We start from the raw sequence: 56371 nt of genomic DNA on the forward strand, positions 1-56371 counted from the left end.
GGAGCCGACGGAGCGGGGGCCGCCGCCCCCGAGGCCGCGGCCCCCGCTCCGTCGGCTCCCGCCCCGGCCGCCGCCGCGCCTGCGCCCGCTGCCGCCGCGCCCACCGCCTCCCCGGAGCCCACCGACTCCAACCCCGGCTACGTCACCCCGCTCGTGCGCAAGCTCGCGGGCGAGAACGGTATCGACCTCTCCACCCTCACGGGAACCGGAGTCGGCGGCCGCATCCGCAAGCAGGACGTCCTCGACGCGGTCGAGGCCGCCAAGTCGGCTCCGGCCGCCCCGGTCTCGGCGCCCGCCGCCGCAGCCGCCAAGGCCGCGCGCACCCCGCTCGAGACGTCGCCCCTCCGCGGCACCACGCAGCCGATGTCGCGCCTGCGCAAGGTCCTCGCGCAGCGCGCCGTCGAGTCGATGCAGACGAGCGCCCAGCTCACCTCAGTCATCGAGGTCGACGTCACGGCGGTCGCCCGCTTCCGCGACTCGGTCAAGAAGAGCTTCCAGGAGAAGACCGGCGCCAAGCTGTCCTTCCTCCCGTTCTTCGCCCTCGCGGCGGCGGAGGCGCTCAAGGCCTACCCGGTGATCAACTCGACCCTCGACGGGGAGTCGATCGTCTACCCGGACCACGAGAACATCAGCATCGCCGTCGACACCGAGCGCGGCCTGCTGACCCCGGTCCTCAAGAACGCGTCCGAGCTGAACCTCGCGCAGATCGCCTCCACCATCGGGGACCTGGCCGAGCGCACCCGCAACAACAAGCTGAAGCCCGACGAGCTCGCCGGCGGCACCTTCACGCTGACCAACACCGGTTCGCGCGGGGCCCTGTTCGACACTCCCGTCGTGTTCCTGCCGCAGACCGCGATCCTCGGCACCGGCATCGTCACCAAGAAGCCGGCCGTCGTGCAGGTGGACGGTGCTGACGCCATCGCGATCCGCTCGACCGTCTTCCTCGCGCTCTCGTACGACCACCGCACGGTCGACGGAGCCGACGCGGCGCGCTTCCTGGTCGCGATCAAGGAGCGTCTCGAGGAGGGCTCGTTCGAGAACGACCTCGGCATCTGAGACGCTCCCCCTGAGCGCGCCTCTCACGAGGCCGCTCCGGTGTAGACGTCGCGGATGAGCCAGCCGGCCTCCGTCCTGATGATCAGGACGGAGGCCGCTGTCGTCCCCGGGGCCGTCCGGAGGTGCACGACCGCCGATGCCCCGTTCACGTCGACGAGGACGGCCGACGCCTCCCCCGTCGCCGGGACAGCGGAGGCGGGGCCGTCCGCTGCGTCGCCGAGCGGCGAGTCCGCCGTGACCAGACCGCGGGCGCACTCCCGGTCCCCGCACGCGCGCACCGCGTCGATCAGCACCTCCGCCGCCTGCTCGGCGTCGAGTGAGGTCGCCGCGACCGGAGCCGGCGGTGCCGCGGTCGCCACCGCCGGCGGAGCCGACCGAGCCGGAACGGGCGCGGCTGCGGTCGACGCCTCCGCATCCTGCACCTGCCGATCGGGCCCGCCCGCGAGCGAACCGGCGAGCACCGCTCCCAGCACGATCGCCGTCCCGACGGAGAGCGGTCCCCGACGCCGGACGACGAACGCCCGGAGGCGGTCCTGCCAGCCGTCGAGCGGATGGACCCGCCTGTGCCGGGCAGCCGGAGCGGGCACCGCCTCCCGACCCCGTGCATCCGCGCCGGACGTCGGCAGCGCCCGCACCGCCTCGCCTATCCCCTGCGGATCAGCGAGTCCGTAGAGGTTGCCCTCCAGCGCCAGCAGGTCGCGGTGCCGCGCGAGGGCGGCGACCGGCAGCTCCGGGCAGAGCATTCCGAGGCGCTCCAGGACCCGCTGCAGCGCGTCGCGCGCCGCACGCGGGGTGTGGACGGCGGGCGTCGTCAGCAGCACCAGCGGCCGACCCTCCTCCGTCAGGCCGATGTCGTCCGTCGTCGGAGCCAGCCATGCTCCCTCGAGCGCGGCCGACCGGACCGCGCCCACCACGGGGGCGAGGAGGGTGACCGCGGCGCCGAGTGCGATCCCCCGCTCGACCCGCAGGAACCTCTCGAGTGTGGCGACGACGGGAGGGGCGGTCGAGACGATGCGCCTCCTCGGAGACGACTCCACCCTGACGATGCGTTCGCGGTGGCGGTGCTCGGCGAGCCGAGCCACCGCCGACACCTGTAGCGCCTCGGCCTCCCGCGGCCGCATCGTCCGCTCGGCCGGCGGTGCGGCATTCGGCGCAGGCGTCCGCCGCCTCCCCGTCCGCACTCCGCCGATCCTCCGGCCCTGGACCGTCCCGCTGCTCGTCATGAGGCGAGCCTGACCGCAGGTCGGGGCGGAGGACACCCGTCGATCCCGATCGGTGGACGGATCGGCGCACGTGCCCTCTGTGGAGGAGTCGGATCCGCGTCCGGGGTCCGCCGCCGCGCTCCCGCTCGGTATCCTTGACGTCATGGCACGCAGCACGGAACCGTCGACGAAGGCGGTCAAGGAACCCGGACGTCTCAAGCAGATGTGGCAGGTGTTCCAGATGACCCGCCGCTACGACAGCAGCGCCGTCTGGATCATCCTCCTCGCGCTCCTGCTCCCGATCCTGCTCGGCGTGCTCCTCGGCATCCTGCTCGGCAACGGCAACGGCTTCGTGATCGCGCTGTGGATCATCGTGGGCGTGATGGCCGGCCTGGTCGCCGGACTCGCCGTGCTCTCGCGTCGCGCCGAGCGCGCCGCCTACGGGCAGATCGCCGGGCAGCCCGGCGCGGTCGGCGCCGTCCTGCGAAGCGGACTGCGCGGCACCTGGACCGGCGGCGAGATGCCCGTCGCCGTCAACGGTAAGACCCAGGACGCCGTCTACCGCGCCGTCGGCCGCGGAGGCGTCGTGCTGATCGCGGAGGGCCCCGCCTCCCGGACCAAGCGCATGCTCGAGGACGAGCGGCGCAAGGTGTCGCGGATCCTGCCGAACGTCCCCGTCACCTTCGTGCACGTCGGCTCCGACGCCGATGCGACTCCGCTGCACAAGGTGCCGAGCCGCCTCTCGAAGACGAAGAAGGTCCTCACCAAGGCCGAGGTCCTCGCGGTGAAGAACCGGCTCTCCTCGCTCAACACGTCGCTGCCCATCCCGAAGGGCGTCGACCCCTTCAAGGTGCGCCCTCAGCGATCGCGCTGACGCACGACGCGACAGGCCGGTCGGGATCTCTCCCGGCCGGCCTGTCGCGTCTGCGGCGCGAGTCAGTAGCGGACGAGAACCGTCCCGGCCACCTTGTCGTGGAAGCCGCGCTGGTCCGAGTCCCAGACGAGCGCCGGCACCAGCACGGCCAGCAGCACAGAGCGCACGATCGGGCGCCACACGCCGACCCAGCCCCCGCCGAGACGGATGACGCGCATCCCGAGCAGGCGGTGCCCGATGCTGCCGCCGATGGTGGGGATGAAGACGACCTGCAGCAGGACGAACAGCAGCAGGCTCGCCCAGCGGTCGTAGTCGAAGAACGCGAGCGACAGCAGAGCGGCGACGGCGAAGTCGACGGCCAGGGCGGCGATGCGGCGGCCGGACCGTCCGACCGAGAGGCGGCCCTCTCGGGGGAGGCCGAGACGCTCCCCCGGGTACGAGCTCGGGGCGGCGTCGGCGAAGGTCCTGCGGTCGGCGGCTGGCATCCTCCGATCCTATCCGCGGCGTCTCGGAGCGGACCGAGGAGCGGGTGGTCCGGCAGACGACGTGGAGCCCGACCCCGGACCGGCCCCGTAACATGTCGGAAACAACAGGGACACGGTGGGGAAACCCTCCGTCACTACCCTGGAACGGCTGCGCTCTGCAGCACCCCGTCACGCCATTGGAGACCTTTGCATGTTTAAAGATTCTTCCGAGGTGCTCTCGTTCATCAAGGACACGGACGTCAAGTTCCTCGACATCCGGTTCACCGATCTCCCCGGTGTCCAGCAGCACTTCAACATCCCCGCCTCGACTGTCGATGAGGAGTTCTTCTCCGTCGGTCAGCTCTTCGACGGGTCCTCGATCCGCGGATTCGCGAACATCCACGAATCGGACATGCAGCTGATCCCTGACGTGACCACCGCCTACGTGGACCCGTTCCGCGTCGAGCGCACGCTGATCCTCGTCTTCGACATCTACAACCCGCGCAACGGCGAGATCTACTCCAAGGACCCGCGTCAGGTCGCGAAGAAGGCCGAGAAGTACCTCGCGTCGACCGGCATCGCCGACACCGCGTTCTTCGCCCCCGAGGCGGAGTTCTACATCTTCGACGACGTCCGCTACGAGATCACGCAGAACTCCGCGTTCCACTCCGTCGACTCGGTCGAGGGCGCCTGGAACTCGGGACGCGTCGAGGAGGGCGGCAACCTCGGCAACAAGACGCCCTACAAGGGCGGCTACTTCCCGGTGAGCCCCGTCGACAAGCAGGCCGACCTCCGCGACGACATCTGCCTCAAGCTGATCGACGCCGGCCTCATCCTCGAGCGCTCGCACCACGAGGTGGGCACCGGCGGCCAGGCCGAGATCAACTACCGCTTCGACACGATGGTCCACGCGGCGGACGACATCCTGAAGTTCAAGTACATCGTCAAGAACACGGCCGAGCAGTGGGGCAAGACCGCCACGTTCATGCCGAAGCCGCTCTTCGGCGACAACGGCTCGGGCATGCACACCCACCAGTCGCTGTGGAACGACGGCACGCCGCTCTTCTACGACGAGAACGGCTACGGCGGTCTCTCGGACCTCGCGCGCTGGTACATCGGCGGACTGCTCAAGCACGCCCCCGCCGTCCTCGCGTTCACGAACCCGACGGTCAACTCGTACCACCGCCTGATCCCGGGCTTCGAGGCGCCGGTCAACCTGGTCTACTCGGCCGGCAACCGCTCCGCGTCCATCCGCATCCCGATCACGGGCACGAACCCGAAGGCCAAGCGCATCGAGTTCCGTGCGCCCGACGCCTCCGGCAACCCGTACCTCGCGTTCGCCGCCCAGCTGATGGCGGGCCTCGACGGCATCAAGAACCGCATCGAGCCGCACGAGCCGGTCGACAAGGACCTCTACGAGCTGCCCCCCGAGGAGGCGAAGCTCATCCCGCAGGTCCCCGCGACCCTGGGCGAGGCGCTCGACGCCCTCGAGGCCGACCACGACTTCCTCCTCCAGGGCGGCGTGTTCACTCAGGAGCTCATCGACACCTGGATCGAGTACAAGCGCGAGAAGGAGATCAAGCCCCTCGCGCAGCGTCCTCACCCGTTCGAGTTCGAGCTGTACTACGGGGTCTGATCCCGCAGCACTGCCGAAGGGCCGTTCCTCCTCGGAGGGGCGGTCCTTCGCCGTCCGCGGCGCGCGGGCGTCAGCGGTAGGAGGGAGCGTCTCCCGCGGCCGGCCCGTAGAACAGGCGCTCGAAGACCGCGCGGGAGCGGCGGGTCACGCCGAGGTAGTCGTCCTCGAGTGCCGTCGCGGACCCGGCCGGATACTCGAGCAGGCGCGCGACGCCCTCGAGCTGCCGGCGGTCGGTCGGGAGGACGTCGCTGGTGCGGTTGCCCCAGAGCGTGGTGCCCGAGCGGACACGGGACGCGAGGATCCACGCGGCGCGCAGCCGATCCGCGTCCTGCGGGCCGATCATGCCCTCCTCCTCCGCGACCGCGAGGGCGGTGAGGGTCGAGGTCGTCCGGAGCGCCGGGGTCCGCCGCGCGTGCTGCAGCTGGAGGAGCTGCACCAGCCACTCGACGTCGCTCAGCGATCCGCGGCCGAGCTTGAGGTGACGGCGCGGGTCGGCGCCCTGCGGCAGACGCTCGCTCTCGACCCGTGCCTTGATCCGCTTCACCTCGCGGATGTCACGGTCGGAGACCGCTCCCGGGTAGCGGACCCCGTCGGCCAGCTCCTCGAAGTCCTCGATGAGCGCCTGGTCCCCCGCTACTCCCCGCGCCCGGAGCAGCGCCTGCGCCTCCCACGTCAGCGACCAGCGGGCGTAGTAGGCGCGGTAGGAGTCGAGGGAGCGCACGAGGGGCCCGTTCTTGCCCTCGGGCCGCAGGTCGGCGTCGAGGTCGAGTGGCAGGCGGGAGTCCTCCGTGAGCCGGACCAGCTCGGCGACGACGAACTGCGAGTAGAGCTGGGCCTGGTGCGGCTCGGCGGTGCCGGGTCGCTGGACGTACATCACGTCGGCGTCGGAGCCGAACCCCAGCTCCGCCCCTCCGTACCGGCCCATGCCGATGATCGCGAACTCCGCGTCGGCGCCGGGCCGGGCCGCACTGCCGCGCCGGATGGCGGCGAGCACGCCGCCCAGCAGTGCGCTGATGATGTCGGTGAGGCTGGTCGCGATCTCCTCGATCGAGCTGAGGCCGAGCACGCCACCCATGGCGGTCCGCAGCACCTCGCGCCGGCGCATCGAGCGGAGGACCGAGGCGACCGCGTCGGGCGTCTCGTGCCGGGCGAGCACGGCGCGCACCTCCTCGGCGAGCTGGGCGGCGCTGCGGGGGCGGAGGGCGTCGTCGTCCTCGAGCCAGGCCGCCGACTCCGGGATGCGGTCGAGCAGCTCGCCGACGAAGCGCGATCCGGAGAGCACCGTGGTGAGCCGCTTGGCGGCTCCGGACGAGTCGCGCAGCATCCGGAGGAACCAGGGCGTCCCGCCCAGTGCGTCGCTGAGGCGCCGGAACGCGAGCAGGCCGTAGTCGGGGTCCGGTCCGTCGGCGAACCACTGCAGCATCACCGGCACGAGGTGGCGCTGGATGCTCGCGCGGCGCGAGACGCCCGAGGTCATCGCGGCGATGTGACCGAGCGCCCCGCGGGCGTCTGCGAAGCCGATGGCGGCGAGGCGCGCCTCCGCCTGGCCGGTGGACAGCTCGGCACCGCCGTCGGAGAGCGCGGCGACCGCGGAGAGCAGCGGACGGTAGAACAGGCGCTCGTGCAGGCCCCGGACGCGGTGCTTGATCCCGTTCCAGACGCTCAGCAGCTCCTCCGCCGTGCGGGCGAGCCCGCTGGAGCGGGCGAGGGTCCGCAGCTCGTGCTCGTCCCGCGGCATCAGGTGCGTACGCCGAAGGCGCCGCAGCTGGAGGCGGTGCTCGAGCAGCCGGAGTGCCCGGTAGTCCTGCGCGAACTCCTCGGCGGCGGAGCGGCCGATGTACCCGCGGTCGGCGAGGGCGCCCAGGGCGAGGAGAGTCCCGGGCATGCGGATCTCGTCGTCGGTCTGCCCGTGGACGAGCTGAAGCAGCTGCACCGTGAACTCGATGTCGCGCAGGCCGCCGGGCCCGAGCTTGATCTGGTAGTGGACGTCGTTCTGCGGGATGTTCTCGGTGACCCGCTCCCGCATCCGCTGCACCGACTCGACGAAGTTCTCGCGGGAGGCGCTCGACCAGACCTTGGGCGCGACCGCGTCGACGTACGCCCGCCCCAGCTCCTGGTCGCCGGCGAGCGGACGCGCCTTGAGCAGCGCCTGGAACTCCCAGCTCTTCGCCCACCGGTCGTAGTAGGTGATGTGCGACTCGAGGGTGCGCACGAGCGCGCCCTGCTTGCCCTCCGGGCGCAGGTTCGGGTCGACCTCCCAGAGCTCCGGCTCCATCGCCAGCGCAGAGGTCCCGCGCATGAGGAGCACGGCGAGCCGGGTGGCGACGTCGATCGCACGGGCGTTCGTCAGCTCCTTCTCCGGGTCGCCCTCGGCGACGAAAATCACGTCGACGTCGCTGACGTAGTTGAGCTCGGACGCTCCCGCCTTGCCCATGCCGATGACGGCGAAGCGGGTGGCGGCGACCTCGTCCCGGCCGAAGCGGCCTGGGCCCGTGCCCTCGACCAGCTCGGTCCGCGCCACGGCGAGGGACGCCTCCAGCGCGGCTCCGGCGAGGTCGGCCAGCGCCCTCGTCACCCGGTCGATCGCCGCGACGGGGTCGGCTTGGCTCAGATCGTGGACGACGATCCTGGTGAGGAGGCGGCGGTACCGGACGCGCAGCGCCGTCCAGCCCGCCTCCTCCCGGAGCGACGAGAAGCCGTCGACGGCGCCGACCGACTCGAGCAGCTCGGCCTTCATCCCGGCGCGCCCGGGGAGCGTGCGCACCGGCTCGAGCACGCTGGCCAGCTCGTCGGGCCGGCGCTGGAGGAAGTCGGCGAGGCCGGAGGAGGCCCCCACCACCAGAAGCAGCCGGGTCAGTGCCTCGTCGTCGGCGAGGACCGCGTCCATGCGGTCGCGGTGCCGCCGCAGCAGGTCGATCAGAGCGAGCAGCGCCTCGTCCGGGTCCGCCACCCGGGCGAAGGAGGGCAGCACCGACTCGAGCTGCCGCCCGGCCAGCTCCTCCGCCTCGGCCAGCCGTGCCCCGGTCTCGCCGAGCGCGGCGAAGCCGAGGCGTGCGACATCGCGGAGGGAGCGTTCGCGGGGCATGGCCGAGGCGTCAGAGCATCTCGAGGTTGCTGCGCAGCTCGTACGGCGTGACCTGGGCGCGGTACTCGGCCCAGTCCTTCCGCTTGTTGAGCAGCACGAAGTTGAACACCTGCTCGCCCAGCGTCTCGGCCACGAGCTCGGACTCCTCCATCAGCGAGATGGCGCGGTCGAGGCTGGCGGGCAGGGCGCCGTAGCCGAGCGCCCGGCGCTCCGCGTCCGAGAGAGCCCACACGTTGTCCTCGGCCTCGGCCGGGAGCTCGTAGCCCTCTTCGATGCCCTTGAGCCCGGCCGCCAGGAGCAGCGAGTACGCCAGGTAGGGGTTCGCCGCGGAGTCCAGCGCCCGGTACTCGATGCGCGAGGACTGCCCCTTGTTCGGCTTGTAGAGCGGGACGCGCACGAGGGCGGACCGGTTGTTGTGGCCCCACGAGACGTAGCTGGGCGCCTCGTCGCCGCCCCAGAGCCGCTTGTAGGAGTTGACGAACTGGTTCGTCACGGCGGTGATCTCGGGGGCGTGCTTGAGCAGGCCCGCGATGAACTGGCGGCCGAGCTTCGAGAGCTGGTACTGGGCGCCCTGCTCGTAGAACACGTTCACGTCGCCCTCGAAGAGCGAGAGATGCGTGTGCATGCCCGAGCCGGGGTGCCCGGAGAGCGGCTTCGGCATGAACGTCGCGTAGACGCCCTGCTCGATCGCCACCTCCTTGATCACGGTGCGGAAGGTCATGATGTTGTCGGCCGTCGTCAGCGCGTCCGCGTAGCGGAGGTCGATCTCGTTCTGGCCGGGGCCCGCCTCGTGGTGGCTGAACTCGACCGAGATGCCCAGATCCTCCAGCATGCGCACGGAGCGGCGGCGGAAGTCGTGCGCCGTGCCTCCGGGGACGTTGTCGAAGTACCCGGCGGAGTCGACCGGTTCCGGACCCTCGGCGCCGAAGGACGACGACTTGAGGAGGTAGAACTCGATCTCGGGGTGCGTGTAGAAGGTGAACCCGCGCTCGGCCGCCTTCGCCAGCGTGCGCTTGAGCACATTGCGCGGGTCGGCGACGGCGGGCTGGCCGTCCGGCGTGGTGATGTCGCAGAACATCCGCGCCGTCGGGTCGATCTCTCCGCGCCACGGGAGGATCTGGAAGGTCGACGGGTCCGGATGCGCGAGGACGTCGGCCTCGAAGGAGCGGGTGAGGCCCTCGATGGCGGAGCCGTCGAAGCCGAGCCCCTCCGCGAACGCGCCCTCCACCTCGGCCGGCGCGATCGCGACCGACTTCAGCGTGCCGACGACGTCGGTGAACCAGAGGCGAACGAATTTGATCCCTCGCTCTTCAATGGTGCGAAGAACGAAGTCCCGTTGCTTGTCCATCCAGACCCCTCCTGTTTCGACCCTCAGGCTACTGCCTCCGACCGGGGCCCGCGGGGCGCCCGAGGCGCGCCGTAGACTGGCGCCCATGTCAGCGCAGCCCGTGAAACGCGTTCGAACCCGCCACTTCCAGAACGCGAAGGACTCCGGTGTCCGCATCACCGGGCTGACCAGCTACGACCAGCTGACGGCGAAGATCTTCGACGACGCCGGGATCGACTTCCTCCTCGTGGGCGACTCCGCCGGCAACACGGTGCTCGGCTACGACACCACTCTGCCCGTCACCGTCGACGAGCTCATCCCGCTGGCGCGTGCCGTCGCCGGAGCCGTCGAGCGCGCCTTCGTCGTCGCCGACATGCCCTTCGGCTCCTACGAGTCGGGTGCCGACGACGCGCTGCACACGGCGTTCCGCTTCATGAAGGAGACGCACGCGCACGCGGTGAAGCTCGAGGGCGGGGTCCGCTCCGCCGAGCAGATCCGGCGCATCGTCGAGGCGGGCGTCCCCGTGATGGCGCACATCGGCTTCACGCCCCAGAGCGAGCACGGGCTCGGCGGCCACATGGTCCAGGGGCGCGGCGAGGGCATCGAGCAGCTGCTCGCCGACGCACGAGCCGTCCAGGAGGCCGGGGCGTTCGCCGTCGTCCTCGAGATGGTGCCCGCGGACGCGGCACGTCAGGTGACGGAGGAGCTGCGCATCCCGACGATCGGAGTCGGAGCGGGACCGCACGTCGACGGACAGCTGCTCGTGTGGACGGACTTCGCCGGATTCACCACCGGCCGCATCCCCCGCTTCGTGAAGCAGTACGCGGATCTGCGCGGCGTGCTCACCGGAGCGGTCACCGCGTACCGGGACGACGTGGAGTCCGGCGCCTACCCCGGCGCCGAGCACAGCTACGAGTAGCCGGAGTCCGGCGCCTACCCCGGCGCCGAGCACAGCTACGAGTAGCCGCGGTCAGCGGTCCTCGGCGGCGTCCTCCTCGGCCCACTTGCGGCTGTTCTCGTGCAGCCGCTCGAGGGCGTGCTCCGCCTCCTCGCGAGAGGAGAAGGGTCCCACCCGGTCGACGGAGGGGGACACGAATCCCTGCTCCACCGTGCCGGCCTTGAGGTTGTACCACCAGGAGTTCGCGTCGCCGTCAGCCATGCCGCGATCCTACGCCGCAGCCCGCGTCGGTCCGCACCCCCGCCCTTCGCTAGCATGGCCGCTATGACTGCTGCGGCGACCGCCATCGGGATCGACATCGGGGGAACGGGCATCAAGGGGGCCTCGGTGGACCTGGCCGCGGGCACCCTGCTCAGCGACCGGATGAAGCTCGCCACTCCCCCGGGAGGCACGCCGAAGGACATCGTCGCCACCGTCCAGCAGATCCTCGAGAAGATCCCGGACCTGCCCTCGGACACCCCGGTCGGCATCTGCTTCCCCGCCGTCGTCGTCCACGGACGGACGATGTCGGCGGCGAACGTGTCGGACGAGTGGATCGGCCTCGAGGCCGAGAAGCTCTTCGAGGACGCGATCGGCAGGAACATCTTCTTCGTCAACGACGCCGACGCGGCGGGCTACGCCGAGTCGCGCTTCGGAGCGGCGAAGGACAAGAAGGGCCTGGTCATCATGACCACCCTCGGCACCGGCATCGGGACGGCGCAGATCCACGACGGGATCCTCATTCCCAACGCCGAGCTCGGCCACCTCGAGATCCACGGCGGCGACTACGAGAAGAAGGCCTCGTTCGCCGCCAAGGAGCGCGACGACCTCGACTACAAGCACTGGGCGAAGCGCCTGCAGCGCTACTACTCCCACCTCGAGGCGCTGCTCTGGCCCGATCTCTTCATCGTCGGCGGCGGCATCTCCAAGCACCACGACGAGTTCCTCCCGCTGCTCGACCTGCGCACCCCGATCATCCCGGCGGCGCTCCGCAACAACGCCGGCATCCTCGGCGCGGCCGCGCTCGCAGGGCGGGGCTGAGTCTTTTTCCTCGGCGGTCCCCGCCCGCCGAGGCGCGGTCGGCCTCGGGAGGTGACGCGTTCCGGGGAGCGGGGTGCGGACGGCTACGGCGAAACGCTGGCACGCGTTTCGCCGGTTCGCCTGGTGAGTGGCGCCACGGCGGACGGACGTGATCAGACTTTCAGGGTTCAGTGGTCGCGGTGAGCCAGGACGGGGGCGGGGGCACCTGGTCCTCGGCGGCGATCCGCAGCGGCGTCTCAGGACCGTCCTCCAGGATCGGCGCCTGCCGGACGTCGTGATGCACCGCTTCGTCCGCAGGAGGCAGCGCGAGAGATGGCATGCGCCAGTCTCAACGAGTGGCGGCGCAAGGATGTATCGAGACCCGGGAACCGCCACGGCAGGCCGTCGCGCTGCCTGCGGGCGGGAGCGCGAGCTCGGCGACCGGCGGAGACGCGAGATGCCCCGCCGGGGCGGGGCATCTCGTGGCGAAGGGGTCGGCTGATACGCCGGGTTCTGTTCACGCCGCGCCTCTCGGCGGGCGCTGGACGGCCATCTCTCTCGGAGCCACGTCGCCGTGACCCTCCAGCGGTCTACCCGAGGACCCGACGAGCAGCCGCATCGTCCTCTGTCTGACCTTGCTCCGGGCGAGGTTTACCGAGCGGACCGGATCACTCCGGCCCCTGGTGGTCTCTTACACCACCGTTTCACCCTTACCGCCGGCCGGAGCCGACGGCGGTCTGTTCTCTGTGGCACTGTCTCGCGGGTCGCCCCGGGTGGGTGTTGCCCACCGCCCTGCTCTGCGGAGCCCGGACGTTCCTCGGCACCACGGCTCTCGCCGCGGTGACGCGACCGTCTTGCCGGCCCGTTCGCCCGTCCAGTGTACGGCTCAGGCGAGGGTGGACTCCTCGCCGCGCACCAGGATGCAGCCGCTGTCGGGGCAGAGGACGACCTCGTCGGGAGCGGAGGCGCGGATCCAGGAGAGGTCCGACTCGGTGAGGGCCACGCCGCTCCCCTCCGACACCTTCCCGCGGAGGAGGGCCGCGCCGACTCCGTAGCGGGCGCGCTGCTTCTCGTACAGCTCGACCAGGTCCTCCGGAAGGGTCGTCACCAGGTCCGCCCGGTCCCGGACGAGCGCCTCCTGCTTGTCGCGGAGCTTCTCGGCCTGGGCGTCGCGCTCCTCGGCGAGGGTCCCGAGCGAGGCGACGACCTCGTCGCGCTCGGCCTGAGCCGCGGCGACCTCGGACTCGATGCCCTCGATCCGCTCCATCAGGGTCAGCTCGATGTCCTCGAGGTCTCCCCGTCGCTTCACGAGGGAGGTGATCTCGCTCTCGAGCGCGGCGATGTCCTTGGCCGCGGATGCGGTCTGCAGGCGGTCGCGATCGCGGATGAGCCGCTTCTCGACCACGCTGACGTCGGACTCGATGCGCCCGAGCTCGGTGCGCACGTCCTCGAGGCGCCCTGTGCGCTCGGCGAGGGAGCGGCGGGTCTCGTTGTCGCGGGCCTGCATCGCCTGGATCCGCGCGATCTGCGGGAGCGTCGCGAGGGCGTGGCGCAGCTGCGCGCCCCTCGTGTCCAGACTCGCCAGAGTCAGGAGTTCGCGCTGGTGTGCGGGGCTGGCTTTCACGTGGCGGTCCTCGTTCCCGGCGCGCAGTACGGGCGCGCCGCGTCCATTCTCCCGTGCCCGCGGCGGGTCAGTGCACGATCGCGAAATCCCACGGGTCGGTGCGGGTCTCGCTCACCTCGACGGTGACCGTGGGCAGGGCCTCCCGCAGCGCGGTCGCGGCGACGTCGAGCCACAGCCACTCGCTCGCCCAGTGCGAGACGTCGATGAGGGCGGGGCCGGTGCCGTGCAGGGCCTTCTCGCGCGCCTCGGACGCCGGGTGGTGCCGGAGGTCGGCGGTGATGAAGACGTCGCTCGTGCGGACGGCGGGGGCGTCCAGGAGCGAGTCCCCCGCTCCCCCGCAGAGCGACACGCGGCGCACGGGCGTCTCGTAGGCGCCCGCGGCCCGCACTCCCCCCGCGGTGGCCGGCAGGAGCTCGGCCACGGCTCCGGCCAGGCGTCCGAGCGTCACCTCCTCGGGCAGGTCCCCCACTCGGCCGAGCCCGACCGACGGGTCGGCGCCCGGGACGAGCGGAGTCGCGCCGGTCAGGCCGAGGCGGGTGGCGATCACGTCCGAGACCCCGTCCGCGACGATGTCGGCGTTCGTGTGGGCCGAGATCAGTGCGCAGCCGCCCCGGATGAGGTCCGCGAGCAGGCGGCCCTTGTAGCCGTCCTCGGCGATCGAGGTGACGCCGCGCAGCAGCAGCGGGTGGTGCGCGACCAGGAGCTGGTATCCGCCGTCGACGGCCTCCGCGACGGTGTCGGAGACCACGTCGACCGTGAGCAGGATCCGCTCCACCGCGGCGTCGGGGTCGCCGGTGACCAGGCCGGGCGCGTCCCAGCTCTCGGCGGCCGCCTCCGGCCAGAGACGGTCGATGACGGCATGGACGTCGCGCAGTGAGGGCATGCGTCCAGGGTAGGGCCGCTCAGCGCGGGTGGTCGGTCTCCACGGCGCGGATCGCGGCGTCTGCGTCGGCCGCCGCGTCGAGGTCGGCTCGCAGGTGGTCGTCCGACTCCGGCACGCGGACGGTGATGCCGCTGTACCGCTCGATCTCGATCAGGCCCGCGACTCCGGAGGCGGCGAGCACGTGGCCGCCGATCCCGCCGGTGGTGTCGACGACGTGCGTGTGCAGGCCGGCGACGCTGATCCCCTGGAACGGCTGCGGGCCGACGAAGCCCAGCAGCGTGCCCTCGACGCCGGTCAGCCGGACCTCGTGCTGGTCACGCATCGCGTCCGCCGGGCGGCGGTAGGGCTCCGCCCGCGCGATCGGCCGGCGCAGGGTCGGGGTCTCCGCCCGCGCGCGCAGGCGGACGCCGACGAAGACGTCCGGGCCGGGCACGAGCGAGCGCACTGCGGCCAGTCTGCCGAGCGGCGCGATCGGGAGCCGTCGCGACGCACGGTCGGTGGTCCGTGCTTGCCTGGGGACCATGAACGAGTACCTCCCCTGGGCCGTCGCGGCCGCCCTGCTCCTGGCCCTCCTCATCACGGTCGTCGCCGGCCGCCGACGGCGCACTGCGGCGAGAGCGGCGGCGGAGCAGGCCGCGGAGGAGGCCTCGGAGGAGCACCAGCGCACGATCGCCGAGCGCGACCGGAGCCACGAGGCGGCGCTCAAGGCATTGACGCGCGCGCGCGACGCCGAGCGCGACCTCAGTCGGACCGAGCTCGAGACGGCGCAGGAGGAGGTCGAGCAGACCCGTGACGCGCTCGCCAGGACCTGGAGCAGCGAGGCCGTCTCGCACACTCTGATCCGGGAGGCGTGCGCCTCGGCGGGGCTGTCCGGCGTCCTCGCCACGAACGTCGTCTTCGTACCGGTCGACGCGCGCACGACGCGCCGCTTCCTCGCGCAGATCGACCATCTGCTGCTCACCCGGCACGGCGCGCTCATCATCGAGGCCAAGTACTGGCAGGGGGTCGTCTTCGACGGCGTGCGACCCGGTACTGTCCACCCCTCCTACGGCGTCCTCCTCGACGAGGACGCCCTGCCCGAGGCCTTCGCGGTTCAGATCGCACCGGGGACGGTGTCGCGGTGGACGGTGCGCACGCATGTCGAGCAGCACGTCCCCGCCCGGCAGGTCCGGATCCAGGCCGCGCGGCTCAAGGAGCACCTGGCCCTGAACGGTCTGCCCACGCCGTGGTTCGAGACGGCCGTGCTCTACAGCCACCCCGACGTCAGGACGTACGCGCCCGGATGGGAGGGCACGGGAGCGGCACGGACGAGGATCCTGACGGGAGTCGACGAGCTGACGGACGCTCTGGCCGATCTCGCACGGCGCCCGGGCACCACGATCGGGGAGGACGCCTGGGGCGAGCTCTCCGGATTCCTCGCCGGATGCGGCGGCCATGTAGAGCCGGTCGGGCCGACCCGTGCGTGACCAGCAGGGGGACCCGGTGGCCGGACGGGCACGGTCCTGGCTGGCCTGACCGGCCTGAGCCGGACAGGACGGCGCCGGACAGGACGACGCCAGACCCTGTAACGCCGGGAACGACGAAGGTCCGCACTCTCGGAGGAGTGCGGACCTTTTCGGTGGATCCGAGGGGATTCGAACCCCTGACCCCCTGCATGCCATGCAGGTGCGCTACCAGCTGCGCCACGGACCCATGTTCTGTTCTGTCTTGCTTCGTGCTGTCCTGCGCTGTCTCCGCCCGGCGGAAGCAACTCGAATAAACTACAACACGATTCGCGTGAAGTGAAATCGAGCGCTGTCGCCGGGCGTGTTCGTCAGTTCGAGGACGTCGACGAGTCGACGGCGACAGGCTGCTCGAGGGTGAACGGCACCGTTGGGCAGTCCTTCCAGAGGCGCTCGAGCGAGTAGTACATGCGGTCCTCCTCGTGGAAGACGTGCACGACGAGGTCGCCGAAGTCGAGGAGGATCCAGCGGCCCTCCGCACGGCCCTCGCGGCGCAGCAGCTTGGCGCCGGAGTCGTTCAGGCGGTCCTCCACCTCGTTCGCGATCGCGACCACGTTGCGCTCGGAGCGGCCGGTGGCGAGGAGGAAGATGTCGACCAGCGGCAGCGGCCCCGAGACGTCGAGGGCGACGAGGTCCTCACCGCCCTTGGAGTCGGCGGCGGTGGCCGCGAGCTGGAGCAGGGCGCGGGCGGAATCGGTCGCAGTCATGAAGCCTTCAGTGTCGGTGGTGGAGATCAGAAGATGTTGAGCACGAAGCCGCCGATGAACAGCGCGATCGCGCCGACCAGCAGGACGGCCGCGGTGATCGCGAGGACCACCGGGACGCTCACGCCGGCGCGCTTCTGCGGCGCGATCATCGAGGTGCCGGCGGCGTGGGTGGAGACGGCGCTGGACGCCCGGACCGGCTCGGACTCGCCGACGGGCTGCTCGCGGTCGATGCGGTCGACGTAGCGGTCCACATCGGGCGAGTCGTAGAGGTTCGGGTGCTGGCCCGTGGAGCCGAGGCTGCGCGGGAGGTCGAACGAGCCGGTGACGAGGATCTCCCCCGTGTCCGTGCCGACTGTCGCGCCGGGGCCCGTGGTCGGCAGGATCAGCGCGTTGGTGGTGGTGACGGCACCGGTGGCGGCGACTCCGCTCGCGATGAGGGAGTCGAACGAGGCGTCCACCTCCTCCTTCGACTTGCTGTCGAGTTCCTCGGTGATGGCGAGGTGCTCGATCGGCGGCTCGAAGCTCCCGGTGATCTCGGTGGCCTTCTCGTCGGCGATGTCGAGGGATCCGCCCACCGACGCGAAGAGCGCGGTGTTCAGGTGCGGCTGCTCGGGCTGCTCGCCGGCCGTCGGCTGCTCGTCGTCCGCGTCCCGCTCGTCGGAGGCGTCCGCGGACGGCGTCTCGTCGTCGGAGGAGGAGCTCTCGATCTCGGCCTCGTGCACCTCGGCCGCGTCGGCGTCCGCGGTCGCATCGGTGGCGGACTCGTCCGCCTCCTCCTCGGACGCCTCGGGGGCGTCCTCGGTGACGACGTCCTCGTCGCCCTCCGGCTCCTGCTCCGCTGCGCCCTCGGGCACCGGCTCCGCATCACGGGACTCGTCGGCCGCCTCGATCACGGGGACCGCCCCGGTCGGCGGGAGCGCCGAGGCGCGCTCGAGGGCGCCCTCGACGTCGTCGGAGCGCTCGTCGTCGGACCGCTCCTCGTCGGCGGGCGGCTCCGCCTCCGGTGCGGCGGCGACCTTCTCCGCCTGCTGCTGCGCCAGCAGTGCGCGCAGCTCCCGACGGGTCAGCTGGCGGCCCGTGGCGTTCTCGGTGGCGACGATCTCCATCGAGGAGGTGCGCAGGTCGGGCTCGCTCGCGGGGCTCGGCTCGACGGGGGTGATCCGCAGGGCCTGGGTGGGGGTCAGCACCGGCATGTCGCCGGCGGTGGTGGCGGTCGCGGTGGCAGCTCGGCGGGACGTCGTCGGAACGGCGGCGGTCGTGGCCGCACCGGCCTCGCGCCTCTCGCGCTCGCGGATCTCGCGCCGGGTGAGCGGCTTCTCCTCGGGCTGAACTGTCATGACGTGCTCCGATACAGGTGGTGCTTCGAGATGTACTGGACGACACCGTCGGGAACCAGGTACCAGACCGGATGACCCCGGTTGACGCGGCTCCGACAGTCGGTCGAGGAGATCGCCAGTGCCGGAATCTCCAACAAGGATACGTCCTGGGCCGGCAATCCCGAAACGTTGAGGACGTGCCCCGGCCGGCTGACGGCGACGAAGTGGGCCAGCTCCCACAGCTCGTCGTAGTCCTTCCAGCTCAGGATCTGAGCGACCGCGTCCGCGCCGGTGATGAAGAACAGCTCGGCGTCGGGGTGCGCGGCGTGGATGTCGCGCAGGGTGTCGATCGTGTAGGTCGTGCCGATCCGGTCCACGTCGACGCGGCTGACGGTGAAGCGCGGGTTCGACGCCGTAGCGATCACCGTCATCAGGTACCGGTGCTCGGCGGAGGTCACCGTCTTCTTGTGCCACGGCTGGCCGGTGGGCACGAAGACGACCTCGTCCAGGTCGAACGACTGGGCCACCTCGGAGGCGGCGACCAGGTGACCGTGGTGGATCGGGTCGAAGGTGCCGCCCATCACGCCGATGCGCGGACGCCGCGGGCCTCCGCTCGCGGCGGACGTCACGATCGCTGGGCTCCCCGCCTAGTGTCCGTGACCGTGCTGGTCGTGGGAGCCGGCGCCGGTCTTGTGCGAGTGGCGGTTCGCCACGTCGCGGTAGCTCCAGGTGACGAAGCCGAGGGCCGTGAAGGCGACGGCGGCGATCAGGCCGAAGACGATCGGGGGGAACGGCAGCTCCGTGTGGGCCGCTGCTTCGGCGAGGACGGTCGTCGCGAGGGACATGCAGTGCTCCTTGGAGGTCGTGGTCGCCCCGGCGGGGCTCCGACGAGTCTACCCGGACGCCGCTCGACGCCGGATCGCCGGTCCGGGCGCTAGGCGCGGACCTGTCCCGCGCCGCGCAGCAGCCACTTCGTGCTGGTCAGCTCGGGAAGACCCATGGGGCCCCGAGCGTGCAGCTTCTGCGTCGAGATGCCGACCTCGGCGCCGAACCCGAACTCCCCGCCGTCGGTGAAGCGGGTGGAGGCGTTGACCATCACGACCGCGGAGTCGACCTCGGCGAGGAAGCGCTCGGCGCTCCGGAGGTCGTTCGTCACGATCGACTCGGTGTGGTGGGTGGAGTACCGGTCGATGTGGGCCATCGCGGCGTCGAGGTCGTCGACGATCGCGACGGCGACGTCGAGCGAGTAGTACTCCGCGGACCAGTCCTCATCGGTGGCGGGCACCGCGTCGGGCCAGAGCGCCGCGACGCGCTCGTCGCCGTGCACGGTCACTCCCGCTTCCGCGAGCCGGCCGAGGACGGGCGGGAGGAGGCGCTCGGCGGCGTCGCGGTGGACGAGGAGGGTCTCGAGGGCGTTGCAGGTGCTCGGACGCTGCACCTTGGCGTTGTGGACGATGTCCACGGCCCACTGCTCGTCGGCACTGGCGTCGAGGAAGACGTGGACGACTCCGGCGCCCGTCTCGATCACGGGGACCGTCGACTCCGTCACGACCGACTCGATGAGGCCCGCGCTCCCCCGCGGCACCAGGACGTCGACGTAGCCGCGCGCTCGCATGAGGGCCTTCGCGCCCTCGCGGCCGTGGTCGTCGACCGTCTGCACCAGCTCGGCGGGCAGGCCGACGCAGGCGACGGCCTCCTGCAGCAGCTCCACCAGGACGCGGTTCGTGTTCTCCGCGGCCGTGCCTCCGCGCAGGATCACGGCGTTCCCGCTCTTGAGGGCGAGCGCCGCGATGTCGATGGTGACGTTCGGGCGCGCCTCGTAGATCGCTCCGACCACGCCGAACGGGACCCGCACCTGGGTGAGGGAGGCGCCGTTGGGCAGGTTCGATCCCCGCACCGTCTGCCCGACCGGATCGGTGAGCCCGACGACCGCGACGACGGCGTCGGCGAGGGACCCCAGGCGCGCCGCATCGAGGCGGAGGCGGTCCTGCAGGCCCGCGCTCATGCCGATCTCGCGACCCCGCTGGAGGTCGAGCTCGTTCGCCGGGACGACGCGCTCGGCGCTCGAGCGCACCGCGTCGGCGATGGCGAGCAGAGCCCGGTTCTTGAGGTCGGTGGTCGCACTGCGGAGGGAGCGCGACGCGACGCGGGAGGCGGCGAACCGCTCGGTCAGCGCACTGCTGTCGGGGGTCGTCTGCGGCATCCGGCCAGTGTAGAGGCAGACGACCCCGGCGGCGGGAGTCAGCTCTCCTCGCCGGCCTCCGTGCCGTCGCCCTCGTCGGCGACGCGCCAGACGCCGCCCTGGCGCTCGCGCTCGAGCTCCGCGCGGGCCTCGGCCTTGGCGTCCATCCGCTCGAAGTAGTCCTCGCGACGCTCGTTGCGGGTCTTGCGCCGGTTGTCCTCGAGGCGGAGGTCCGTTCCGCGGGGCGCGGTGATGAGCTCGGCCGTCGAGGTGAGGGTCGGCTCCCAGTCGAAGACGACGCCGTCACCGGGGCCGATGACGACGGTGGAGCCGGCGACCGCTCCGGCCGAGAACAGGCCGTTCTCGACTCCGAGCTTGGCCAGGCGGTCGGCGAGGAAGCCGACGGCCTCGTCGTTCGTGAAGTCGGTCTGCGCGACCCAGCGCACGGGCTTGGTGCCCAGGACCCGGTACACGTTGCCGTACGAGCCGCCCTCGACCCGGATCTCGAAGTCCTTCTCGTCCACGGCGCGGGGGCGGATGGTGATGCGCTCCACCCGCGGCACGGCGGCGAGCTCGAGGCGGTGCTTCTCGACGATCTCGGCGAGGGCGAACGTCAGCTGGCGGAGTCCCGAGTGGCTGACCGTCGAGATCTCGAACACGCGGTAGCCGCGGCCCTCGAGGTCGGCCCGGACGAAGTCGGCCAGTTCCTGGGCCTCGGGCACGTCGACCTTGTTGAGCGCGATCAGCTGCGGGCGCTCGATCAGCGGCACCTGTCCGTCGCCGACGGGGTACGCCGCCAGCTCGCCGAGGATGATGTCGAGGTCGGTCAGCGGGTCGCGGCCGGGCTCGAGCGTGGCGCAGTCGAGCACGTGGACGAGCGCGGTGCAGCGCTCGACATGGCGGAGGAACTCCAGGCCCAGGCCCTTGCCCTCGCTCGCGCCCTCGATGAGACCGGGCACGTCGGCGACGGTGAACCGCGACTCCCCCGCCTGCACGACGCCGAGGTTGGGCGCGAGGGTCGTGAACGGGTAGTCCGCGATCTTCGGCTTGGCCGCCGAGATCGCCGCGACGAGGCTCGACTTGCCCGCCGAGGGGAACCCGACGAGCGCGACGTCCGCGACGGTCTTCAGCTCGAGGACGACGTCGCCCTCCCAGCCCGGCGTGCCGAGCAGCGCGAAGCCGGGCGCCTTGCGCTTCGTGGTGGCGAGCGAGGCGTTGCCGAGCCCGCCCTGCCCGCCCGGAGCGATGACGAACCGGAGGCCGGGCTCGTCCATGTCGATCAGCTGGTCGCCGTCCGGCGACTTGACGACCGTGCCGACCGGGACGGGGAGCTCCATGAGCTCGCCGTTCCCGCCCGCACGGTGGTCGCCCATGCCGGGACCGCCGTTCTCGGAGCTGCGGTGCGGGTGGCGGTGGTAGGCGAGCAGCGTCGTCGTCTGCGGGTCGGCGACGAGGACGATGTCGCCCCCGTGCCCGCCGTTGCCGCCGTCGGGGCCGGCGAGCGGCTTGAACTTCTCGCGCCGGACGGAGACGCAGCCGTTGCCGCCGTGGCCGGCACGCAGATGCAGCGTGACGTTGTCGACGAAGGTGACCATGGTGTGAATCCGTCCGTGAGTGCGTGCGGCGCCGGGATGCCGGCGCCGGGGGGCTGTGCCCCGGTAAACGCGCAAGGGGCGAGCCGAAGCCCGCCCCTTGCGTCCTGTGCCTGTGCGGCCGAGGAGGTCGACCCTACTGGGCGGCCGCCACGATGTTGACGACCTTGCGGCCGCCCTTGCTGCCGAACTCGACAGCGCCCGCCGAGAGGGCGAACAGGGTGTCGTCGCCACCGCGTCCGACGTTCGCGCCGGGGTGGAAGTGGGTGCCGCGCTGGCGGACGATGATCTCGCCCGCGTTCACGACCTGGCCGCCGAAGCGCTTGACGCCGAGACGCTGCGCGTTCGAGTCGCGACCGTTGCGAGTGGAGCTCGCGCCCTTCTTGTGTGCCATTTCTCATCTCCTCGAGACCGGGGGGCCGCAGCCCCGTGCTGTTGCCCTGCAGGGCGATGGCTCGCTCCGCAGGTCAGCTCAATTCCTTTGCAGGACTACTTGATGCCAGTGACCTTGACGCGCGTGAGGTCCTGACGGTGCCCCTGGCGCTTCTTGTAACCGGTCTTGTTCTTGAACTTCTGGATGATGATCTTCGGACCACGGAGGTCCTCGAGCACCTCGGCGGTGACGGTGACGCCCGCGAGGGTCGCCGCGTCCGAGGTGATCGACTCACCGTCGACGAGCAGCACGGCAGGAAGCTGCACGGTGCCGTTCTCGTCGGCCTTGACGCGGTCCATCGTCACGATGGTGCCGACCTCGACCTTCTCCTGCCGACCGCCGGCGCGCACAACTGCGTAAACCACTTCTCGTACCTGTTTCTCGTCTGGACGGAGCGGAGGCCTCGTCCGGGGCTTGTAGGGACGGGGCTGAGCCCCGGTCTTCCGGTTCGTACCCGTCTCCTCACGACACGAGGGAACCGGCACCGCGGCCCACGCCCCGTGAGGGGCGGAGCGACAACGGAAATCTGCGTGAGCACATGGATCGCGCCACACCAACGGTCAAGAGTACGGGATCCGCGCTCCACGGTCAAACGCACACGACTGCGAAGCCGTGTCCACCCGACCGGCGACCCCGTCACGATAGTCGAGGAGGAGGCGCGTGGACGGACGGCGCGCCGCCTACGATCGGGGAATGGCCATCCTCGTCGACGCCGCGCGCTGGCCGGCGCACGGCCGGCTGTGGGCGCACCTCGTGAGCGACGTCTCGCTCGAGGAGCTCCACGACTTCGCGCGCCGTCTCGGCGTGCCCGAGCGCGGCTTCGACCTGGACCACTACGACGTGCCCGAGGAGCGGATCGACGAGCTCGTCGCCGCGGGCGCGGTCCTCGTCGGCGCGCGGGAGCTGGTCGAGCGGCTGAGGCGGAGCGGGCTCCGCGTCCGCGGTCGCGACCGGGACGCCGAGAGGGCCCGGCGCCGGCTCTCGCCGGGCACCGGGCCCTCCTGACACCGGGTCGCGCTACTGGTCGGCGCGGCGCGGGGTCTGCTCGGGGATGACCGCGACTCCGGTGAGCGCGGCCGTCGTGACGCGGCGGCTCTTCGCACGGCCCTGGCCGGGCTGCTTCGGGGCCGGCAGAGCGTCGAGCACGGAGTCGAGCAGGTGCTCGGCGACCTCGCTGCGGACGCGGCGCGGAGGCGTGACCGGCGCGATCGGGATGTCGAGGATCGGCGCGGCAGCGGCCGGCTCGATCTCCTTCTCGACCGGGGTCTCGACGGGAGCCGGCTCGACGGCCGCCGTCTCGGCGGCCTCCTGGCGCGGCTCGCGGTCGCGGCTGCGACGACGGCGCTCACCCCGGGCGGGACGCTCGCCGCGACGGCTCGGCTCGGACGGCTGCTCCTCGGGTGCCGTCGCGGACTCCTCCGGCGCCTGGGCCTCGACGGTCTCGGCGGCGTCCTCGACCAGCGCGGCCGCCTCCTCCGCCGCCTGGCGCACGGCCTGGGGGTGGATGGTGCTGGCGGCGATCTGCGCGAGCGCGTTCTTCGCGTCGTCCGTGATGGCGTGGGTGCTGATCGGCTTGGTCGCCGGCGCGCCCTGCCCGTTCTGCCCGCCGTTCGAGCGCCCGGAGGCGGCGGGCTGCTGCTCGCCGCCCTTGCCCCGGCGGCGCTGCTCCTGCTGCGGAGCGGCGGTCGACCGGTGCTTGAGCACGGGGTCGTGGTGGACGATGACGCCGCGCCCGGCGCAGATCTCGCAGTTCTCGCTGAAGGTCTCGAGCAGGCCCAGGCCCAGCTTCTTGCGGGTCATCTGCACGAGGCCGAGCGAGGTGACCTCGGCGACCTGGTGCTTCGTCCGGTCGCGGCTCAGGCACTCGACCAGGCGGCGGAGCACGAGGTCGCGGTTGGACTCGAGCACCATGTCGATGAAGTCGACGACGATGATGCCGCCGATGTCGCGCAGGCGCAGCTGGCGGACGATCTCCTCGGCCGCCTCCAGGTTGTTCTTCGTGACCGTCTCCTCGAGGTTCCCGCCCGAGCCGACGAACTTGCCGGTGTTGACGTCGACCACCGTCATCGCCTCGGTGCGGTCGATCACGAGCGAGCCGCCGCTGGGCAGCCACACCTTGCGCTCCAGCGCCTTCTCGATCTGCTCCGTGATGCGGAACTCGTCGAACGCGTCCTTCTCACCCGTGTAGACCTCGACGCGCTCGAGCAGATCGGGTGCGACCTGGCTGAGGTAGAGCTCGATGGTCTCGCGGGCGTCGTCGCCGGCGATGACCATCTTCTCGAAGTCCTCGTTGAAGACGTCGCGGACGATCTTGATCAGCAGGTCCGGCTCGCTGTGCAGGAGAGCGGGAGCCTGCCCGGTCGCGGCCTTCGCGCTGAGAGCCGTCCACTGCGCGGTCAGGCGCTCGACGTCGACGGTCAGCTGCTCCTCCGTGGCGCCCTCGGCCGCGGTCCGGACGATGACGCCCACGTTCTCGGGCAGCACCTCCTTGAGGATCTTCTTCAGGCGGGCGCGCTCGGTGTCCGGGAGCTTCCGCGAGATGCCGTTCATCGAACCGTTGGGCACGTAGACGAGGTAGCGGCCGGGGAGCGAGATCTGGCTCGTGAGACGGGCGCCCTTGTGGCCGACGGGGTCCTTCGTGACCTGGACGAGGACCCGGTCGCCGGGCTTGAGCGCGAGCTCGATCCGGCGGGGGCCGCCGGCGTTGTTCGCGGCGTCCCAGTCGACCTCGCCGGAGTAGAGCACGGCGTTGCGCCCGCGTCCGATGTCGACGAAGGCGGCCTCCATGCTCGGGAGGACGTTCTGCACGCGGCCGAGGTAGACGTTGCCGATGAGCGACGCCTCCTGCGAGCGGGCGACGTAGTGCTCGGCGAGGACGCCGTCCTCGAGCACGCCGATGCGGATGCTGTCCTCCTTCGAGCGGACGACCATGACGCGGTCGACGGCCTCCCGGCGGGCGAGGAACTCGGACTCGGTGACGACCGTGCGGCGCCGGCCGGCGTCGCGGCCGTCGCGGCGGCGCTGCTTCTTGGCCTCGAGGCGGGTCGAGCCCTTGATGCGCTGCGGCTCGGTGATGAGCTCGGGCTCGCGGGCCTCGCGCTGCTCGCGCGGCTGGCGGACCCGGACGACGGTGTTCTCGGGGTCGTCGGAGCCGGACCTCTCGCTCTCGCCGCTGCGGCGGCGCGAGCGGCGGCGGACGGAGCCCTGCTCCTCGGCCGGGCTCTCGCGCTCCTCCTGGACGCCCAGCGGCGCACCGCGGGGAGGCAGCGGAGCCAGCTCGACGTAGTCGGGCAGGACCGGCGCCTGGAACAGCAGCGACGGGCTCGGCAGTGCGGGCCGTCGCGGCTCCTCCTGGTCGGCGCCCGGGGTCTGCGGCAGGGCGTTGAAGAACACCGCGCCCGTCGACGTCGACGGCTCGGCCGCCTCCGCGGCGCTCCCGGTCTCGGGCAGCTCGATGCCCTCGGCTCCGGTCTGGTCGGTCTCGTTGCTGTCGATGATCGTCTCCCCTGTCGCTGGCGCGCTCGACTCGGTCCGCCGGCTCGCCCGGCGGCCACCGAAGAGGCGGCTGATCTTCCTGGCCCCGCTGCGGGGCCCGTCGCGGTCCGGATCGGATCCGCTCGTACTGTTGTCTTCCACCATTCCTGGTGCACTCCTCGGCCGGGTCGTCCGCCGCGTCGTCTTCCCGGATGCTTCTCTCGTGCGAGGGGCCTCGGCCCGCCGCGAATCCTTCCGCTCCCCCGGTCCCGTCGCGCTCGTGGCGCGGGACTCCGGTTGCAGCTGCACACTCGGAACTGACTATCCGACACGCGCTCCCCCGCGGTGCGACCTGCGGTCGACTCCCGGCGGAGCGGAGATCCGGCGCGTCCATTCGCGGAACGCTGTCGATCTCCTGTGGCCCGGTACTCGCCCGGTAAACCTTCTTCGCGTCGATGCGGGGTCCCCCGGACCGACGGCTCCGATTATCGCACGCATTCCCAGAGGCGCCGATCCGGCGCGTGCCATAATCCCCCGGTGTCCAGCGATCCCGGGGTGCGCGACGCCCCCACCCAGCAGCGCCCCGTCCTCTTCGCCGTCCTGCTGATCGTCCTCGGCGTGATCGGCTGGACCGCCGCCTTCGCTCTCACGAACGACAAGTTCGCCGCTCTCGAGAACCCCGATGCGGGCCTCGGCTGCGACTTCAGCCTGCTCGTGCAGTGCAGTGCGAACCTGAACTCGGCGCAGGGCGCGGTCTTCGGCTTCCCGAACCCTCTCATCGGCCTGGCTGCCTGGATCGCGCCGATCGTGGTGGGGCTGGGCCTGCTCGCGGGCGCCCGGTTCGACCGGTGGTTCTGGGCGGCCTTCAACGTCGGCTTCCTGCTGGCCCTGGTGTTCGTGGGCTGGCTCATCGCGACGAGCGTCTTCGCGCTCGGGACGCTCTGCCCCTGGTGCATGCTCACCTGGGCCGTCGTCATCCCGGGCTTCTGGCTGGTGACGCTCCGCAACCTCCGTGAGGGCGTGTTCCCCGTCCCCGCCGGGGTGCGCCGCTTCGCCGGTGCCGCCTACGGCTGGGTCCCGTTCATCACGCTGCTCTGCTACCTGCTGATCGCGGTGATCGCGCAGGTGAGGCTGAACGTGCTCGCCTACCTCTGACGGACGTCGTCAGAGGCAGGCGGCCGAGCGGCTCAGGCGAACCAGAGGCCGAGCTCGCGCGCGGCCGACTCCTCGGAGTCGGACCCGTGCACGAGGTTCTGCTGGACCTTGAGGCCCCAGTCGCGGCCGAGGTCGCCGCGGATGGTGCCGGGAGCGGCCGTGGTCGGGTCGGTGGTGCCGGCGAGGGCGCGGAAGCCCTCGATCACACGGTCGCCCGCGATGCGCAGGGCGACGATCGGGCCGCTCTCCATGAACTCGACGAGCGGCTCGTAGAAGGGCTTGCCCTCGTGCTCGGCGTAGTGGGCGGCGAGCAGCTCGCGGTCGGCCTCGACGAGCTTCACGTCGACGAGGGAGTAGCCCTTCGCCTCGATGCGGCGGAGGATCTCGCCGGTGAGGTTGCGGGCGACGCCGTCGGGCTTGACGAGGACGAGGGTCTCCTGAGTGGCCATGGTTCAGCGGTCTCCTTCGGTGGGGTCGGTGGGCTCCGCCGCCCGGCGCGTCTGAGCGTCGAGGCGGGTGCCGGTCACCATGCAGTACGTCCACAGCGCCACGAAGGCGGCGCCGATCACGTACATGATCGGGACCAGCAGGCCCGAGGCCACGATAACGAACTGCAGCACCCAGCCGATGCGGAAGCCGACCGGCCGGTTCAGCAGGCCCAGAGTGGCGACGAGCGCGAGGCAGACCACCGCTCCCCCGACCAGCACGATCACGGGGTCGGCCGCCTTCAGCCCGAAGGCCACCAGGGTGGCGAGGAAGACGATGACCGCCTCGAAGCCGAGCACGATCGAGCCGAGGCTCTCCCGGACGGTCCGCGAGCGCCGCGGGCGCCCGGCCCTCACGCGCCCAGCCAGTTCTCGTCGCGGGCCGCGGTGATCGTGCGGCCGACGAGGGTGATCGAGCCCGTGACCAGCAGGGCGCCCTTGTCGGTGCGCGCCGCGAGGACGCGACCGGCCGTGAGAGCACCCAGCGGGTCGTCGGCGACGCGGACCGCCTCCTCCGGGAACACGGTGCGGGCGAGCGCGGCGAGCTCCTCGGCGGGCATCGCCCGATCGCTCGGCGCCGTGGTCACGATCAGCTCGTCCACCACGGGGCGGAGCTCCCGGAGGATCCCCTCGGCGTCCTTCTCGGCCAGCACGCCGAGGACGGCCGTCACGCGGTCGAAGTCGAAGTAGCGGCCGAGAGCGGCGGCGAGGGACGCGGCACCGTGCGGGTTGTGCGCCGCGTCGACGACGGTGCGCGGAGCGAGTCCGACGAGCTGCAGGCGGCCCGGGGAGGTCGCGGCGGCGAAGCCCTCGTCGAGGACGTCGCCGGTGAGCTCCTGCGTCCCGCCTCCCAGGAACGTCTCGACCGCGGCGACGGCCACGGCGGCGTTCTCGGCCTGGTGGTCGCCGAAGAACGGCAGCAGCAGCTGCTCGTACGTGGTGACGAGTCCCCGGACGGTGACGACCTGGCCGCCGACGGCGACGGTCGTCGACTCGACGTCGAACTCCGCCCCCTCGACGACGATCGTCGACTCGGTGGCCTCGGCCGCGTGCCGCAGCACCGCCTCCGCCTCCGGGACCTGCCTCGCGGAGACCACCGAGGCGAGCGGCTTGACGATGCCCGACTTGGTGCGCGCGATCTCCTCGATCGTCGAGCCGAGGCGGTCGGTGTGGTCGAGGGCGATCGGCGTGAAGACGGCGACCTGCGCGTCGGCGACGTTCGTCGAGTCCCACTCGCCGCCCATCCCCACCTCGACGACGGCCACGTCGACCGGCGCGTCGGCGAAGGCCGCGTAGGCCAGGACGGTGATCGCCTCGAAGAAGGACAGCGGCGCCTCGCCCTGCTCGGCCAGCTCGGCGTCGGTCATCCGCAGGTACGGCTCGACGTCCTGCCAGTTGTCGGCGAGGCTCCGGTCGGAGATCGGCTCTCCGTCGATGACGATGCGCTCGTTGAAGCGCTCGAGGTGCGGACTGGTGAACAGGCCCACCCGCAGCCCGTGGGCGCGCAGCAGGCTCTCGATCATCCGGCTGGTCGAGGTCTTGCCGTTGGTTCCGGCGATCTGGATCACCGGGTAGGCGCGCTGCGGGTCGCCGAGGATCTCGACGGCGCGCCGGGTCGGAGCGAGGCGCGGGCGGACGCTCGCCTCGCCCAGGCGCTCCAGCAGCGCGGCGTAGACGGCGTCGGCGGCCGCGCGGTCGGCGTCGTCCGGCTCGAACGGATCAGACATCGGCGGCCTCGACCTTCTCGACGCGGATGATGGCGGTGCCCGCGGGGCCGACGGCGATCGCGCCCTCGCCGCCCTCGAGAGCCGTGGTGAGCGGAGTGAACGCGCATCCGGTCGCGAGGGTCTCCTCCGCGATCCAGAGCGCGTGCGGCTCGAGCGCCTGCAGGCTCGGCTCGTCGAGCACGACCTCCAGGACGATCCGGTCGCTGACCTCGAACCCGGCCGCCTTGCGGGCGTCCTGCACCGCGCGGATGAGGTCGCGGGCGAGCCCCTCCGCTTCGAGCTCGGGGGTGGTCGCCGTGTCGAGGAGCACGAAGCCCCCGCGCGGGAGCAGGGCGATGGCGCGGTCATCGCCGGCCGAGCCGCCGACCTCGAGCGTGAGCTCGTACTCGCCCTCGACCAGCTCGACGCCGCCGGCGGTGACGACGCCGTCCGTCTCGCTCCAGTCGCCGGCCTTGGCGGCCCTGATCACGGTCTGCACCCCCTTGCCGAGCCGGGGCCCGGCGGCGCGCGCGTTGACCGCGAGACGGGAGGTGACGCCGTAGTCGGCGGCGCTGGAGTCGACCAGCGGCACCAGCGACACCTCCTTCACGTTCAGCTCGTCGCGGAGGATCGCCTCGAACGGCGCGAGCTCGGCGGCGTCGGCGACCACCACGGTCAGGCGCGCGAGCGGCAGGCGGACGCGGAGCCCGGCCTGCTTGCGGAGGGAGAGCGCGGTGGACGAGATGCCGCGGACCGCGTCCATCGCGTGCACGAGCGCCGGGTCGGCGGGGAACTCGTCCGCCTCCGGCCAGTCGGTGAGGTGGACGCTGCGGCCGCCGGTCAGGCCCTGCCATATCTGCTCCGTGACGAGAGGCAGGAGCGGGGCGGCGACGCGGCACACGGTCTCGAGGACCGTGTAGAGCGTGTCGAACGCCTCCGATCCGCGGCCGTCCTCGTCGACGCCCTGCCAGAAGCGGTCGCGGGAGCGGCGCACGTACCAGTTCGTGAGCACGTCGCTGAAGTCGCGGAGCGCGGCGGCCGCGAGCGTGGAGTCCAGCGCCTCGAGCCGGCCGGTCACGGTCTCGACCAGATCGCGGGTCTTGGCCAGCAGGTAGCGGTCGAGGACGTCCTCGGAGCCGGTGTGCCTGGTCGCCTCGTAGCCGCCGCCCGCCGAGGCGTTGGCGTAGAGGGAGAAGAAGTACCAGGTGCTCCACAGCGGCAGCAGCACCTGGCGGACGCCCTCGCGGATGCCATCCTCCGTCACGACGAGGTTGCCGCCCCGGAGGACCGGGCTCGACATCAGGAACCAGCGCATGGCGTCGGAGCCGTCGCGGTCGAAGACCTCGGCCACGTCCGGGTAGTTGCGCAGCGACTTGGACATCTTCTGCCCGTCGTTGCCCAGCACGATGCCGTGGCTGACCACGTTGCGGAACGCCGGGCGGTCGAAGAGCGCGGTGGAGAGCACGTGCAGCGTGTAGAACCAGCCGCGCGTCTGCCCGATGTACTCGACGATGAAGTCCGCCGGGTTGTGGGTGTCGAACCAGTCCGCGTTCTCGAACGGGTAGTGCACCTGGGCGAAGGGCATCGATCCGGAGTCGAACCAGACGTCGAGGACGTCGCTGATCCGGCGCATCGTCGAGCGCCCGGTCGGGTCGTCGGGGTTCGGGCGGGTCAGCTCGTCGATGAACGGCCGGTGCAGGTCGTCCGGGCGCACGCCGAAGTCGCGCTCCAGCTCGTCCAGCGAGCCGTAGACATCGATCCGCGGGTACTCCGGGTCGTCGCTCTTCCACACCGGGATCGGCGAGCCGAAGTAGCGGTTGCGGCTGATGGACCAGTCGCGCGCGCCCGAGAGCCACTTGCCGAACTGGCCGTCCTTGACGTTCTCGGGGACCCAGGTGATCTCCTGGTTGAGCTCCTCCATGCGGTCGCGGATCGCGGTGACGCGGACGAACCAGCTCGAGACCGCCTTGTAGATCAGCGGATTGCGGCAGCGCCAGCAGTGCGGGTACGAGTGCTCGTAGCTCGCCTGGCGGAGCAGCCGGTGGCCCGCGCGCAGGAGCTGCGTGAGGGGCTTGTTCGCGTCGAAGACCTGGAGGCCGGCGACCTCGCTGATCTGCGGCAGGAAGCGGCCGCCGTCGTCGACCGAGATGATGACGGGGATGCCCGCCGCCTCGCAGACCTTCTGGTCGTCCTCGCCGTAGGCGGGCGCCTGGTGCACGATGCCGGTGCCCTCGCTGGTGGTCACGTAGTCGGCGACGAGGATGCGCCACGCGTTCTGCGTGCCCCAGGCCTCGGTGTCCGCGTAGTGGTCCCAGAGGCGGTCGTAGCTGATCCCCTCGAGCTCGGAGCCGCGGTGGGTGCGCGAGACGGCGGCCAGGGCCGACTCCGCGTCCGGATAGCCGAGGTCCTTCGCGTAGGCGCCGACCTGGTCGATGGCGAGCAGGTACTCGGCCGAGAGCTCGCGCTCCTCGGGCTCGCCCCTGCCGTCGGCCGCGCCGTTCGGGCCGGCGGGGACGACCGCGTACTCGATGTCGGGCCCGACGGCGAGCGCGAGGTTCGTCGGCAGCGTCCACGGCGTCGTCGTCCACGCGAGAGCGCGGACCGCCGTCAGCTGAAGCGCCTCCGCCGTCTCGCCGACCAGCGGGAAGGTGACGGTGACCGTCTGGTCCTGGCGCATCTTGTAGACGTCGTCGTCCATCCGCAGCTCGTGGTTCGAGAGCGGCGTCTGGTCGCGCCAGCAGTACGGCAGCACGCGGTGGCCCTCGTAGGCGAGGCCCTTGTCGTAGAGCTGCTTGAACGCCCAGATCACCGACTCCATGAAGGTGGGGTCGAGCGTCTTGTAGTCGTCGTCGAAGTCGACCCAGCGCGCCTGGCGGGTGACGTAGTCCTGCCACTCCCCGGTGTAGCGCAGCACCGACTCCTTCGCGGCGGCGTTGAAGGCCGCGACGCCCATCTCCTCGATCTGGGACTTGTCGGTGATGCCGAGCTGCCGCTCCGCCTCGAGCTCGGCGGGCAGGCCGTGGGTGTCCCAGCCGAAGCGGCGGTGCACCTGGCGTCCGCGCATCGTCTCGAAGCGGGGGAAGACGTCCTTGGCGTAGCCGGTGAGGAGGTGCCCGTAGTGCGGCAGGCCGTTGGCGAAGGGCGGGCCGTCGTAGAAGACCCACTCCGGCGCTCCCTCGCGCTGCCGGATCGACTCCTGGAAGGTGTCGTCCGCCTTCCAGTACGCGAGCACGCGCTCCTCGATCTCGGGGAAGCGCGGCGACGGGGACACGCCCCGGCCGAACGCGGAGCCCTCGGCGGGCTCGGCTCCGTGCGGGGTGGGCGGGGTCAGGGGGTAGGTCACGTGCGGTCTCCTGGCAGTGCTGCTGGTCTGCACGAGGACGGCCCGCCCGGATCTCAGACCCCGGGCCGGGTCGCGGTACCACCTCGCTTGGACCGGTCGGCCGGTCGCTCCCGGAGGAGTGCCCGCTGACGCGTTCCCACTCGATCGGCTGTCACGGGCCGCACCCGTCCGGGTCTACTGGGCGCAGGCCGGAGCCGGCGCCGTTCTTCCGGAGACTCACCGGTGATGGCCGGGTCGAAGTCGTCCGGCGCTATCCTAGCGCGTCGGGGGAAGCGGAGCAGGAGCGGTTCATGGTGCGAGGAGTGCAGCGCGGACGGCCCCGCGCGTCGTCGCGCTCCATGCTCGAGGACGCCGCACTGGACCTCTTCGTCGAGCAGAGCTACGCGGGCACGACGATCGAGCAGATCGCCCAGCGGGCGGGGGTCTCGCGCAACACCTTCTTCAACTACTTCGAGTCCAAGAGCGACGTCTTCTGGGTGCTGGTCGACGACCGGCTGGCCGAGCTCCCGGAAGCGCTGGCCGAGACGGCGGCAGAGGCGCCGGTGATGGACGCGCTCGGCGACGCGCTGCTCGCGATCGGCTCCGGCTTCGGACCCGCGACGGTGCCGTGGGTGCTCACCCAGTCCGAGATGATCGGCAGCGTCCACGAGCTGCAGGCGTCGGCCCTCGGCCGCCTCGCCCGGCAGGCGGCCGTCATCGCCCGCTTCGTGGAGGAGCGGAGCGCGCGCCCGCTGCCCTCGCACCTCTCGCGCGCCATCGCCTACGCGAGCGTCGGAGCCGCGGTGGCGGCCGTGCAGGCGTGGGCCGCGGCGGGCCCCACCCGCGGCGAGCTCGTGCCCTATCTCGACGAGGCGCTCGCGCCCGTCCGCGCCGGCTTCACCCCCGTCGTCGACTGACCCGGCTTCACCCCCGTCGTCGACTGACCCGGCTCCCGCCGCTCCGGTAGAATCGTCGCGGCCGGCGGGCGACTCGCCCCGGAGCCCCCATCCAGGCACCATCACCACCGACACGGTGCCGCCCATAGCGAACCGGAGCATCATGACCCTCGCCGACCGCCTCCCCGCGAAGCCCGCCCTCGAGGGCCTGGAGGGCACGTGGGGCCTCCGCTGGCAGACCGACGGGACCTACCGGTTCGACCGCACCGGCCTCACCCGCGCCGACGTCTACTCGATCGACACCCCGCCGCCCACCGCGTCCGGGTCGCTGCACATCGGGCACGTCTTCTCCTACACGCACACCGACGTCGTCGCGCGGTTCCAGCGGATGCGCGGCAAGAGCGTCTTCTACCCGATGGGCTGGGACGACAACGGCCTGCCCACCGAGCGCCGCGTGCAGAACTACTACGGTGTGCGCTGCGACCCGACGCTCCCCTACGAGCCCGGCTTCACGCCTCCGTTCGAGGGCGGCGACAACAAGAGCAGCAAGGCCGCCGACCAGAAGCCGATCTCGCGCCGCAACTTCGTCGAGCTGTGCGAGCGCCTCACCGTCGAGGACGAGAAGCAGTTCGAGGACGTCTGGCGGGCCCTCGGCCTGTCCGTCGACTGGTCGCAGAGCTACCGGACCATCGGCGACGAGTCGCAGGCCGCCTCGCAGCGCGCCTTCCTCCGCAACCTCGCCCGAGGCGAGGCCTACCAGGCGCAGGCCCCGACGCTCTGGGACATCACCTTCCGGACCGCCGTCGCCCAGGCGGAGCTCGAGGACAAGGACCAGCCCGGCGCCTACCACCGCCTCGGCTTCCACCGCGAGGGCGGCGAGGACGTCTTCATCGAGACGACCCGTCCCGAGCTGCTGCCCGCCTGCGTCGCCCTCGTCGCGCACCCCGACGACGAGCGCTACCAGGCGCTGTTCGGCACCACCGTCCGCACGCCGCTCTTCGACGTCGAGGTCCCGGTGCTCGCGCACCACCTCGCGCAGAAGGACAAGGGCTCGGGCATCGCGATGATCTGCACCTTCGGCGACATCACGGACGTGGTCTGGTGGCGCGAGCTCGACCTGCCCAACCGTGCGATCATCGGCTTCGACGGCCGCCTGATCTCGGAGGCTCCCGCCGCGATCACGAGCGACGCGGGCCGCGCCGCCTATGAGCAGCTCGCCGGCAAGACCGTCTTCTCCGCGAAGCAGGCCGTCGTGGCGCTGCTGAAGGAGTCCGGCGAGATGGTCGGCGACCCGCGCCCCATCACGCACCAGGTCAAGTTCTTCGAGAAGGGCGACAAGCCGCTCGAGATCGTGTCGACCCGCCAGTGGTACATCGGCAACGGCGCTCGCGACGCGGTGCTCAAGGAGCGCCTGCTGGAGCTCGGCCGCGACGTGCGCTTCGTACCGGAGTTCATGCGCGTCCGCTACGAGAACTGGGTGAACGGCCTCTCCGGCGACTGGCTGATCTCGCGCCAGCGCTTCTTCGGCGTGCCGATCCCGGTGTGGTACCCGCTCGACGGCGACGGCAACCCCGTCTTCGACTCCCCGATCGTGCCGGACGAGGCGGCGCTGCCGGTGGATCCCTCCAGCGACCCGGCCCCCGGCTACTCGGAGGACCAGCGCGGAGCGGCGGGCGGCTTCCAGGGCGAGCTCGACGTGATGGACACCTGGGCGACCTCCTCGCTGACCCCGCAGCTCGCGGGCGGCTGGGAGCGCGACGACGAGCTCTGGCAGCTGGTCGCTCCCTACGACCTGCGCCCGCAGGGCCAGGACATCATCCGCACCTGGCTCTTCTCTACCCTCCTGCGCTCGCAGCTCGAGGACGGCCGCGCCCCGTGGAGCACGGCGACCGTCTCCGGCTTCATCGTCGACCCCGACCGCAAGAAGATGTCGAAGTCGAAGGGCAACGTGGTCACTCCCGCCGCGATGCTCGAGCAGCACGGCTCGGACGCGGTCCGCTACTGGGCCGCCTCCTCGCGCCTGGGCACCGACGCGGCCTTCGACCCGCAGAACCCGACGCAGATCAAGATCGGCCGCCGACTGGCGATCAAGATCCTCAACGCGGCGAAGTTCATCCACGGCTTCCCTCTCGCCGAGGGCGCCGAGGTCACCGACCCGCTCGACCTCAGCATGCTGGCCACCCTCGACACCGTGGTCGCCGACGCGACGACGGCGCTCGAGAACTACGACCACGCCCGCGCCCTCGAGACGACGGAGGCGTTCTTCTGGACGTTCTGCGACGACTACCTGGAGCTGGTGAAGGAGCGCGCGTACAGCGAGGACGGCGCGTCCGCCGCGGCCTCCCTGCACCGGGCGCTCGACGTCCTCCAGCGCCTTTTCGCGCCGTTCCTGCCGTTCGCGACGGAGGAGACCTGGTCGTGGTCGCACGACGACTCGGTGCACCTGCGCCCCTGGCCGGCCGTCGAGGGCCTGGGCGGCGACCCCGCCGTCCTGGCCGCGGCGAGCTCGGTCCTCACGGCCATCCGGCGCGCGAAGACCGATGCGAAGGCCTCGCAGAAGACGCCGGCCCGCTCCGCCCTGGTGACGGCGCCCGCCGAGCTCGTCGCGTCTCTCCGACTCGCCGCGGGAGACCTCGCGGCCGTCGGCAGGATCGCGACGCTCGACTTCGCCGAGGGCGACGCCCTCGCGGTCGGCATCGAGCTCGAGACCGAGGCGTAGCGCCGCTCCCGGGAGGCGGGAATGGTCCCGCCTCCCTCCCCACCGTCGAGAGGACCCCTCCCATGCAGCTCGGAACCCGCTGGTCGGTCGGCCAGGTGCCGCCGCAGACCCTCCCCGAGATCGTCGTCACCGCCATCGGCGACGTCGAGGGCGAGCTCACCGCGGCCGGCACGGCGACCGCCGACTGGCGCTGGACGCTCACCTGGCTCGAGGGCAGGCCCGTCCTCGAACTCGACGACGGCACGACGATCACCTACCGTCCCGCCGAGGACGCTGCCTACATCACGCAGCCGCAGGGCCGCGTGGAGGGCGAGGACGACGACGACTGGGGCTGACGCCCCTTCGCGGCGCGGTCGCCGAGCCCGGTGAGCGCGCGCGTCCTGCGATCCTGAGCCGGAGCCCTCTCCCCCGCTCGCGCTCTAGGCTCGCAGGATGAGCGCTCCCGATCCCGTCGCCGTCCTGCTCGAGCCGAGCGGACTCCCCCACGGGCTCCCCGACTTCGCCGCCGTCGACCCCGAGGCCTACCGCCCGGCGTTCCTCGAGGCCCTCCGCCGGCACCGCGCCGAGATCGACGCGATCGCCGGCGCCTCCGAGCCGCCGACCGTCGAGAACACCCTCGTCGCCCTTGAGCGGGCGGGGCGCGAGCTGCGCCGGGTGAGCGCCGTCTTCTTCACCGTCGCCGCCTCCGACCGCACTCCGCTCACCGACGCTCTGGAGGCCGAGCTCGCTCCGCTGCTCTCGGCCCACAGCGATGCGATCAGCCTCGACCCGCGCCTCTTCGTGCGGCTCCGCGCTCTCGCCGAGCAGTCGACGGAGCTCGACCTCGACGCCGAGACGGCCTACCTCCTCGAGCGGAGGATCACCGGGTTCGAGCGCTCCGGTGCGCTCCTCGACGACGTGGGGAAGGCACGGCTCGGCGAGCTGAACGAGCAGCTCTCGACCCTGACCACGCGTTTCGAGAAGGACCTGCTCGCCGAGTCGAACGACCGGGCGGTCCTCCTCGAGGACGTCGCCGGCCTCGACGGGCTCGACGAGTCCGACGTCTCCGCCGCCGCGCGCGCCGCCGCCGACCGCGGCGTCGACGGCTGGCTGATCACCCTGCCCCTCTACTCCGGCCACCCCTGGCTCGCGCGTCTGCGCGACCGCGGCGTCCGCGAGCGCGTCCTGCGCGCCTCTGTCGGCCGCGGTGCGGAAGGCGGGCCGCACGACACCACCGCGACTCTGCAGCAGATCGTCGCGCTGCGGGCCGAGCGCGCAGCTCTGCTGGGCGCGGCCTCGCATGCCGAGTTCGTGATCTCGGGCCAGACCGCGGGCTCGCCGGAGCGCGTCCTGTCGCTGCTGCGCGAGCTCGCCGCTCCCGCCGCCCGGAACGCGAGGATCGAGCTCGAGCGGATGCAGGCCTCCGCCGACGCCGAGCAGGACGCCGCCGGAGCGCCGCGCTTCACGATCGAGGCGTGGGATCGCGCCTACTACGAGGAGCGCGTGCGGTCGGAGAGCTACTCCGTCGACTCCAGCGCACTGCGTCCCTTCTTCGAGCTGGAGCGGGTGCTCCGCCGCGGCGTGTTCGCCGCCGCCACCGGTCTCTACGGCGTCCGCTTCTCGGAGCGGAGCGACCTGGCCGGCTACAGCGAGCACGTCCGCGTGTTCGAGGTGCACGAGGAGGACGGGACGCCGCTGGGCCTGTTCCTGCTCGATCCCTTCACCCGCGACTCGAAGCGCGGCGGGGCGTGGATGAACTCCCTGTCCAGCCGCACCTCGCTGCTCGGCGACTCCGCCGTCGTCGTGAACAACCTGAACCTGTCGGCTCCGGGCCCGGGCGAGCCCGCCCTTCTCAGCCTCGACGAGGTGGAGACGCTCTTCCACGAGTTCGGGCACGCCCTGCACGGCCTGTTCGCGAGCACGCGGTACCCGCGCTTCGCCGGTACCGCGGTGTTCCGGGACTTCGTCGAGTTCCCGAGCCAGGTGAACGAGACGTGGGTGCGCCGCCCCGGGCTCCTCGCCGAGTACGCCCGCCACGTCGAGACCGGCGAGGCCCTGCCCGCGGGGACCGTCGAGCGCCTCGAGGCGTCCGCGCTGTGGGGCGAGGGCTTCGCGACGAGCGAGTACCTGGCGTCCGCCCTGCTCGACCTCGCCTGGCACTCCCTGCCGGCCCCGGTCGAGCCGCGCGACGCGGCCGCCTTCGAGCGCGACGTGCTCGACGGCGCGGGCCTCCTCCTTCCCGCCGTGCCGCCCCGCTACCGCAGCACGTACTTCGCGCACGTCTTCTCCGGCGGCTACTCCGCGGGCTACTACTCCTACATCTGGAGCGAGATCCTTGACGCGGACACGGTCGAGTGGTTCGAGGAGAACGGCGGCCTCGACCGCTCGGCGGGCGAGCGCTTCCGCCGCGGGGTGCTCGAGCTCGGCGGCTCCCGCGATCCGCTCGACGCGTACCGCGCGTTCCGCGGGCGGGATGCGCGGACCGAGCCGCTGCTCGCGCGCCGCGGCCTCCTCTAGCGGCGCCGGGGGACGAGCCAGGCGAGGAGGACGAGTCCCACGACCAGGCCCCAGAACGCCGATCCGATCCCCGCGATGGTCGTGCCGGAGGCGGTGACCAGGAGCGTCGCCGCCGCCGGCAGCCGCAGCCGCGCGTCCTCCACAGCGGCCTGCACCGCCGACACGAACACCCCCAGCAGCGCCAGACCGGCGACCGCCTCGATCAGCAGCGGGCTCGCGGAGGACACCAGCGCGGCGGCCGCTCCGGCGAACACGCCCAGCACGAGGTAGGAGGCGCCCGCCGAGACCGAGGCGACCCAGCGCTGCTCCGGCCGCGGCGAGGCCTCGGGACCCGCGGTCAGCGCGGCGCTGAGCGCGGCGTAGTTGATCGGCACGCCGCCGAAGATCGCCGAGACCCCGGAGAGAGCACCGGTCGAGACGATCCCGGGACGTGAGTGGGCCGCGAAGCCGAAGCTCGTCAGCACCGCGATGCCCGGGATGTTCTGCCCGGCCATGGTGACCACGTAGAGCGGCAGGCCGATCCCGACCATCGCTCCGATCTCGAACACCGGAGCGACGAACTGCGGCACGGGGAGCAGCGGCGCACCGGCGAGTGCCGCGCCGTCCGTCACGATCAGCAGCACGATCGCCAGGGCGATCGCGGCCGGCACCGCCCAGCGGGGCAGGAGCCGCAGGAGCAGCAGCCAGAGCAGGATCACCGGCAAGGCGAGTGAGGGGATCTCGACCGCCGCGCGCACCGGCGCCAGGACGAGCGGGAACAGGATGCCCGCGAGCATGGCGTTCGCGAGCGGCCGCGGGATGCGCGCGACGAGCCTCCCGAGCGCCGGCCACAGCCCGGTGACCACCAGCAGAGCGGAGGCGACCAGGAACGCCCCGACCGCGCGGTCGAAGCCGCCGGGGAGCGTCGCGGTCGCGGCCAGCAGGGCGGCGCCCGGCGTGCTCCAGGCGAAGGTCATCGGCACGCGGTAGCGGATACTCAGCGCGATGCACAGGACTCCCTGCAGCACGCAGACGGCGAGGAGGCCCGAGGCCGCCTGTTCGTCCGTCGCGCCCACCGCGACCACCCCGGCGAGCACGATCGCGAACGAGCTCGAGAAGCCGGTCAGGGCGGCGACGATCCCGGCGAGCAGCGGCTGGACGATGGCGGAGCCTCCCGGAGGATCGACGGCACCGAGGCGACCGGACGCGCCGTCGGCGCGCTCCGCCAGGTTAGGGAAGCGGGAGCGCCTCGCCCGACGATCCGCCGGGCCAATCGCGGTGAACTGGCAGAGCGGGGCGGGGAGCGACTAGGCGCTCTTCTCCTGGCGACGGGGAGCGTGGGGCACGATCGTCGGGGCCGCGTTGTCGAGCACCGCGGCGCGGGTGACGACGACGCGCGCCACCTCGTCCGAGGAGGGCACCTCGAACATGATCGGGCCGAGCACCTCCTCGAGGATCGCGCGCAGTCCGCGGGCGCCGGTCTGGCGGAGGACCGCCAGGTCCGCGATGGCCTCGAGAGCGCCCCGGTCGAACTCGAGCTCGACGCCGTCGATCTCGAACATCCGCTGGTACTGCTTCACGAGCGCGTTGCGCGGCTCGGTGAGGATCTGCATGAGCGCGACCTGGTCGAGCTGCGTGACCGTCGTGACGACGGGGAGGCGCCCGATGAACTCGGGGATCAGCCCGAACTTGTGCAGGTCCTCCGGGAGGACCTCGCTGAAGATGTTGATCTCGTCTTCCTTGTTGTGCAGCGGGGCGCCGAAGCCGATGCCGCGCTTGCCCGCCCGCGACGAGATGATGTCCTCGAGCCCGGCGAAGGCGCCGGCGACGATGAAGAGGACGTTCGTCGTGTCGATCTGGATGAACTCCTGGTGCGGGTGCTTCCGCCCGCCCTGCGGGGGCACGGAGGCGACGGTGCCCTCGAGGATCTTGAGCAGTGCCTGCTGCACTCCCTCGCCCGAGACGTCGCGCGTGATCGAGGGGTTCTCGGCCTTCCGCGCGATCTTGTCGACCTCGTCGATGTAGATGATGCCGGTCTCGGCACGCTTGACGTCGTAGTCGGCGGCCTGGATGAGCTTGAGGAGGATGTTCTCGACGTCCTCGCCGACGTAGCCCGCCTCGGTGAGGGCCGTGGCGTCCGCGACGGCGAAGGGCACGTTGAGGCGCTTCGCGAGGGTCTGAGCGAGGTAGGTCTTCCCGCATCCCGTGGGGCCGATGAGCAGGATGTTGCTCTTGGCGATCTCGACCTCGTCGTGGATCGCGTCGGCGGCGGTGATGGTGTTGCGGGCGCGTACGCGCTTGTAGTGGTTGTACACGGCGACGGCGAGGGCCTTCTTGGCCTGCTCCTGCCCGATCACGTACTCCTCGAGGAAGCCGAAGATCTCCTTCGGCTTCGGGAGGTCGAACTCGTGGCTCGTCTCCTCGCTCGACTCGGAGAGGCGCTCCTCGATGATCTCGTTGCAGAGCTCGACGCACTCGTCGCAGATGTAGACGCCCGGTCCCGCGATGAGCTGCTGGACCTGCTTCTGGCTCTTGCCGCAGAAGGAGCACTTCAGCAGGTCGGCGCTTTCGCCAATACGTGCCACGGGGATGCCCCACTTCCTTGTCGTGCGTCTGTCGTGCGTCGGTCGGTCGTGCAACGGAGCCCGGAGCTCCGGCCGGTGCGAGCGGGACGAGCCCCCTGACACTGCTCCGAGCCTAGCCGCTGAGCCGCGAGGGCTCGGCAGGCGGGCCGGATTCGCCGTGCCTTGCGCCTCGTGTGGCGCTTTGCTACGGCTACGGAGGACGCAGAGAGGGGCCGGGCGGCGGATCGCTCCGCCACCCGGCCCCTCCTGGACGCCCTACGCCGTGAGAGCCGGGAGGCTCTTGCGGCTGGTGAGCACCTGGTCGATCAGCCCGTACTCGAGCGCGTCGCTCGCGCCGAGGATCTTGTCGCGGTCGATGTCCTTCTTGACCTGCTCGATCGAGCGGTTCGAGTGGTGCGACAGCGTCTCCTCGAGCCACTCGCGCATGCGCATGATCTCGGCGGCCTGGATCTCGATGTCCGAGGCCTGGCCCCCGCCCTGCTGCACGGCGGGCTGGTGGATGAGGATGCGCGCGTTCGGCAGCGCGAGGCGCTTGCCCGGCGTTCCCGCGGCGGTGAGCACGGCGGCGGCCGAGGCGGCCTGGCCGAGCACGACCGTCTGGATGTGCGGGCGGATGTACTGCATCGTGTCGTAGATCGCCGTCATCGCGGTGAAGGATCCACCGGGCGAGTTGATGTACATGACGATGTCGCGGTCCGGGTCCTGGCTCTCGAGCACGAGGAGCTGGGCCATGATGTCGTCCGCGGAGGCGTCGTCGACTTGGACGCCGAGGAAGATGATGCGGTCCTCGAAGAGCTTGGCGTACGGGTCCTGGCGCTTGTAGCCGTAGGCCGTGCGCTCCTCGAACGTGGGGAGGATGTAGCGCGAGGACGGTGCGGCTCCGGAGCCGAACGCCGTTCCGCCGAAGGTGGGTGTGGTCATTGTCTGTTCCTGATCTCTCGGCGCGTTCGCTGGACTACTCGTCGATGGCGGTTCCGCCACCGCCGGCCACGTCGGTCGCCGACGAGCGGATGTGGTCCACGAAGCCGTAGGCGAGGGCCTCCTCGGCGCTGAACCAGCGGTCGCGGTCGCCGTCCTCGTTGACCTGCTCGACGGTCTTGCCGGTCGCCTTGGCGGTGATCTCGGCGAGGCGCTTCTTCATGTCGAGGATGAGCTGCGCCTGGGTCTGGATGTCGGAGGCCGTTCCGCCGAAGCCGCCGTGCGGCTGGTGGAGGAGCACCCGCGCGTTCGGGGTGATGTAGCGCTTGCCCTGGGTTCCGGCGGTGAGGAGCAGCTGGCCCATGGAGGCCGCCATCCCGATGCCCACGGTCACGATGTCGTTCGGGACGAACTGCATCGTGTCGTAGATCGCCATGCCCGCGGTGATGGAGCCGCCGGGCGAGTTGATGTAGAGGTAGATGTCCCGCTCGGAGTCCTCGGCTGCCAGGAGCAGGAGCTTCGCGGCGATCTCGTTCGCGTTCTCGTCGCGCACCTCGGAACCGAGCCAGATGATCCGGTCCTTGAGCAGGCGGTCGAAAACACTGTTGGGCATAACCATGTCGGCCATGTATTGCTCCGTTTCAGTTGTCGCTTCGGAGGCGAATCTATCGGACGCCGCCAACCCGATCCGGCCGTGTTCGCCCGGGGCGGAGCGGGAGTCGCCCGTGTTCGCCCGGGGCGGACCGGAGCCCCCCAACGAGAGGAGCCGCCCTCCGACGGATCGGGGGGCGGCTCCTGGCGTGCTCGCGGCGACTACTCCGCGGCCGGGGTCTCCTCGGCGGGAGCGGCGGCCTTCTTCTTGGCCGGCGCGCGCTTCTTCTTGGGGGCCGGGGCGGGCTCCTCCTCGGCGGCGGGCTCCTCGGCGACGGGCTCGGCGGGGACCTCGGCGTCGGCGTCGGCCTGAGCCTCCTCCGCGACCTCGGTCTCGTCCGAGGCGACGGCCTCGTCGGAGGCCTCGACGGCCTCGTCGTCACCGGGGACCGCGGTGAACGCGGTCAGGTCGACGGCGTTGCCCTCGGTGTCGGTGACCTTCGCCTTGCCGAGGACGATCGCGAGCGCCTTGTTGCGGGCGACCTCGCCGACCATCTGGCCGATCTGGTTGTTCTCGGACAGGATCTTGATGAACTCGTTCGGCTCCATGCCGTACTGCGCCGCACCCTGGATGAGGTACTGCGTGAGCTCGTCCTGGCTGACCTGGACCTTCTCCTGCTCGACGACGTGGTCGAGGAGGATCTGGGTCTTGAAGGTCTTCTCGCTGGCCTCCTTGACCTCGGCGCGGTGCTCGTCGTCCTCGAGGCGGTTCTCGCCCTCGAGGTGGCGGTGCACCTCGTCCTCGACGAGACCGGCGGGCACGGGCACCTCGACGAGGGCGAGCAGCGCCTCGACGAGCTTCTCGCGGGCCTCGCCGCCCTGGCCGAAGGTCTTCTGCTGAGCGGCCTGCTCCTTGAGCGACTCGCGCAGCTCGGCGATGGTGTCGAACTCGCTGGCGATCTGCGCGAAGTCGTCGTCGGCCTCGGGGAGCTCGCGCTCCTTGACGGCGGTGAGCGCGACGGCGATCTCGGCCTGCTCGCCGGCGTGGTCGCCGCCGAGCAGCGGAGCGGTGAACGTGGTGCTCTCGCCCGCGGTGAGCGAGTCGAGCGCCTCGTCGATGCCCTCGATCAGCTCGCCCGAGCCCAGCTCGTAGGAAATGGCGTTGGCGGTGTCGACCTCGACGCCGTCGATGGAGGCGACCAGGTCGATCTGCGCGAAGTCGCCGGTCTTCGCCGGGCGGTCCACGGTGACCAGGGTGCCGAAGCGGCTGCGGAGCTTGTTCAGCTCGGCGTCGACGTCGGCGTCGGTGACCTCGGCCGCCTCGACGGTGAGCTCGATGCCGTCGTAGTCCGGGACGGTGATCTCGGGGCGCACGTCGACCTCGATGGCGAGCTCGAGGTCGCCGGTGAAGTCCTTGTCGCTCGGCCAGGCGACGATGTCGGCCTGCGGGCGGCCCAGGGGGCGGACCTCGGTCTCGCGGACGGCCTCGCGGTAGAAGCCGTCGAGGCCCTCGTTGACCGCGTGCTCGAGCACCGCGGCCTTGCCGACGCGCTGGTCGACGATGGCGGGCGGGACCTTGCCCTTGCGGAAGCCGGGGACGTTGATCTGCTCGGCGATGTGGCCGTAGGCGTGCGTGATGCTGGGGCCGAGCTCGTCCGGGGTGACCGAAATCGCGAGCTTCACGCGGGTCGGGCTCAGCTGTTCTACCGTGGTCTTCACGTGAGGGGATCTCCTGTGCTGGTTGGTGTCGGCGCCGGATGACGGTCGTCACGGGTCGATGTCGTCACGATGAGTACTCGTGGTCGGGGCGACAGGATTCGAACCTGCGACCTCCCGCTCCCAAAGCGGGCGCTCTAGCCAAGCTGAGCTACGCCCCGGATGCGCGGGCCTGGGCACCGTGCGTGAGACTCTCGTCGAGCCGTCCCCGCACGTGCGCTTGCGCGACACGCCGAAATGGCCTTCGCAAGTGTACTGCACCGCGGCAGCGGCGACCGGAACCGCGCGGCGGAGGACGACCGGGGTGTCCACGGTGCTCGCGCGATGTACTACGCTGTCCTGGTGCCCGGTCGAGAGACCCGGTCGCACCGGTTCGCGGTCGTCAGGCCGCCGATCCGGGGCTGTAGCTTAGTGGTAAAGCCTCTGTCTTCCAAACAGATGATGCGAGTTCGATTCTCGTCAGCCCCTCTCCTCTCGAAGAGCCCCGGATGTCCGGGGCTCTTCGTCGTTCCGAGGCGTTCCGGGCGTGCTCAGCCGACCGCGCCGCGGTGCTCCTCCGTCAGGGCGAGGTACGAGGCGGCGTTCCGGCGGATGCCCTCGCGCTCCTCCTCCGTCAGCTCCCGCCGGACCCTCCCGGGGACGCCCGCCACCAGCGAGCCCGGCGGGACGACCGTCCCCTCGAGGACGACGGCGCCTGCGGCGATCAGCGAGCCGGTGCCGACGACGGCCCCGTTCAGGACGGTCGCGCTCATGCCGACCAGCACGTCGTCCTCGAGGGTGCAGCCGTGCAGCACCGCGTTGTGCCCGACCGAGACTCCGGCGCCGATGACCGCGTCGTAGTCGGCGTCGACGTGGACGACGACGCCGTCCTGGAGGTTGCTGCCGGCGCCGAGCTCGATCCGCGCGTGCTCGGCGCGCAGGACGGCGCCGTACCAGACGCTCGCCCGCTCCCCCAGGCGCACGGAGCCGATCACGGTGGCGCCCGGAGCGACCCACGCGGTGTCGGCGATCTCCGGGGCGCGTCCCCCGGTCAGGGCGAGGACGCGGGCGCCCTCCGCAGGACTCGACGGCATCGGGTTCTCCTCTTCTCCGGTGGTCAGCGCCCGGCGCGCAGGAAGGCGAGGACCGCCAGCACCCGCCGGTGGTCGGAGCCCGAGTCCTCGAGCCCGAGCTTCTGGAAGATCGCGGTCACGTTCTTCTCCACGGCGCCCACGCCGACGAAGAGAGCGGAGGCGATGCCCGCGTTCGTGCGCCCCTGGGCCATCTGCTCCAGCACCTCCCGCTCCCGCGGGGTCAGCGAGGCGAGCGGGTCGCGGTTGCGCTGCAGGAGCGAGGCGACGACCTGCGGGTCGAGGACGGTTCCGCCCGCCGCGACGCGCTCGACGGCGTCGCGCAGCTCCTCCACGGAGGCGACCCGGTCCTTCAGGAGGTAGCCGAGTCCGCCGTCGCCGGAGCCGAGCAGCTCCTGCGCGTAGGTGACCTCGACGTACTGGCTGAGCAGCAGGACCGACACCTGCGGGTAGCGCCGGCGGATCTCCAGCGCCCCGCGGACGCCCTCGTCGCGGAAGGTCGGCGGCATCCGGACGTCGAGCACGGCGACGTCGACGCCGGCCGGGTCCCGCGCCAGATCGGCGAGCAGGGCGTCCGCGTCCCCGAAGGCGCCGACGGAGGCGAACCCCGCGTCCTCGAAGAGGCGGACCAGGCCCTCGCGCAGGAGGACCGAGTCCTCGGCGATGGCGACGCGGATCACGGGCACGCCCTCAGGATAGGGCGGCCGGGCGGTAGGGGACGTGCACCCCGACCGTGGTCGGCCCGCCGACCGGCGACTCCACGCTCAGGATCCCGCGCAGGCCCCGGACGCGCCCGCCGACCCCCTCGAGACCGTGACCGGCGACCGGCGACGCCCCGCCGACTCCGTCGTCGACCACCCAGGCGTCGAGCCAGCGCTCCCCCGGAGTGCCGGAGTCGCGCGTGTCGAGGTGCACCCGCACCGATCGAGCACCGGAGTGCTTGGAGACGTTGGCGAGCAGCTCGGCGACGACGAAGTAGACGCTGCGCTCGACCTCGGGCGGCACGTCCGCCACGGGGTGCTCGGTGAGGACCTCGACCGGCACCGGGCTGAGCTCGGCGAGCGAGTGCACCGCCGCCTCGAAGCCCCGGTCCTGCAGGATCGGCGGCGCCACTCCGCGGGAGAGGGCGCGCAGCTCGTCGAGCGCGGCGCGCACGTGCTCGCGAGCCTCGTCGACCAGGCGGGCGGCGGACTCCGGGTCGGCGGCGAGTCGGTTGCGGGCCGAGGCCAGGTCCATCTGGACCCGGATCAGGCGCTGCTGCGGGCCGTCGTGGATGTCGCGCTCGAGCCGGCGCAGCGCGCGGTCCTCGGCGGCGACGGCTGCGCCGCGGGAAGCGCTCAGCTCGGCGACCTCGCGCTGGAGCGCCTCCGACTCCCACGGGCCGAGCAGGAGACGGTCGACCAGCCAGTGCAGGAGGGAGAGGCCGCGGGTGGCGAACGGCAGGGTCGAGACGAAGAGGACGGTCGTGGCGACCGTCGCCGCGGCGACCAGTCCCGCCGGAGGCTGCGGGGCGCCCAGCAGAGCGGCCCCGCTCTCGGCCAGCAGGCGGGCCGGACCGGGGGCCCCCGTGAGCGCGGCGGCCATGGTGCCCGGGCCCGCCCAGGTCCACAGCGCGAGGAGCAGTCCGGACAGCAGCGCGAGCACCGGAGCCACGACGAGCGTGTGCAGGAGAGCGAGCCAGTAGTGCCCGTCGATCACCGGACCGTAGAGGGCGAAGGTCGAGGGAGTGACGGCGGAGGGCGGTCGCCGCCACTGCGGCCGGGGGACGGCGGGCCGTCCGGCCAGCACGTCGAGGCCGACGGCGGCCCGCGAGAAGAAGCGCGCCGTGTAGAGGGCGGCGGGCAGGAACACCAGGCCGATCAGGACTCCGACGAGCCCGAGCGCGACGGCCAGCGCGACGCCGGCGCAGAAGGCACCGAGGAGCGCGACCGGGATCGCGGCCACCAGCGCGAGCACCTCCCGGGGCAGTCCGCGCCAGAGCCGGAGGTAGGCGCGCGAGGCCTCGCCGAGGGCCGTCGATGCTCCGCTCATCCGCGCCTCCTGTCCGCTCCCGCCGCCGCCGCGACCCGGTCGAGCGTACCGGCGGCACGGCTCCGGGCACCCGGGGGGAAGCCCCCGTGACGCCCCTCCGCGACCGAGGTGAGCCTGTCCTTCACCGGACTGAGCCGAGCCTGCGCTTCCTTGCGGCGCCGGGGGATCTGCGTACTGTTGACGATCAGTCACCCCCTCTCGAAAGGACCAGACGATGTCCACCACGTCCGTCACGTCGCTCACCTCGTCGAACCCGGATGTCGCATCCGGAGTCGCTCAGTTCCTCAGCCCCGTCGTCATCGAGATGACCGCGCTCGCCGTCAACGGCAAGCAGGCGCACTGGCACGTCCGCGGCGCCAACTTCATCGGCGTCCACGAGCTGCTCGACGCGATCGTCGGCCGCGCCATCGAGTGGGCCGACCTCGCCGCGGAGCGCGTCGTCGCCCTCGGCCTCCCGGTCGACGCCCGCATCCAGACCGTCGCCTCGGCGACGCGGTCCGAACCCCTCACCCCCGGCTTCCAGCGCTCCGAGAACGCGATCGTCGAGATCATCCGCCAGATGGACGTCGCCATCGCGACCGTCAACACGGCGATCGCCGAGCTCGCCGAGATCGACGCGAGCAGCCAGGACGTCGCGATCGAGATCGGCCGCGGCCTCGAGAAGGACCGCTGGTTCCTCTTCGCCCACGTCAGCGAGAGCTGAGCACCACGCCTCGACCGGCCCGCGGATCCTCGGATCCCGCGGGCCGTCGTCGTTCCCGGGCCCGTCCGCGCGATCCGGAGCAGCCGGTGTCGCGACGGGCGCGGGTCAGCCGCCGTGCGTGAAGCGGCCCGCCAGGAGGGTCGCGGCGACCGGCATGGATCGGAGGGCTCCTGCATCGGCGGCGAGCGGATCGCGGTCGACCACCACGAGATCGGCGGGATCGCCGGCCGCGGGCGTGAGCCGGCGCACCCGGGTCGAGGCGACGATCGCCTCCTCGACGCTCACCCGCTGCTCCGGATGCCAGGGCTCGTCGCCCGGCAGCGCCCGCGCGACCGCGGCCGAGATCGCGACCCACGGGTCGAGCGGAGCGACCGGAGCGTCCGAGCCGAGCACCACGCGGGCCCCGGAGTCGAGCAGCGAGCGCAGCGGGAACGCCCGGCCGGTCCGTCCCGGCCAGTACCGCTCCGCCACCTCGCGGTCGTCGAGCGCGTGCGCGGGCTGCACTCCGGCCTCCACGCCGAGCGCGGCGAACCGCGGAAGGTCGGCCTCCGCGAGCAGCTGAGCGTGCTCGATCCGGCCCCCGCCGACCCGACCGAGCGCGTCCAGAGCCAGCGTCGCCGCGGCGTCTCCGATCGCGTGCACGGTGGAGCGGATGCCCCCGGCGGCCGCGCGGGCGAGCAGCTCGTCCAGCTCGGCGGGCCACACGGTGAGGACGCCGTAGCCGTCGTGGTCGGCGTACGGGTGGGCGCAGTAGGCGGTCCTCGTGTTGAGGGAGCCGTCGATCAGGACCTTCAGCGGGCCCATCCGCAGCAGGCCGTCACCGCCGTCGAGCTCGTCGCCCGTGCGCAGTCCCTCCGCGAGGGCGCGGTCGAGGTGGTCGCGGTAGACGCCGGTGTCGACGCGGAGGGAGCGTGCTCCGCCGGCGACGCGACGGGGCCAGTCCCCCGCGTTCCAGCGCATCTCGAGGTCGACGACGCCGACCACGCCGCGAGCCGCAGCCCGCCGGGTCGCCGCGTCGGCGAGCGCGTCGAGCTCGTCGTCGCCGAGGGCTCCGAGTGCGGTGACGAGCTCGAAGCAGGCGTCCTCGCGCAGCAGCTCGGGCTCGGGAGCGACGGCGTAGCGCCGGTACGCGGCGGAGTTCAGCCAGGCGCAGTGCAGGTCGCCGCTGATCAGCACGACGGGCCGCTCCGGAGAGACCTCGTCCAGGAGCGCGGTCGTCGGCGGCTCCGGCCAGAGGCCGTCGCGGAAGCCGAAGCCGATCAGCGTGCCGGTACCGGGCTCCTCCGCCAGGCGACGTCGGACCGCGTCCGCCGTTCCGCGGGCCGAGTCGGCTGACGAGACGTCCAGGCGCGGTGCCGTCATCGCCCACTGGGAGAAGTGGACGTGCTCGTCCCAGAGGCCGGGGAGCACCCAGCGCCCGTCGAGGTCGCGCACCTCGTCGCCCGGGGCGGCGGCGGCGTCCGGTCCGACCGCTTCCACGCGGCCGTCGCGCAGGAGCACGGCACCGGGTCGGGACGAGCCGAGGAGCCGGGCGCCCCGGAGCAGGAGACCGCCGGTCATCGGGCGGCCTCGCGGAGCGCGGGGCGGACGGCTCGGCGGGCGCGGGACCGGGCCGGCGTCTCTCCACCGGAGCTCACGACTGGCACACCGGGCACCAGTAGAGCTTGCGCGCGCCGATCTCCTCGAGCAGCACGTTCGTGCCGCAGACGCGGCAGGGCAGGCCCTCGCGCTTGTAGACGTAGTTGCGCTCGGCGCGGCTGCGGACGGCTTTCGAGCGCTCGGTCTTCGTCAGGCCGCGGCGCGTGATCATCATCCCGGTCCGGATGCCGTCCTCGAGCAGGTCCGCCCAGTCCCGCCACAGCTCCTGTGCGAGCTCCAGCGGCACCTGCTTGCCGGGAGTGTGCGGGTCGAGGCCGGCGCGGTAGAGCAGCTCCGCGCGGTAGATGTTGCCGATGCCGCTGACCACGGACTGGTCCATCAGCACCAGCCCGACCGGCGTCGCCGTCCTGCGGAGCCGGTTCACGAAGCGGTCGCGCGCCTCGTCGGAGTCGTCGACGGCCGGATCCGGACCGAGGCGGGCGAGGAGGGCCTCCACCTGGGCGGGGTCCATCACCTCGCAGGCGGTGGGGCCGCGCAGGTCGGCGACCGTCTCCTCCGTCATGATGCGCACGCGCACCGCGCCCACGGGCGGCGGCGGGAACTCGTCGAGGTCGGAGTGGGTCTCGTGCTCCGTCTCGGAGAGGCGCACGGCGCGGCGGCGCCGGGGAGCGCCGATGCTGCTGCCGGCCTTGCCGTCCGGGAACAGCGGCGAGACGTGCCCGAGGAAGTCCCACGCACCGTAGAGGCCGAGGTGGACGTGCAGCGTCAGGTCGCCCTCGAAGCGCAGCAGCAGGTGCTTGCCGACGGCCGTGGACTCGAGGACCTCGCGCCCGTCGAGGAGCGCGGCTCCCTCGGTGAAGCGACCCTGGGGGCTGCTGGTCGCGACGCGGTGCCCGACGACGTCGCGCTCGAACTGCAGGGCGATCCGGTGGACGGAGTGCCCCTCGGGCACTCAGCGCTCCTTCGCGGCGGAGTCGACGACCCGGCCGGCGATGTCGCCGGTGGCCTCGTACTCGGCGAGCTGCGCGATGCGGCGCACGTGCCGCTCCTCGAAGGTGAAGGGCTCGGCGACGAACGCGTCGATGAAGCCGGTGGCCTCCTCGACGGAGTGCTGGCGGGCCCCGATCGAGATGACGTTCGCGTCGTTGTGCTGGCGGGCCAGCACGGCGGTGCTCAGGTTCCAGACGAGCGCCGCGCGCACGCCCGCGACCTTGTTCGCCGCGATCTGCTCGCCGTTGCCCGAGCCGCCGAAGACGACGCCGAGGGCCTCGACCCCCGCCTCCTGATCGCGGACGACCGCGGCGGCGGCGTTGATGCAGAAGGACGGGTAGTCGTCCAGCGGGTCGTAGGACGTGGGGCCGTGGTCGATCACGTCGTGACCGGCGGCGCCGAGGTGCTCGATCAGGTGACGGCTGAAGTCCAGCCCTGCGTGGTCCGTGGCGATGTGGATGCGCACGAGAGAACTCCTCCGGAAGAGCCGTCTGGGGCCCGCGGTGCCCGGGCCGGGAGTCAGAGTACCGCGAGTCGGCTCAGTCGAACTGCGGGTCGCGGGTCCGCGAGCGCTTGAGCTCGAAGAAGCCGTCGAAGGAGGCGGCGGCGACGATGCCGTCCCAGAGGGTCAGCGCCTGCTCGCCCCTCGGGATCGGCGAGATGACGGGGCCGAAGAAGGCGACGTCGCCGATCGCGATGACCGGGGTGCCGACGTCCTGGCCGACCCGCTCGATCCCGTCGAAGTGGGAGGCGCGCATCGGCTCGTCGTACTCGTCCGAGTCGGCGTGGGCGGCGAGCTCCGCAGGCAGGCCGAGCTCGGCGAGCGACTCGGCGATCACCGCGTCGACGTCGGTGCGCCCGCCCGGGTGGATCCGGGTGCCGAGCGCGTCGTAGAGCGGCTTGACGTGCTCGCGGCCCTCGCGCTCGGCGACGGCGGCGACCAGGCGGGTGTATCGCAGCGCGCGCGGGAGGAAGGCGCGGTACGAGTCGTCCACGTCCTTGTCCTCGTTGAGGACGGCGAGGCTCATGATGTGCCACTGCACGTCGAGGTCGCGCGCGGGGGTCACCTCGTCCACGAATCGCGAGGTCATCCAGGCCCACGGGCAGGAGGGGTCGAACCAGAAGTCCACAGAGGTCATGGGGACACGCTACGCCGCTCGCCGCGGCCGCGTCCGCGCTCCCCGGCGGCTCCGCAGGATCGGCGCCACGGGGCTCCATGGCGGGTCCCGGCAGCTCTAGGGTGGATCGGCGGCGCCCGCACCCCGGCGCCCGCGGCAGCGCCCGAGACGAACGGATGGAGCACCCCCGTGCCAGGAGACAACCTCACCCGGAGCGAGGCGCAGGAGCGCGCCTCGCTGATCCAGGTCCACGACTACGACATCGCCCTCGACCTGACCCGGGGAGCCGAGACCTTCCTCAGCACGACCACGGTGCGCTTCTCCGCCACCGAGGACGCCTCGAGCTTCATCGACGCCGTCACGGGCACGGTCCACTCCGTCACCCTCAACGGCGCGGAGCTCGACCCCGCCGACGTCGCCGACGGCGTCCGCATCCGCCTCGACGCCCTGGCCGCGGACAACGAGCTCACCGTCGTCGCCGACATGCTCTACACCAACACGGGCGAGGGCCTGCACCGCTTCGTCGACCCCGTCGACGGCGAGGTGTACCTGTACTCGCAGTTCGAGGTGCCCGACTCCCGCCGCGTCTTCGCGGTGTTCGAGCAGCCGGACCTCAAGGCCGAGTTCCGCTTCACCGTCACCGCGCCCGCGCAGTGGCAGGTCGTGTCGAACCAGCCCACTCCCGAGCCGGTCCCGGCGGGCGAGGGGATCGCGACCTGGAGCTTCGAGCCCACCCCGCGCATCTCCTCCTACATCACGGCCCTCGTCGCCGGACCCTACGTGGTCGAGACCGACTCGCTCGTCTCCTCCGACGGCCGCACCATCCCGCTGGGGGTCTTCGCCCGGGCCTCGCTCGCGCCCTTCCTCGACGCCGACTACGTGTTCGAGAAGACGAAGCAGGGCTTCGCCTTCTACGAGGAGAAGTTCGGCGTCCCGTACCCGTTCGCGAAGTACGACCAGCTGTTCGTCCCCGAGTTCAACGCCGGTGCGATGGAGAACGCGGGAGCGGTGACCTTCACCGAGACCTACGTGTTCCGCTCCAAGGTGACGGACGCGATCAAGGAGCGCAGGGTCGTCACGATCCTCCACGAGCTCGCCCACATGTGGTTCGGCGACCTGGTCACGATGAAGTGGTGGAACGACCTCTGGCTCAACGAGTCGTTCGCCGAGTACGCCTCCACCCTCGCCACCGCGGAGGCGACGGAGTGGACCGAGGCGTGGACCACCTTCGCCGCGATGGAGAAGAGCTGGGCCTACCGCCAGGACCAGCTGCCCTCGACCCACCCGATCGTCGCGACCATCAACGACCTCGAGGACGTCCAGGTCAACTTCGACGGCATCACCTACGCCAAGGGCGCCTCGGTGCTCAAGCAGCTCGTCGCGTGGGTCGGCGAGAAGGAGTTCCTCGCCGGCGTCCACGAGTACTTCGTCAAGCACGCCTTCTCGAACACGGAGCTGCGCGACCTGCTGGTCGAGCTGGAGGCCACCAGCGGGCGCGACCTCACCGAGTGGTCGGCGCAGTGGCTCGAGACGGCCGGCGTGAACACGCTCCGCCCCGAGATCGCGGTCGACGAGAGCGGAGCGATCGCGTCCTTCGCGATCCTGCAGACCGCGGTCGAGGAGTACCCGACGATCCGCCCGCACCGCCTGGCGATCGGCCTGTACGACTTCGAGGGCGAGCGCCTCGTCCGCGTCGACCGCCTCGAGCTGGACGTCGACGGGGAGCGCACCGAGGTGCCCGAGCTGATCGGCCGCACCCGTCCGGCGCTCGTGCTGCTCAACGACGACGACCTCGCCTACGCGAAGGTCCGCCTCGACGACGCCTCGCTCGCCGTGGCCGTCGAGCACCTCGCGAGCATCGACAGCCCCCTGGCCCGCTCGCTGGTCTGGGGCTCGGTCTGGGACTCGACCCGCGACGCCGAGTCGGCGCCGCGCGACTTCGTCCGCCTCGTCCTGGGCAACGTCGCGACCGAGACCGAGTCCACGACCCTGCGGACGGTGCTCAACCAGCTCGTCGCCACCGCCACCCAGTACGTCGCTCCGGAGTACCGGGCCGAGGTCGTCGAGGAGGCGGGCGATCAGCTGTGGACGCTCGCGCAGAGCGCCGAGGCGGGCAGCGACGCGCAGTTCCAGTTCGTGAAGTTCTTCGCCGCGATCGCGTCCACCCCGGCGCACCTCGAGGCCGTGCAGGCGCTGCTCGACGGCTCCACCGCCCTCGGCGGCCTCGACATCGACACCGACCTCGGCTGGGAGCTGCTGATCGCTCTCGTCGCCGGCGGGCGGGCCGGTGCGGACGACATCGACGCGGCGCTCGCCTCGGACAACACGTCGACCGGCCAGCAGTCGGCCGCGTACGCCCGTGCCGCACTGCCGACCGCGGAGGCGAAGCGCGCGGCGTGGGACTCCGTCACGGCCGACGACTCGGCACCGAACACGATCGTCCGCTCGACGGGCCTGGGCTTCCAGCGCGCCGCCGACCCGCGCCTGCTCGACGCGATGGTCCCGGTCTACTTCGACGCCCTCCGCACCCTCTGGGAGTCGAAGAGCTACAAGATCGCCGAGTACCTGGTCGTCGGCTTCTACCCGGCCGCCACGCCCTCGCAGGAGATCGTCGACGCCACCCGCGCCTGGCTCGACGCGAACCCGGAGGTCCCGGCGCTGCGCCGACTCGTGATCGAGAACCTGGCCGGCGTGGAGCGTGCGCTCCGCGCCCAGGAGCGCGACACCCGGGGCTGACAGCGAGCCGCCCGGTCCCCCGGCGCTCGGCGCTGCGGGACCGGGCGGCTCTCCCCGCTCCCGGCGCCTAGCGCTGCGGGACCGAGCGGCGCTCCGGCCCGTCATAGGCGGACAGCGGCCGGATGAGCGCGTTCGAGCCCCGCTGCTCGATCACGTGGGCCGTCCAGCCCACCACCCGCGCGGCGACGAACAGCGGAGTGAAGATCCCGGTGTCGAAGCCCATCAGCCGGTAGGCGGGGCCGGACGGGTAGTCGAGGTTCGGCAGGATGCCCGTCCGCTCGGCCATCGCCGCGGCCAGGGCGTCGTACAGCTCCATCATCTCGCCGGCCCCCTCGTGCTCGGCGAGCCGCCGGAGAGCGGCGTCCATGGTCGGCACCCGCGAGTCGCCCGACTTGTAGACCCGGTGGCCGAACCCCATGACCTTCCGGCGCTGTCCGAGAGCCTCGGCGAGCCACTCGCGGGACCGCCGGTCCGCCTCCGGTCCGGTGCCGACCTCGTCGAGCACGTGCAGCACGGCCTCGTTCGCCCCGCCGTGGAGCGGTCCCTTGAGCGCTCCCACGGCGGCGGTCACGGCGGAGTGGACGTCCGACAGCGTCGACGTCACGACGCGGGCCGTGAAGGTCGAGGCGTTGAAGGAGTGCTCGGCGTAGAGCACCAGCGAGACGCGGAACGCGTCGACGACGACCGGCTCCGGCACCTCGCCGAAGGTCGTCCAGAGGAAGTTCTCGGAGTAGTCGAGGTCGTCGCGCGGATCGATCGGCTCGAGGCCGCGCAGGCGGCGCTGAGCGTAGGCGACGATCGCCGGCAGTGCCGCCCAGAGCCGCACGGAGCGCTCCAGCACGGCCTCGGCAGCGTCGGCGTCCGGATCCTCCTCGAGCGCGCCCAGGACGCTCACCGCCGTCCGCACCACGTCCATCGGGTGCACCGACAGCGGCAGCAGGTCGATCACGGTGCGCACCTCGGGGGCCAGGGCGCGGTGGGCCCGCTCCACGGCGGCCAGCCCGGCCGCCTCCTCCGCAGTGGGGAGCTCGCCGTGCCAGAGCAGCCAGGCCACGTCCTCGAACGAGGTCCCCGCCGCGAGCTCCTGCACGGGGTAGCCGCGGTAGAGCAGCGAGTTCGACGCCGGGTCGACCTTCGAGACGGCCGTCGTGTCGACGACGACCCCCACGAGTCCCTTGCGGATGTCCTGATCGGTCGTGCTCATCCTTCGCTCCTTCGCGAGAGGCGGGCGGCGGCGCCGGGGAGCGCCGCCGGTTCATGCGGGTCGGCGCGCTCAGGCGCCGTAGTGGTCGGCGAGCGAGAAGTCGAAGACGCCCTCGTCGAAGCGGCTGTACGAGGCGTAGTCGAGGAGCTCGTAGAGCTCGGCGCGCGTCTGCATGCCCGGGACCTCCGAGCGGAGCGAGCCCTCCGCCTTGAGGGCGTCGAGTGCCCGCATCGCGGCGCCCATCGCGATCCGGAGCAGCGAGACCGGGTGGATCACGACGTTCACGCCGACGTCGGCGAGCTGCTGCGCGGTGAACAGCTCGCTCTTGCCGAACTCGGTCATGTTGGCCAGGATCGGCACGTCGATCGCGGCGCGCACGGCCTCGAACTCGGACAGGTCGCGCATCGCCTCGGGGAACACCGCGTCGGCTCCGGCGTCGACGAGGCGCTTGGCGCGGTCGATCGCGGCCGGCAGGCCGTCGAGGGCGCGGATGTCGGTGCGGGCCATGATCACCAGATCGGAGTCGCGGCGCGCGTCGACGGCCGCCGCGATCCTCCGCACCGAGGTCGCCTCGTCGACGACCGCCTTGCCGTCGAGGTGCCCGCAGCGCTTGGGGTTCACCTGGTCCTCGATGTGCAGCCCCGCGACTCCGGCGTCCTCGAGCATCTGCACCGTGCGCGCGACGTTCAGCGGCTCGCCGAAGCCGGTGTCCGCGTCGACGAGGACCGGCAGGTCGGTCAGGCGCGCGATCTGCTGCGAGCGGCCGGCCACCTCGCTGAGCGTGGTGAGCCCGATGTCCGGCAGCCCCAGCTCGGCCGAGAGCACGGCGCCCGAGACGTAGATCCCGTCGAAGCCCTTCGCCTCGATGAGGCGCGCGGAGAGCGGAGTGAACGCGCCGGGCAGCTGCAGCAGCTCGCCCGAGGCGAGGCGCTCGCGGAAGAGGCGGCGCTTCTCGGCGGGAGTCCGGGTGGAGTGGAGCATCGGGCGTCCTTCCCAGGGCGGTGTCCGGGTCCGAGCGGACCCGACTCGAATCTATAC

The 56371-nt window shown here is 71.9% G+C and carries 50 protein-coding genes, 3 tRNA genes and 1 other RNA gene; 15 read left to right on the forward strand and 39 right to left on the reverse strand.

All coding sequences use genetic code 11. The features are described from left to right. Window positions 1–1056, forward strand: a 1056-nt coding sequence (gene sucB, locus C5C29_RS12850; protein WP_104308454.1) for a 2-oxoglutarate dehydrogenase, E2 component, dihydrolipoamide succinyltransferase, incomplete at its 5' end; no start/stop codon positions are given. Between the two features lie 23 nt (window positions 1057–1079). Here sucB and C5C29_RS12855 read toward each other — a convergent pair. Continuing rightward, the gene (locus tag C5C29_RS12855; RefSeq protein WP_104223666.1) at window positions 1080–2147 is read right to left on the reverse strand and encodes a hypothetical protein; all 1068 of its coding nucleotides are present in this window, start codon (window positions 2145–2147) and stop codon (window positions 1080–1082) included. 274 nt (window positions 2148–2421) lie between these two features. On the opposite strand from C5C29_RS12855, the gene C5C29_RS12860 reads away from it, so the two are divergent. Then, a complete protein-coding gene (locus C5C29_RS12860; protein WP_104223728.1) occupies window positions 2422–3132 on the forward strand; it encodes a DUF4191 domain-containing protein in 711 nt (236 codons plus the stop codon). A gap of 62 nt (window positions 3133–3194) precedes the next feature. Here the strand turns inward: C5C29_RS12860 and C5C29_RS12865 are convergent, their stop codons facing one another. Further along, the gene (locus C5C29_RS12865) at window positions 3195–3617 is read right to left on the reverse strand and encodes an RDD family protein (RefSeq protein ID WP_104223667.1); all 423 of its coding nucleotides are present in this window, start codon (window positions 3615–3617) and stop codon (window positions 3195–3197) included. A gap of 190 nt (window positions 3618–3807) precedes the next feature. On the opposite strand from C5C29_RS12865, the gene glnA reads away from it, so the two are divergent. Next, window positions 3808–5232 carry a type I glutamate--ammonia ligase gene (gene glnA, locus C5C29_RS12870; protein WP_104223668.1) on the forward strand — a complete coding sequence of 475 codons (1425 nt, stop codon included), beginning with the start codon at window positions 3808–3810 and terminating at the stop codon, window positions 5230–5232. A 70-nt stretch (window positions 5233–5302) separates the two neighbouring features. Here glnA and C5C29_RS12875 read toward each other — a convergent pair whose 3' ends face one another. Both C5C29_RS12875 and C5C29_RS12880 read right to left on the reverse strand, forming a co-directional pair. Then, a complete protein-coding gene (locus tag C5C29_RS12875; RefSeq protein WP_104223669.1) occupies window positions 5303–8317 on the reverse strand; it encodes a bifunctional [glutamine synthetase] adenylyltransferase/[glutamine synthetase]-adenylyl-L-tyrosine phosphorylase in 3015 nt (1004 codons plus the stop codon). Between the two features lie 10 nt (window positions 8318–8327). Next, the gene (locus C5C29_RS12880; RefSeq protein WP_068253236.1) at window positions 8328–9665 is read right to left on the reverse strand and encodes a glutamine synthetase family protein; all 1338 of its coding nucleotides are present in this window, start codon (window positions 9663–9665) and stop codon (window positions 8328–8330) included. A gap of 85 nt (window positions 9666–9750) precedes the next feature. Between C5C29_RS12880 and panB the strand changes: the two genes are divergently transcribed. Further along, window positions 9751–10563 (forward strand): 3-methyl-2-oxobutanoate hydroxymethyltransferase, encoded by an 813-nt coding sequence (gene panB, locus C5C29_RS12885; protein WP_104223670.1) that lies wholly within the window; start codon window positions 9751–9753, stop codon window positions 10561–10563. A gap of 51 nt (window positions 10564–10614) precedes the next feature. Here panB and C5C29_RS12890 read toward each other — a convergent pair whose 3' ends face one another. Next, entirely contained in the window at window positions 10615–10803 is a 189-nt protein-coding gene (locus C5C29_RS12890; RefSeq protein ID WP_104223671.1) for an SPOR domain-containing protein, read from the reverse strand. A gap of 63 nt (window positions 10804–10866) precedes the next feature. Here C5C29_RS12890 and ppgK point away from each other — a divergent pair, with 63 nt between their 5' ends. Further along, the gene (gene ppgK / locus C5C29_RS12895) at window positions 10867–11622 is read left to right on the forward strand and encodes a polyphosphate--glucose phosphotransferase (RefSeq protein WP_104223672.1); all 756 of its coding nucleotides are present in this window, start codon (window positions 10867–10869) and stop codon (window positions 11620–11622) included. A gap of 160 nt (window positions 11623–11782) precedes the next feature. On the opposite strand, the gene C5C29_RS17195 is transcribed toward ppgK, so the two are convergent. The 5 genes from C5C29_RS17195 to C5C29_RS17200 all read right to left on the reverse strand — a co-directional run bounded on the left by C5C29_RS17195 (window position 11783) and on the right by C5C29_RS17200 (window position 14553). Then, a complete protein-coding gene (locus C5C29_RS17195; protein WP_181074941.1) occupies window positions 11783–11941 on the reverse strand; it encodes a hypothetical protein in 159 nt (52 codons plus the stop codon). A gap of 146 nt (window positions 11942–12087) precedes the next feature. Beyond that, window positions 12088–12466, reverse strand: an RNA gene (gene rnpB / locus C5C29_RS12900) — RNase P RNA component class A. A 21-nt stretch (window positions 12467–12487) separates the two neighbouring features. After that, complete coding sequence (locus C5C29_RS12905) at window positions 12488–13225, reverse strand: zinc ribbon domain-containing protein (protein ID WP_104223673.1); 738 nt, start codon at window positions 13223–13225, stop codon at window positions 12488–12490. Between the two features lie 67 nt (window positions 13226–13292). Next, complete coding sequence (locus C5C29_RS12910) at window positions 13293–14108, reverse strand: Nif3-like dinuclear metal center hexameric protein (protein WP_104223674.1); 816 nt, start codon at window positions 14106–14108, stop codon at window positions 13293–13295. Window positions 14109–14127: 19 nt separating this feature from the next. Next, complete coding sequence (locus tag C5C29_RS17200; protein WP_181074942.1) at window positions 14128–14553, reverse strand: acetolactate decarboxylase; 426 nt, start codon at window positions 14551–14553, stop codon at window positions 14128–14130. A gap of 76 nt (window positions 14554–14629) precedes the next feature. Between C5C29_RS17200 and C5C29_RS12920 the strand changes: the two genes are divergently transcribed. Next, the gene (locus C5C29_RS12920) at window positions 14630–15574 is read left to right on the forward strand and encodes a nuclease-related domain-containing protein (RefSeq protein WP_104223675.1); all 945 of its coding nucleotides are present in this window, start codon (window positions 14630–14632) and stop codon (window positions 15572–15574) included. Between the two features lie 153 nt (window positions 15575–15727). Here C5C29_RS12920 and C5C29_RS12925 read toward each other — a convergent pair. The 9 genes from C5C29_RS12925 to rplU form a co-directional block, all read right to left on the reverse strand. Further along, window positions 15728–15800, reverse strand: a tRNA-Ala gene (locus tag C5C29_RS12925). Between the two features lie 121 nt (window positions 15801–15921). Then, complete coding sequence (rsfS, locus tag C5C29_RS12930) at window positions 15922–16317, reverse strand: ribosome silencing factor (protein WP_104223676.1); 396 nt, start codon at window positions 16315–16317, stop codon at window positions 15922–15924. Between the two features lie 26 nt (window positions 16318–16343). After that, window positions 16344–17654 carry a hypothetical protein gene (locus C5C29_RS12935; RefSeq protein WP_104223677.1) on the reverse strand — a complete coding sequence of 437 codons (1311 nt, stop codon included), beginning with the start codon at window positions 17652–17654 and terminating at the stop codon, window positions 16344–16346. Continuing rightward, on the reverse strand, window positions 17651–18262 hold the full coding sequence (gene nadD / locus C5C29_RS12940) for a nicotinate-nucleotide adenylyltransferase (RefSeq protein ID WP_104223678.1): 612 nt from the start codon (window positions 18260–18262) through the stop codon (window positions 17651–17653). The genes C5C29_RS12935 and nadD overlap by 4 nt, the downstream gene beginning before the upstream one ends. 18 nt (window positions 18263–18280) lie before the next feature. Beyond that, window positions 18281–18478, reverse strand: coding sequence for a hypothetical protein (locus tag C5C29_RS12945; RefSeq protein ID WP_104223679.1), 198 nt, complete (start codon window positions 18476–18478; stop codon window positions 18281–18283). An 89-nt stretch (window positions 18479–18567) separates the two neighbouring features. After that, window positions 18568–19836: a glutamate-5-semialdehyde dehydrogenase gene (locus C5C29_RS12950; protein ID WP_104223680.1), complete on the reverse strand. Its 1269-nt coding sequence runs from the start codon at window positions 19834–19836 to the stop codon at window positions 18568–18570. Between the two features lie 38 nt (window positions 19837–19874). Continuing rightward, the gene (obgE, locus tag C5C29_RS12955) at window positions 19875–21410 is read right to left on the reverse strand and encodes a GTPase ObgE (RefSeq protein ID WP_104223681.1); all 1536 of its coding nucleotides are present in this window, start codon (window positions 21408–21410) and stop codon (window positions 19875–19877) included. Window positions 21411–21543: 133 nt separating this feature from the next. Further along, a complete protein-coding gene (gene rpmA / locus C5C29_RS12960) occupies window positions 21544–21801 on the reverse strand; it encodes a 50S ribosomal protein L27 (RefSeq protein WP_068209107.1) in 258 nt (85 codons plus the stop codon). A 95-nt stretch (window positions 21802–21896) separates the two neighbouring features. Continuing rightward, on the reverse strand, window positions 21897–22205 hold the full coding sequence (rplU, locus tag C5C29_RS12965) for a 50S ribosomal protein L21 (protein ID WP_104223682.1): 309 nt from the start codon (window positions 22203–22205) through the stop codon (window positions 21897–21899). A gap of 328 nt (window positions 22206–22533) precedes the next feature. On the opposite strand from rplU, the gene C5C29_RS12970 reads away from it, so the two are divergent. Beyond that, complete coding sequence (locus C5C29_RS12970) at window positions 22534–22845, forward strand: DUF4031 domain-containing protein (RefSeq protein ID WP_104223683.1); 312 nt, start codon at window positions 22534–22536, stop codon at window positions 22843–22845. Between the two features lie 12 nt (window positions 22846–22857). Here the strand turns inward: C5C29_RS12970 and C5C29_RS12975 are convergent, their stop codons facing one another. Continuing rightward, the gene (locus C5C29_RS12975; protein ID WP_104223684.1) at window positions 22858–25479 is read right to left on the reverse strand and encodes an Rne/Rng family ribonuclease; all 2622 of its coding nucleotides are present in this window, start codon (window positions 25477–25479) and stop codon (window positions 22858–22860) included. Between the two features lie 372 nt (window positions 25480–25851). Here C5C29_RS12975 and C5C29_RS12980 point away from each other — a divergent pair, with 372 nt between their 5' ends. After that, the gene (locus C5C29_RS12980) at window positions 25852–26469 is read left to right on the forward strand and encodes a vitamin K epoxide reductase family protein (protein WP_244230638.1); all 618 of its coding nucleotides are present in this window, start codon (window positions 25852–25854) and stop codon (window positions 26467–26469) included. Window positions 26470–26501: 32 nt separating this feature from the next. On the opposite strand, the gene ndk is transcribed toward C5C29_RS12980, so the two are convergent. From ndk to ileS, 4 genes are read right to left on the reverse strand one after another with little or no spacing between them, the layout of a single operon-like run. After that, window positions 26502–26918 (reverse strand): nucleoside-diphosphate kinase, encoded by a 417-nt coding sequence (gene ndk / locus C5C29_RS12985; protein ID WP_104223686.1) that lies wholly within the window; start codon window positions 26916–26918, stop codon window positions 26502–26504. A gap of 3 nt (window positions 26919–26921) precedes the next feature. Next, window positions 26922–27311, reverse strand: coding sequence for a DUF4233 domain-containing protein (locus C5C29_RS12990; RefSeq protein ID WP_258060376.1), 390 nt, complete (start codon window positions 27309–27311; stop codon window positions 26922–26924). Further along, complete coding sequence (locus C5C29_RS12995) at window positions 27308–28681, reverse strand: folylpolyglutamate synthase/dihydrofolate synthase family protein (RefSeq protein ID WP_104223687.1); 1374 nt, start codon at window positions 28679–28681, stop codon at window positions 27308–27310. The genes C5C29_RS12990 and C5C29_RS12995 overlap by 4 nt, the downstream gene beginning before the upstream one ends. Then, a complete protein-coding gene (gene ileS / locus C5C29_RS13000; protein WP_374953263.1) occupies window positions 28674–32003 on the reverse strand; it encodes an isoleucine--tRNA ligase in 3330 nt (1109 codons plus the stop codon). Before ileS ends, C5C29_RS12995 begins: the two co-directional genes overlap by 8 nt. Before the next feature lie 290 nt (window positions 32004–32293). On the opposite strand from ileS, the gene C5C29_RS13005 reads away from it, so the two are divergent. The 4 genes from C5C29_RS13005 to C5C29_RS13020 all read left to right on the forward strand — a co-directional run bounded on the left by C5C29_RS13005 (window position 32294) and on the right by C5C29_RS13020 (window position 38093). Continuing rightward, window positions 32294–32899, forward strand: coding sequence for a TetR/AcrR family transcriptional regulator (locus C5C29_RS13005; RefSeq protein WP_104223688.1), 606 nt, complete (start codon window positions 32294–32296; stop codon window positions 32897–32899). Between the two features lie 142 nt (window positions 32900–33041). Next, a complete protein-coding gene (valS, locus tag C5C29_RS13010) occupies window positions 33042–35597 on the forward strand; it encodes a valine--tRNA ligase (RefSeq protein WP_104223689.1) in 2556 nt (851 codons plus the stop codon). A 62-nt stretch (window positions 35598–35659) separates the two neighbouring features. Further along, entirely contained in the window at window positions 35660–35932 is a 273-nt protein-coding gene (locus C5C29_RS13015) for a hypothetical protein (protein ID WP_104308455.1), read from the forward strand. A gap of 97 nt (window positions 35933–36029) precedes the next feature. Continuing rightward, window positions 36030–38093 (forward strand): M3 family metallopeptidase, encoded by a 2064-nt coding sequence (locus C5C29_RS13020; RefSeq protein ID WP_104308456.1) that lies wholly within the window; start codon window positions 36030–36032, stop codon window positions 38091–38093. On the opposite strand, the gene C5C29_RS13025 is transcribed toward C5C29_RS13020, so the two are convergent. The 6 genes from C5C29_RS13025 to C5C29_RS13050 form a co-directional block, all read right to left on the reverse strand. Further along, window positions 38090–39346, reverse strand: coding sequence for a benzoate/H(+) symporter BenE family transporter (locus C5C29_RS13025; protein WP_374953264.1), 1257 nt, complete (start codon window positions 39344–39346; stop codon window positions 38090–38092). The two genes, C5C29_RS13020 and C5C29_RS13025, sit on opposite strands and share 4 nt — an antisense overlap. Before the next feature lie 33 nt (window positions 39347–39379). Further along, a complete protein-coding gene (gene clpX, locus C5C29_RS13030) occupies window positions 39380–40657 on the reverse strand; it encodes an ATP-dependent Clp protease ATP-binding subunit ClpX (RefSeq protein WP_104223693.1) in 1278 nt (425 codons plus the stop codon). A gap of 255 nt (window positions 40658–40912) precedes the next feature. Beyond that, entirely contained in the window at window positions 40913–41578 is a 666-nt protein-coding gene (locus C5C29_RS13035) for an ATP-dependent Clp protease proteolytic subunit (RefSeq protein WP_068253282.1), read from the reverse strand. Between the two features lie 34 nt (window positions 41579–41612). Continuing rightward, complete coding sequence (locus C5C29_RS13040) at window positions 41613–42203, reverse strand: ATP-dependent Clp protease proteolytic subunit (protein WP_097165884.1); 591 nt, start codon at window positions 42201–42203, stop codon at window positions 41613–41615. A gap of 185 nt (window positions 42204–42388) precedes the next feature. Continuing rightward, window positions 42389–43885: a trigger factor gene (tig, locus tag C5C29_RS13045; protein WP_104223694.1), complete on the reverse strand. Its 1497-nt coding sequence runs from the start codon at window positions 43883–43885 to the stop codon at window positions 42389–42391. Window positions 43886–43965: 80 nt separating this feature from the next. Continuing rightward, a tRNA-Pro gene (locus tag C5C29_RS13050) sits at window positions 43966–44043 on the reverse strand. Between the two features lie 236 nt (window positions 44044–44279). Here C5C29_RS13050 and C5C29_RS13055 point away from each other — a divergent pair. After that, a tRNA-Gly gene (locus tag C5C29_RS13055) sits at window positions 44280–44350 on the forward strand. Window positions 44351–44412: 62 nt separating this feature from the next. On the opposite strand, the gene C5C29_RS13060 is transcribed toward C5C29_RS13055, so the two are convergent. The 3 genes from C5C29_RS13060 to C5C29_RS13070 are packed head-to-tail and all read right to left on the reverse strand — an operon-like array spanning window position 44413 to window position 46983. Next, window positions 44413–44955 carry a gamma carbonic anhydrase family protein gene (locus tag C5C29_RS13060; protein ID WP_104223695.1) on the reverse strand — a complete coding sequence of 181 codons (543 nt, stop codon included), beginning with the start codon at window positions 44953–44955 and terminating at the stop codon, window positions 44413–44415. A gap of 23 nt (window positions 44956–44978) precedes the next feature. Further along, entirely contained in the window at window positions 44979–45638 is a 660-nt protein-coding gene (locus C5C29_RS13065; protein WP_104223696.1) for a response regulator transcription factor, read from the reverse strand. A gap of 4 nt (window positions 45639–45642) precedes the next feature. Beyond that, entirely contained in the window at window positions 45643–46983 is a 1341-nt protein-coding gene (locus C5C29_RS13070) for a histidine kinase (protein WP_258062277.1), read from the reverse strand. Window positions 46984–47197: 214 nt separating this feature from the next. Between C5C29_RS13070 and C5C29_RS13075 the strand changes: the two genes are divergently transcribed. Continuing rightward, a complete protein-coding gene (locus C5C29_RS13075; RefSeq protein WP_104223697.1) occupies window positions 47198–47686 on the forward strand; it encodes a Dps family protein in 489 nt (162 codons plus the stop codon). Between the two features lie 105 nt (window positions 47687–47791). Here the strand turns inward: C5C29_RS13075 and C5C29_RS13080 are convergent, their stop codons facing one another. From C5C29_RS13080 to C5C29_RS13095, 4 genes are all read right to left on the reverse strand, one after another. Continuing rightward, on the reverse strand, window positions 47792–49246 hold the full coding sequence (locus tag C5C29_RS13080; protein ID WP_104223698.1) for an amidohydrolase: 1455 nt from the start codon (window positions 49244–49246) through the stop codon (window positions 47792–47794). A 73-nt stretch (window positions 49247–49319) separates the two neighbouring features. Beyond that, complete coding sequence (locus C5C29_RS13085; protein WP_104223699.1) at window positions 49320–50237, reverse strand: Fpg/Nei family DNA glycosylase; 918 nt, start codon at window positions 50235–50237, stop codon at window positions 49320–49322. Next, window positions 50238–50741, reverse strand: a complete 504-nt coding sequence (locus tag C5C29_RS13090; RefSeq protein WP_104223700.1) for a ribose-5-phosphate isomerase — start codon at window positions 50739–50741, stop codon at window positions 50238–50240. Between the two features lie 73 nt (window positions 50742–50814). Next, window positions 50815–51414, reverse strand: coding sequence for a DsbA family protein (locus tag C5C29_RS13095; RefSeq protein ID WP_104223701.1), 600 nt, complete (start codon window positions 51412–51414; stop codon window positions 50815–50817). Between the two features lie 168 nt (window positions 51415–51582). Here C5C29_RS13095 and pepN point away from each other — a divergent pair, with 168 nt between their 5' ends. Next, window positions 51583–54129 carry an aminopeptidase N gene (pepN, locus tag C5C29_RS13100; RefSeq protein ID WP_104223702.1) on the forward strand — a complete coding sequence of 849 codons (2547 nt, stop codon included), beginning with the start codon at window positions 51583–51585 and terminating at the stop codon, window positions 54127–54129. 67 nt (window positions 54130–54196) lie between these two features. On the opposite strand, the gene C5C29_RS13105 is transcribed toward pepN, so the two are convergent. Both C5C29_RS13105 and prpB read right to left on the reverse strand, forming a co-directional pair. Continuing rightward, a complete protein-coding gene (locus C5C29_RS13105) occupies window positions 54197–55333 on the reverse strand; it encodes a bifunctional 2-methylcitrate synthase/citrate synthase (protein ID WP_104223703.1) in 1137 nt (378 codons plus the stop codon). 69 nt (window positions 55334–55402) lie between these two features. Then, a complete protein-coding gene (gene prpB / locus C5C29_RS13110; RefSeq protein ID WP_104223704.1) occupies window positions 55403–56314 on the reverse strand; it encodes a methylisocitrate lyase in 912 nt (303 codons plus the stop codon). Window positions 56315–56371 lie beyond the last annotated feature (57 nt).

Origin of the sequence: Rathayibacter sp. AY1H2 (assembly GCF_002931985.1) — a bacterium.
Lineage (GTDB): Bacteria > Actinomycetota > Actinomycetes > Actinomycetales > Microbacteriaceae > Rathayibacter.

Bases quoted from the DNA above. Each gene is read 5' to 3' on its own strand.
- C5C29_RS12860 (WP_104223728.1), top strand. From the start codon at position 2,422: ATGGCACGCAGCACGGAACCGTCGACGAAGGCGGTCAAGGAACCCGGA.
- C5C29_RS12865 (WP_104223667.1), bottom strand. From the start codon at position 3,617: ATGCCAGCCGCCGACCGCAGGACCTTCGCCGACGCCGCCCCGAGCTCG.
- glnA (WP_104223668.1), top strand. From the start codon at position 3,808: ATGTTTAAAGATTCTTCCGAGGTGCTCTCGTTCATCAAGGACACGGAC.
- C5C29_RS12875 (WP_104223669.1), bottom strand. From the start codon at position 8,317: ATGCCCCGCGAACGCTCCCTCCGCGATGTCGCACGCCTCGGCTTCGCC.
- C5C29_RS12880 (WP_068253236.1), bottom strand. From the start codon at position 9,665: ATGGACAAGCAACGGGACTTCGTTCTTCGCACCATTGAAGAGCGAGGG.
- panB (WP_104223670.1), top strand. From the start codon at position 9,751: ATGTCAGCGCAGCCCGTGAAACGCGTTCGAACCCGCCACTTCCAGAAC.
- C5C29_RS12890 (WP_104223671.1), bottom strand. From the start codon at position 10,803: ATGGCTGACGGCGACGCGAACTCCTGGTGGTACAACCTCAAGGCCGGC.
- ppgK (WP_104223672.1), top strand. From the start codon at position 10,867: ATGACTGCTGCGGCGACCGCCATCGGGATCGACATCGGGGGAACGGGC.
- C5C29_RS17195 (WP_181074941.1), bottom strand. From the start codon at position 11,941: ATGCCATCTCTCGCGCTGCCTCCTGCGGACGAAGCGGTGCATCACGAC.
- C5C29_RS12910 (WP_104223674.1), bottom strand. From the start codon at position 14,108: ATGCCCTCACTGCGCGACGTCCATGCCGTCATCGACCGTCTCTGGCCG.
- C5C29_RS12920 (WP_104223675.1), top strand. From the start codon at position 14,630: ATGAACGAGTACCTCCCCTGGGCCGTCGCGGCCGCCCTGCTCCTGGCC.
- rsfS (WP_104223676.1), bottom strand. From the start codon at position 16,317: ATGACTGCGACCGATTCCGCCCGCGCCCTGCTCCAGCTCGCGGCCACC.
- C5C29_RS12935 (WP_104223677.1), bottom strand. From the start codon at position 17,654: ATGACAGTTCAGCCCGAGGAGAAGCCGCTCACCCGGCGCGAGATCCGC.
- C5C29_RS12945 (WP_104223679.1), bottom strand. From the start codon at position 18,478: ATGTCCCTCGCGACGACCGTCCTCGCCGAAGCAGCGGCCCACACGGAG.
- C5C29_RS12950 (WP_104223680.1), bottom strand. From the start codon at position 19,836: ATGCCGCAGACGACCCCCGACAGCAGTGCGCTGACCGAGCGGTTCGCC.
- obgE (WP_104223681.1), bottom strand. From the start codon at position 21,410: ATGGTCACCTTCGTCGACAACGTCACGCTGCATCTGCGTGCCGGCCAC.
- rpmA (WP_068209107.1), bottom strand. From the start codon at position 21,801: ATGGCACACAAGAAGGGCGCGAGCTCCACTCGCAACGGTCGCGACTCG.
- C5C29_RS12970 (WP_104223683.1), top strand. From the start codon at position 22,534: ATGGCCATCCTCGTCGACGCCGCGCGCTGGCCGGCGCACGGCCGGCTG.
- C5C29_RS12975 (WP_104223684.1), bottom strand. From the start codon at position 25,479: ATGGTGGAAGACAACAGTACGAGCGGATCCGATCCGGACCGCGACGGG.
- ndk (WP_104223686.1), bottom strand. From the start codon at position 26,918: ATGGCCACTCAGGAGACCCTCGTCCTCGTCAAGCCCGACGGCGTCGCC.
- C5C29_RS12995 (WP_104223687.1), bottom strand. From the start codon at position 28,681: ATGTCTGATCCGTTCGAGCCGGACGACGCCGACCGCGCGGCCGCCGAC.
- C5C29_RS13005 (WP_104223688.1), top strand. From the start codon at position 32,294: ATGGTGCGAGGAGTGCAGCGCGGACGGCCCCGCGCGTCGTCGCGCTCC.
- valS (WP_104223689.1), top strand. From the start codon at position 33,042: ATGACCCTCGCCGACCGCCTCCCCGCGAAGCCCGCCCTCGAGGGCCTG.
- C5C29_RS13015 (WP_104308455.1), top strand. From the start codon at position 35,660: ATGCAGCTCGGAACCCGCTGGTCGGTCGGCCAGGTGCCGCCGCAGACC.
- C5C29_RS13020 (WP_104308456.1), top strand. From the start codon at position 36,030: ATGAGCGCTCCCGATCCCGTCGCCGTCCTGCTCGAGCCGAGCGGACTC.
- C5C29_RS13035 (WP_068253282.1), bottom strand. From the start codon at position 41,578: ATGACCACACCCACCTTCGGCGGAACGGCGTTCGGCTCCGGAGCCGCA.
- C5C29_RS13040 (WP_097165884.1), bottom strand. From the start codon at position 42,203: ATGGCCGACATGGTTATGCCCAACAGTGTTTTCGACCGCCTGCTCAAG.
- C5C29_RS13060 (WP_104223695.1), bottom strand. From the start codon at position 44,955: ATGCCGTCGAGTCCTGCGGAGGGCGCCCGCGTCCTCGCCCTGACCGGG.
- C5C29_RS13070 (WP_258062277.1), bottom strand. From the start codon at position 46,983: ATGAGCGGAGCATCGACGGCCCTCGGCGAGGCCTCGCGCGCCTACCTC.
- C5C29_RS13075 (WP_104223697.1), top strand. From the start codon at position 47,198: ATGTCCACCACGTCCGTCACGTCGCTCACCTCGTCGAACCCGGATGTC.
- C5C29_RS13080 (WP_104223698.1), bottom strand. From the start codon at position 49,246: ATGACCGGCGGTCTCCTGCTCCGGGGCGCCCGGCTCCTCGGCTCGTCC.
- C5C29_RS13095 (WP_104223701.1), bottom strand. From the start codon at position 51,414: ATGACCTCTGTGGACTTCTGGTTCGACCCCTCCTGCCCGTGGGCCTGG.
- C5C29_RS13105 (WP_104223703.1), bottom strand. From the start codon at position 55,333: ATGAGCACGACCGATCAGGACATCCGCAAGGGACTCGTGGGGGTCGTC.
- prpB (WP_104223704.1), bottom strand. From the start codon at position 56,314: ATGCTCCACTCCACCCGGACTCCCGCCGAGAAGCGCCGCCTCTTCCGC.